Origin of the sequence: Pararhodobacter oceanensis, from assembly GCF_003076755.1 — a bacterium.
GTDB classification, from domain to species: Bacteria; Pseudomonadota; Alphaproteobacteria; order Rhodobacterales; family Rhodobacteraceae; genus Pararhodobacter; species Pararhodobacter oceanensis.
Genome location: NZ_QDKM01000007.1, coordinates 114,231 through 170,431, shown reverse-complemented (window position 1 = coordinate 170,431; position 56,201 = coordinate 114,231). Strand labels below are relative to the sequence as shown.

The window sequence follows — 56,201 nt, the reverse complement described above, 5'->3', positions numbered from 1 at the left end:
GAAACATCCATGCCCCCGTATTTGGCTTTCAGCTTATAAAATGTGGAGGGGCTCAGGCCGTGGCGACGACACACTTCGGCTGTCGGCATGCCTGCTTCTTGCTCCTTAATCATCCCAATAATCTGCGCCTCAGTAAAACGGCTCTTTCGCATATGTTTGCTCCTTCATGGTTGAGCAAACTCTACATTAAAGTGAGGGATCTCGCGGGGGGCAGCGCAGTCCTGAGCCTAGACCAATCCGTTGCGCGGCAGCGGGTGGGTGCAGGCTTGCTCATGCATCCCGTCCAACCGCATGGACATCACGATGTCACTCTTTCGCAGACAGAGTGCTGCACCAACGCCGCCGACATCATCGATTGTCGCAAAAGTTACATACGATTGTCACGAAGTCGATACATCCGCGCAATATTCGGTCGGTGAATTTGTCAAACATGGGAAGAGTTATGAAACCGTTTGCTACATTGACTGCCGTGGCCGCGCTGATGCTGGCCGGTCCTGCGCAGGCCGAGTTTGCGCTCGATAGCCGCTTTGTCGACGCTGATGGCGACTTGATTGCCGACATCCCGACCGACGCGGCAGAGCTGTCCGACCCGGCAACGCTGATCTTCGCCTATACGCCGGTTGAAGACCCGGCCGTCTATGCCGAAGTTTGGCAGGGCTTCCTGGACCACATGGCAGAGGTCACCGGCCGCAATGTCCAATTCTTTCCAGTCCAATCGAACGCCGCGCAAATCGAAGCGATGCGCGCTGGCCGTCTGCACGTCGCCGGCTTTAACACGGGCTCGAACCCGCTGGCCGTGGCCTGTGCCGGTTTCCGGCCTTTCGCGATGATGGCGGCCGAGGATGGCTCTTTCGGGTATGAGATGGAAATCATCACCTACCCGGATTCGGGCATTGCAACCGTCGAAGATATCCGCGGCGGACAGATGGCTTTCACCGCCGAAACCTCGAACTCGGGCTTCAAAGCACCATCCGCGATCTTGTCAGCTGAATTCAACATGGCTGCGGACACGGATTTCGAGCCAGTGTTCTCGGGCGCGCATGACAACTCGATCCTCGGCGTTGCCAACCGCGACTATCCGGCCGCAGCGGTTGCCAATTCAGTCTTGGCGCGGATGTTTGAGCGCGATGTCATCACCCCTGAGCAGATCGTCTCGATCTACACGTCGCAGACTTTCCCGACCACCGGCTACGGCACCGCGCATAACCTGACGCCAGAACTTCAGGCCTCGATCCAGGACGCGTTCTTCACCTTTGACTGGACCGGCAGCGCGCTGCTGGAAGAGTTCGCCAACTCGGGGGAAAGCCAGTTCATCCCGATCACTTTCCAGAATGACTGGGCTGTGATCCGCACGATCGACGAAGCCAGCGGCGTGACCTACGCGTGTGAGTGACCGTCAATTTTGACCAAATGAGTTCGGGCGGCATCCTGTCGCCTGAGCTTTTTTAAGTGAGAACGCCAGATGTTGACCCTCGACGGTTTGTCCAAAACCTACAAGACCGGTGACACCGCCCTGTCGGACGTAACCCTCTCCGTGCCCAAGGGCCAGATCATCGGTTTGATCGGACCATCCGGTGCCGGTAAATCCACCTTGATCCGATGCATCAACCGTTTGGTCGAGCCAACCTCGGGCAAAATCATGCTGGGGGACGTCAATCTGGCGAGCCTCGGAAAATCTGACTTGCGGCAACAACGGCGGCGGATCGGCATGATCTTTCAGGAATACGCGCTGGTCGAACGGCTGACCGTCATGGAGAACGTCTTGTCCGGTCGGTTGGGCTATGTGCCGTTCTGGCGTAGTTTTCTGCGCCGGTTTCCCGCCACCGACATCCAGCGCGCCTATCAGTTGCTCGACCGTGTGGGGCTGATGGAACACGCCGACAAACGGGCTGATGCCTTGTCTGGCGGACAACGGCAGCGGGTCGGCATCGCCCGCGCACTGGCACAGGGCCCCGAATTGCTACTTGTTGACGAGCCAACAGCCAGCCTTGACCCGAAGACCAGCCGCCAGATCATGCGCCTGCTTACCGAGATCTGCTCTGAGCGCGGGTTGCCGGCGATCGTCAACATCCATGACGTGCCTCTTGCCCAGCAGTTCATGCAGCGGATCGTCGGCTTGCGCGCCGGCCGGGTGGTGTTTGACGGGCCGCCTGACATGCTGACGCGTGAGGCTCTTACCACGATCTACGGCGAAGAAGACTGGAACGCGATGCGTCAAGGCGACGAAGAACAGGCCGAGGCTGAGGCCGAGGCCCGCGGACGCTTGGCGGTGCTGGCCCAATGAGCACGCCGCTATATCCGACGCGCTGGCGCCGACCACCGCAAATCATCCACGACCGCCGCTGGCGGATTGCCTTGCAGATCGGCGTGGTCGTCTACTTATTCCTCGCCCTGGGCACGGTCGATGTAAACTGGGCCCGCGTCTATGCAGGATTGGAGCGCGGGCAGCGGTTTGTCATGGGGTTCCTGCAACCCGATTTCACCAGCCGCTGGCGCGACATCAGCCAGGGCTTGAGTGAAAGCCTGACGATGACGTTGACCTCGACGGTGGTCGGGGTTGCGATCTCGATTCCCATCGGCATCGGCGCCGCCCGCAACCTTGCGCCGCGCTGGGTTTACTATATCTGCCGCTCGATCATCGCCGTGAGCCGCGCCCTGCAAGAGATCATTATCGCGATCTTCTTCGTGGCGATGTTCGGCTTCGGCCCCTTCGCGGGTTTCTTGACGCTCTCCTTCGCTACAATCGGCTTTATTGCCAAATTACTGGCCGATGACATCGAGGAAATCGACGAATCCCAAGCCGAAGCGATACGCGCCACTGGTGCCTCGTGGTGGCAGGTGGTGAACTACGCCGTGCAGCCGCAAGTGATGCCGCGCCTGATCGGCCTGTCGGTCTATCGCCTCGACATCAATTTCCGCGAAAGCGCGGTGATCGGGATTGTCGGCGCCGGCGGCATCGGCGCCACCCTCAACACAGCAATCGACCGTTACGAATACGACAGCGCGGGCGCAATTTTGCTGATCATCATCGCCGTCGTCATGGTGACCGAATATGGCTCCAGCTACCTGCGGAAGTTCCTGCAATGACCGAAATCACAACGTATAAGCAGGTGTGGTCTTATCGCACCCCACGCGGCCGGTTGCTGGCTTGGGCGGGATGGCTGGCACTGGTGGCACTGTTTGTCTGGTGCTGGCAGATCATGACCGAACGCACGATCTGGGCGTTCGTTCAGGACGCACCGCGCCAAGCTGCCGACATCGGCAGTCGCATGCTGCCGCCGCGCTGGCCCTATCTTTCCGAGCTCTGGGCCCCGCTTTGGGACACGCTCAATATTGCCACGCTGGGCACCATCGGCGGCGTGTTCATGGCCGTCCCGGTGGCGTTTTTGGCGGCACGCAATACAACGCCGTCGGTGGCGATCCTGCGCCCGATCGCGCTGTTCATCATTGTCGCGTCCCGGTCGATCAACTCGTTGATCTGGGCGCTACTGCTGGTGGCGATTATCGGGCCGGGGCTGTTGGCCGGCATCATTGCCATCTCACTCCGGTCGATCGGGTTCATCGGCAAATTGCTGTATGAAGCAATCGAGGAAACCGACACCAAACAGATCGAAGCCGTCTCCGCGACAGGCGCCACTGGCCTGCAAGTCCTGAACTACGGGATCGTGCCGCAAATCATGCCGGCATTCTGGGGTATCACGGTATTCCGCTGGGATATCAACATCCGCGAAAGCACAATCCTCGGGCTGGTGGGGGCAGGGGGCTTGGGGCTTAAGCTGCAAGGTTCGCTCAACACATTGGCCTGGAGTCAAGTTTCGGTGATCTTGCTGTTGATCCTGGCGACTGTCGTGGTCAGCGAATGGATCTCGGCAAAGGTGCGCCACGCGCTCATCTGATGCGAGCCGCTGGATTTCGGGAAGCACCCGAGTTGTGCGGCAGCGCCGTCCAGCGGGGGAATGTCATGCTGGTTCAAATCGGTGAATGTCAGCATCTGCTCGATTACGTGAACGCCAATGACCAGCTGACCGCACTGCTGCAGCCAATCTCGCTTGCGAGTATCGGCGCAGGCATCTAAGTAAAAACTAGACGAGATCAATGCACTAGGGGCGTCCCAGCGGCGCCCCTAGATATTTGCGACGTATAGGTCACCGATCGTCTTCGAGAACCAGCAGAAACTGAAGCTGTAAGGCGTCTAGGAAGCTCGGGGCCTTTCATGCGGTCACCTTTGCGGACGCTCCGTAACTGCCTCACCATATGCGCCGATGCGGGGCCATCGCTGAAAATTTTCGTTGTGCGAGACTGGGCATGGTGAAACTGTCGGAAATGGATCATCGAACTCTCAACGCGGAGAGCTGCGAGACAGCTATGCATGCACCCCACCAACGGGCAGTGAAAGGCCTTTTAATCTGATGAGAAACTTTGGAATTATCGCTCTTATCACAGCAATGCTCGGCACCATCGCTGTGGCGCTCATGCTGTTCGGCGCGCGCTTGGGGCTGTGGTTGCCGATCACCGGCTTCGGGCTCTACCGGAACTATCTGACGCCACTCGGGGCTGTCATTGCTGGCCTCGGTCTGCTGGCGCTGATCGTTCACCTCCTGCGCAAGGAGACAGGCGGGAGTTTGGCGGGCGGTTTTGCGTTGCTTGTTGGGCTGGCCGCTCTGGCACCGATGATCGCAACGACGCTCAATCCGCCGCTGCGTGCGGCACCGATCCACGACATCACCACCGATACCGACAACCCGCCGGCCTTTGAATGGCTGGACGACACCCGCGCCGGTGCCACCAATACGCTGGCTTACGCCGGAGCAGATTTGGCCAGAGCCCAGGCCGAAGCCTATCCGGATATTGCCCCCATTGAGACAACGCAGCCCGCAGATGCCGCCTATCAGCGTGCCTTGGTGGTCGCGCAGGATATGGGCTGGGAGATCATCGGCGCAGATGCGTCCCGTCGCCGCTTTGAGGCGGTTGCGCATACATCTGTGTTCTATTTCGCGGATGATGTGGTTGTGGTGGTGACCGAAACCAACGCAGGCAGCCGCGTTGACATGCGCAGCGTATCACGCGTCGGTCGCAGCGATCAGGGCGTCAACGCCGCCCGTATTCGCGACTTCCAAGAACGGTTCGGCGCGTAACCGTCACCACTGCGGCCCCAGCTTGATTGTCTCGGCGCATAACCCGTTTTGGCGTGGCGTGAAGCGGCAGGTTCTCTTGCCTGCGCGCTTCACGTGGGCCCGAGAAAGCACAGAGCACGACGGGCAACCGAGAGGGTAGGGGCTTTGGCTTGCGGAGCCTCTCCTTGGAAACGCTCCGCAAGCCTGCCGGATCACACCCGAAGTAGGGGGGCTCAGACGGTCCGATACTTTAATGCCATCTCACGTCTGCAACCCATGATCTCTAGGAATTAGAAACCTCAGGGAGAGACAATTCCTTCAGATACCACTCCGTATACTTAAGCTGATAGGGCTCCATTGGCGACACCGGACCCGGTTCAAAATAGCGCGAACAGACGCCATTTGCCGCCAGTTCGATGATTTTCTTGTCCGCTTTCGAGGTGACATGCCAGAGCCAGGTTAATTCCTCGACGTTATAATCGCGGCCCTCGACAGCATCGGACTTTACCAGCCAGATCAGTTCCATTTCGGTTTCATCCACGCTTATTGGCGAGAACCGGTAAATGACCCCGTAATCGGGATAGCCAATAAAGAAACTGGTCCCGCCAATATGAACACTGGTGACCCCGCCGTCATAGGTCTCGAAACTTCCCATCAGCGGGGCGGCGGCGGCGCCTGTGCTCGTGCCCGAGACCGCGCCTTCTACCAGCGAATAGCGAAAGCAGCGGGCGGCTTCTTGACCGGTGTCAGAGCCCAGCCATTCGTCGTGCTCGGGGATGGCAATTCCCATGGCGCGGGCGCGGTCTTGCATCGCATCCGCCGCCAATTTATCCGCCTCTGGGCTGATACCGCTGGAGTGGACGACGGAATATTCGGGATGCGCGGGGCCGCAATGGTAGCATTCGACGTAATTCTCGACGGCCAGTTTCCAGTTGCCGGTAATCTTGTAGCTTTCGCGATGCGCAACCTTGGCGTCTCCCCAGCCATGAGGTCCGAAGGCCGAGGTGACAACGTCGCGCGCCTTTTGGAAGTCCAGCGGTTCGGATGCAAAACTGACAAACACCAGACCTTCCACCACCTCGAGGTTGAGCTTTTTAAGCCCATACTCCTTGCGGTCAAAATCGGCGGGCATTTCCCGTGCCGATCGCAGGTCACCGGTGTTGGAATAGCTCCAGGCATGATAGGGGCAGACAAACACCCGGCGGTTGCCACGTTCTTCCGAGCAGACTTTAGCACCGCGGTGGCGGCAGACATTAAGCAGGGCATTCACGCTGCCATCGCGGTCACGGGTCAATAGAATGGACTCTCCGCCCAGCTTAAACTGCTCGAAATCGCCGGGATTGGGAATAATGCTCTCGTGCCCGACGCAATGCCAGTGCCGACGAAACACCTGTTCCAGGTCAGCGGCAAAAATAGAGGGATCGGTGTAAAAACCTCCATCGAGGCCAAAGCCGGACTTATGGCGAGAGATGAGATCAGTCAGGCGCTGATTGGCGTCATTGCGCGTTTCTTGCGTCATAAACTGCGCTGCCGTGAGTTTGACATCGACGTTCATATTCACCCCTCCGAGGTCATGCGTTGGGACCACATTCACAGCAACTATGGCTGAAAAACAATATCTATTTTTTACCAAGATGTTGAAAGTGATTCACTCAAGGGTGCGTGGCCCCGGTTTCGCCGGAAAGCCGACAACTTGCTGAAAATACGCCCGTTTCGGCGCCCGCTCGCGAACAAGAGGCGCGGGACGGGCAAGACGCGGGGCGGCATGCGACTCTGTTGATCTGCAAGACCACATTCGCGGCGCAAGTTCCGGCCGGTCAGGCGTGCACAGGGTCCGCCGTGCGAGACAGAACAAAGGCGCAGAACGCAATAAACCCGCTGCCGATCACCATGAAGGTGATCCCGGCCGACCAGCTGCCATACCAGGCCACCGCCGCCGCCGCCAAGGGGGGCATCAAAAGCTGCCCGATCGCCGCGCCTTGCACCAATAGCCCGCTGACCGTGGCCAGAAAGGAGGGATGCGGAATGCGGTTCGGCGCTTCGGAAAACAGCGAGCTGGGCACCAATCCGGCAAAGCCGCAGAACCCCGCCGCCGCCACCATCCGCCACAGGCCCGACAGCTCGGGTGCAAAGACCAACCCGCCGCCCACGGCCATGCCCAGACAGCCAATCGGGATCAAGGTGCTATACCGCAGCCCGTAATTGTGCAGCCAGCCGGAGATCCCGTTGCCCAATGCGTTGAACAGCACAATGACCGCGCTGGCGGTCGCGGCCATCATCGGCGAAAACCCGTTGAGATCAACCAATAGCAGCGGCAGAAAACCCGCCAAAACCATGTAGTTACCGGCATAGACGGCAAAGGTTACCGACAGCAACAGCGGCCCCCGTCGCAGGGCGGTCTTGAGCGTTCTGGCAATCGCCGGCCGCGCGGCGGCGAGGCTGCTGCCATCGGAAATCCGCGCGCCAACCGAATACACCGGCAGCGCGGCCAGCAGCACCAGACCCGAGGCCACCCACCATAGAATCCGCCAATCAAAGTAATAAAGCAGCGGTGCCGAGAGCGCCATCATCAGCCCCGATCCGACCGGCATATACATCCCCCACAAGGCCAGCGACGCCTGACGTTGCGACTGCGAGGCGGCCTTCATGATCAACGGCGGGATGGATGTTGTGGTGAGGATAAAGCCAAACCCCTCGAACACACGGGTCACAAGCAGGATATTCCCGCTGCTCGCCAACGCGCCGGCAACACCCGCAAGGGCCGTCAGCACCATGCCAGCCATGGCTACGGGCAGATGGCCGAACCGGTCGGAAACCGTGCCCAGAAACACGGCGACACAGGCGGCAACGACACTGAAAATCGCGACAACCCAGCCCGATTGAACCAGCGACAAGCCAAGTTCGCTTTGCAAGACGGGTAGGGCGGCAGGCACCTTGCCCACATGCAACGCCACCGCGGCACCGGCGCCGATCAGGACGCTCACCTTCACCCATGATGTATCAGCTTGCCGCATAGGTCGCATCCCGTTGAACCTTGATCCATGAATTATCGGATCCGGTTCAGACCCGCCGCAATTATCTCCGAGTGGCACACCAAGGCCCATCGCCTCTGCCGCAACCGCCCTAAGACAGCGCGGCTCCGTGACACTCTCCAAGAGCATCGGATTTTCCACCGCAACTAGCAACTGTATCTGAGCGGTGATCCTTGCAGCCTCGGGATTGGCGCAATCTGCACAGGGCGCACAGGTTTGACCACGTTCACCAAAACACATGGCAGGCCTGCGAAAACATTGTAGCGAAAATCGCCAATGGCGTCTCTACGAACAGTTTTTTATGTATGCGTTCTGGCGCAACGATCAAAACCTCCAATGCTAACAAATAAGCTATTGATATGCAGGAATAAATATCCAATGGTGATTTTTGGTTTTGACACGATGGGAGGAAATCGAATGTCTCTTAGCACAGAAGAGAAAATGTTGATCGAGCAAAGGGTCTCGAATGACGCTAAATCACCGGTGATTGCCTATGTTTTATGGTTTTTCCTCGGCGGGCTTGGTGGACACCGTTTTTATCTCGGTCGGGTTGGCAGCGCCGTGATCATGCTGGCGCTTTTTGTTGTTGGAATTCTAACGCTTGGGCTTTTCATTGGCGTCGTGCCGCTGGGGATTGTTGGCATCTGGATTTTGGTCGATGCCTTTCTTATTCCGGGGATGGTTCAGTCCAGTAAGGATGAAATGCGGCGTCAGTTGGCGCAGAACGGCGCAGTCTGAACTCAGCGCGGATCAATTGCCGTTACCGGTCGCACGAATGTTGCGGCCGGGTTATTCCAGCATCGATAGGTCGTTTTTTATCAACCGCCTTTGATGTGCCGCAATACTGCGGAATTGCCCGACACAGATAACCTCTGTGTCTTCTCCGCTCCTACCCGCGCCTTGGCAATTTAATCCGGCAAATCCAGCGCCCCGAAACCCTCAGCCAACCCCGGCCGCCTTACCGCGGTTGCGGATATGGGTCGGGGGCATGTCGAACCATTTACGGCAGGCGCGGGAGAGGGCGGATTGTTCCGGGAAGCCCAGCAAGACCGACAATTGCGCCAGCGTGGCATTGGTTTCGGTCAGGTATTTCAGCGCCAGTTCCTTGCGGATGGTGTCTTTGATCTGTTGAAAACTGGTGCCCTCGGCAAGAAGCTGGCGGTGCAGGGTTCTGGGGTGGATGGCGAGGACGCGGGCCACATCATCACGATTGGCCTGCGGGGTGCCGATCAGCGGGCGCAGGGCGACGCGGACACGGTCGGACATACGCGGGACCGGGCGCAGGACCGGGTGCTGGACGTGGTGTGGGACGGGGTGCTGGAGGGGGGCGGGGAAATTCCGCTCAAGATGCTCTTTGATCATCTGGCTGACCTCGGGCACCGCATCCGCAATCGGCATATGCCATCCCGCAGCATCGCAATGCAGCGCCGCATGGGGCTGGTTTTCATAGACCGGCAGGCCAAAGAAATCCCGATACCGCCCGATCGCCCCGCCCAGAGAATGCGGCAGCGATACCGCCTTGATCTTCTTGCCGAAGGGATCGCGCTGCTGGCCGGCCTGAAAGCTGGTGCCAAGGGTCAGTTCCAGCGTCTGCCGCTGCAAGCCTTCGGCAATCCCGACGATGAGGAAATTGACCGACACCGTATCAGGGACCAGCAGGCCGGGCTCCTGCACCTCGATGCGAAAGGCGGTGCCCTGCACAAAGATGAACCGCGACACAATACTACAGGCCTCTGCCGGTGTGCTTGCGCTCTTCATCACCAGCCCGAGCACCCCGAGCTGGTCGTGATCCTGATGGCGGGCGATGCGCAGGCCGAGATCGGGGCATCGGGTCGCCCGACTGCTCGCCTCCAGCAGGCCGCAGACCGACTCCATCGGCAAGAGCGCATCGGCATCGTCGAGTAGCGCCGCGTCGATGGCGAATTGCGCCAGCAAAGGCGACGGCGACACGCCCAACTCGCGCATGACTTCCCGGTAGCCGGTGAGGGATGTGGCGCGGATCACATGGGTCATGTCCTTAAAAGACATATTTTTGTCCTAAAATGTCAAGACATAGCGAGTGATGAGACATAGATCATGCGGGCTGAATTGGGGTAGTTAACGGGGGATTACGCCTCTGGACCTATCCCGGCAAGGAGAACACTACATGACCCGGATACTACTTGCATCGCTGACCCTTGCGATTGCAGCGCTTGTGGCATCGCCCGATGCCGGTCTGGCGCAGACGCCCATCGTCAAGATCGAGGCGGTCGGCACAAGGGATGGCGGGCTCAGTCGGGTGTTTTTCGGCCATGTGGTGGCACGCGAGACGGTGGATCTGTCGTTTCAGGTCGGCGGCCAGATCGTCGAGTTTCCGCTAGAGGAGGGGGCGGATGTCCCCACCGGCGGGCTGGTGGCGCGGCTTGATCTGGTGCCCTTCCAGCTGTCGCTCGAGCAGGCGCAGATCAACAGCGATCAGGCCGCCCGCACCCTTGAGCGTTATCGGCGGCTTGAGGGCGGCGCGGTGTCGCCAACCACCGTGCAGGACGCGCAAACCCAGGCGGAACTGGCGGATGTGGGCCTGCGCAATGCCGAGCGGGCCTTGGAGCAGGCGACCCTGATCGCGCCCTTCGATGCGCTGGTCGCCTCGCGTCTGGTGCCCAATTACTCGACCATCGGCGCGGGCACGCCGGTGGTGCGTCTCCATGATATGTCTGACATACGGATCGAGATCGAAGTGCCCGAAACCATGTTCCGGCTGGCGGGTCTGACCCCCGATGTCGAGATATTCGCGGAATTCACCGGCGATCCGCGCCGCTATCCGCTGGAAATCCGCGAGGTCAACGCCGAGACCGCGGCGGTCGGCCAGACCTATACGATCACCCTTGGCATGGATCCGGCGGATGAGCTGGACGTCTGGCCGGGCTCTTCGGCACGGGTCACCGCGACGATGATCGAGCCCAATCCCACGATCACCGTGCCCGCCTCGGCGGTGGTCATCGGCAATGACGGGGGCACCTCGGTGATGGTGTTCACCCCCACCGGCGCGCTCGAGGGCAGGGTCACCGCCACGGCGGTCGAGATTGCGGCCAGTGACCGCGGCGAGGTCGAGATCATCTCGGGCCTGCAGATCGGGCAGGAGATCGTCACCATCGGCGCCTCGCAACTGCGTGACGGCGAAGACGTGCGCCGGTTCACCGGCTTCGGGGGCTAAGGGCCGGATATGGATATCGCGCGTTTCTCCATCAACAATCCGATTTACACCTGGATTGTGATCCTGATCTGCCTGATCGGCGGCATCTGGGGGTTTTCCTCGGTCGGGCGTCTTGAAGACCCGGCCTTCACCATCAAAATGGCGGTTGTGGTCACCCAATACCCCGGCGCCACCGCTGAAGAGGTCGCCGCCGAGGTCTCGGAACCGATTGAATCCGCGATCCAGAAAATGGGCGAAGTGCGGCTGATCCAGACGATGAACCAGCCCGGCCTGTCGTGGATCACCGTCGAGATGGAGTATCATTACGACGGCAGCGAATTGCCCGAAATCTGGACCAAACTGCGCAATCGGGTCGGCGAGGCCTCGCTACCGGCGGGGGCCAGCACGCCCTTCATCAATGACAGTTTCGGCGATGTCTACGGCCTCTATTACGCGGTCACCGCGCAGGGGTTCAGCGACCGCGAGATCAATGATCTGGCCGATTTCCTGCGGCTTGAGGTGCTGTCGGTCGATGGCGTCGCCGATGCGGTGATCTCGGGCAACCCGAATGAGCGCATCTATGTCGAACCCGATCTCGCGCTCTCGACCTCACTGGGCATCCCGCCCGCGCTGATGCAAGCGGCGCTGGCCGATGCCGATGAGATCGTCGACGCCGGCTCGATCGAAAGCGACGACGGGCGCACGCGATTGCAGCGACCGGCGGGCTCTGACAGCGTCTCGGCGATTGCCGCGCTGGATGTCGGGGTCAGCGGGCAGGTGATCAATCTGGCGGATTTCGCCGATGTCTACCGGGGCCGCGAGGACCGCCCGAACCTGATCTTGCGCCATAACGGGGTCGAGGCCTTCAGTCTTGGCGTCGCCGGTCTGGCCTCGGAAAACATTGTTGAGGTCGGTCATGCGGTCGATGCGCGACTGGCGCAACTGCAAGAATCGCTGCCCCTCGGCGTGACCATCGAGCCGATCTACCAGCAGCATGTTGTGGTCGAAGAGGCGTCGAACACCTTTCTGGTCAACCTCGCGATGTCGGTGGCGATTGTGATCATCGTTCTGGCGATCTTCATGGGCTGGCGGGCGGCGGTGGTGGTCGGCGCGACGCTTCTGCTGACCGTGGTCGGCACGCTGTTCTTCATGGCGCTGGGCTCGATCGAGATGGAGCGGATTTCGCTCGGCGCGCTGATCATTGCGATGGGCATGCTGGTCGATAACGCCATCGTTGTGGCCGAGGGTATGCAGATCAATATGCAGCGCGGCCAATCCTCGCGCGAGGCCTCAACCGAGGCCGCGCGCAAGACCCAGATCCCGCTTTTGGGCGCCACGGTGATCGGGATCATGGCCTTTGCCGGGATCGGCCTCAGCCCTGATGCGACCGGGGAATTCCTGTTCTCGCTCTTTGCGGTGATCGGGATTTCGCTGCTGTTGTCATGGGTTCTGGCGATCACCGTCACGCCGCTTTTGGGGCATTACTTTTTCCGCCGCGGCGAGGCCGGCGCGGGTGGCAGCTATGACGGGCTGATCTTTCGCGGCTATGCTGGCGTGCTGCGTGCCAGCCTCAAGCTGCGCTGGCTGGTGCTGTTTGCGCTGATCGGCACCACCGTTGTCTGTTACGCGATGTTCGGCCAGATCAAGCAGCAGTTCTTTCCCGACAGCAATACGCCGCTGTATTTCGTGAACTACAAACTGCCGCAGGGCGCAGGCATCACCCAGACCTCGGGCGATATGCAGGTGCTTGAGGACTGGCTGGTCGAACGCGATGAAGTGGTCTCGGTGACCTCCTATTCCGGCATGGGCGCCTCGCGTTTCATGCTGACCTATGAGAGCGAAGACCCGAACCCCAGCTACGGGCATCTGATCGTGCGGGTCACCTCGCTGGAGGTGATCCAGAACGAGATGGACGAACTCGAGGCCTTCGCCAGCGAGGCGGTGCCGCAGGGCGAATTCCGCGTCAAACGTCTGGCCTTTGGCCCCGGTGGCGGCGCCCCGATCGAGGTGCGCTTCTCCGGCGCTGACCCCGATGTGTTGCGCGATCTCTCCGATGAGGCCATCGCGCGGTTGCGCGCCGCCTCGCCGAATATCATCGCCCCCCGCTATGACTGGCGCGAGCGCGAGCTGGTGTTACGCCCGATCTACGCCGAGGACCGCGCGCAGGAGGCCGGTATTTCGCGCTCGGATATCACCCGGACCCTGCAATTCGCCACCGAAGGCAGCGTCGCCGGCGTGTTTCGTGAGGGCGACCGGCAAATCCCGATCATCCTGCGCACCGCGCCCGACGCCGGATTGTCGCTGATGGATCATGTGATCTATTCGGACAGCAACAATGTGCTGGTGCCGATGGCGCAGGTGATCGACGGCTTCCGCTTCGAGCCGCAGGATACGCTGGTGTTTCGCCGCGACCGCACCAATGTGATCACCGTCGGCGCCGATATCCCCCGCGGCATGACCGCCACCGAGGTGCTCAGCGAGGTGCGCGGCACCATCGAGGAGATGGAAATCCCCGACGGCTATATGATGGAATGGGGCGGCGAATACGAAAGCTCGACCGACGCGCAGGCCTCGCTGGCCTCGCAGCTGCCGGTGAGTATGATCATCATGGTGTTGATCACCGTCCTGCTATTCAACGCCCTGCGCCAGCCGATCATCATCTGGCTGCTGGTGCCGATGTCGGTCAACGGGGTCAGTCTGGCGCTTTTAGGGATGGGGCTGCCCTTCACCTTCACCGCGTTGCTGGGGCTGCTGTCGCTCTCGGGGATGTTGATCAAGAACGGGATCGTGCTGGTCGAGGAAATCGACCTGATCCGTCAGGCCGAGCCCAAGCTGCCCTTGGAAGAGGCGATTGTCACCGCCTCCACCTCGCGTCTGCGTCCGGTGTTTCTGGCTGCGGCGACGACGATTCTGGGGATGTTGCCGCTGCTTTGGGATGCCTTCTTCCAGTCGATGGCGGCAACCATCATGGGCGGGCTGGCCTTTGCCTCGGTGCTGACCATGATCGCCGCGCCGGTGTTGTATTACCTGTTCTTCAAACGCTCGGTCGCCCGCGCCCAAAGCGCCCAACGCGCCAAACCCGCGCCCGCCTGAACCGCGATCACCACCCAACCCGAGACCCCAAAGATGGCCGCAACCCGCGGCCATCTTTTCATTTCGGCCTGAGCACTTGTGTTAAACGCAGCCCCCTGCGATCACGCAACCCTGCGGTGATCCGTGCCGTCCTCGGCGGCTCACGCGATAAGACACAATAAGAAAGACACAGTCATGGCTCAGCTCGACCTCTATATCAACGGGACCCATAGGCCAGCCGAAGGCGGGCGCAGCTTTACCCGCGCCAATCCGGTCACCGGCGAAATCGTCACCACCGCCGCGGCGGCCTCGCTGGGCGATGCCACCCGCGCGGTCGATGCCGCCGCCAGCGCCTTTGAAAGCTGGTCCAATACCACCCCGGGGGTGCGCCGCAAACTGCTGCTGGCGGCGGCGCAGAACCTGACCGCGCGGGCCGATGAGATCGTGCAGGCGATGAAGGACGAGATCGGCGCCACCGAAGGCTGGGCGCGGTTCAACTGTATGCTGGCGGCGGATATGCTGGTCGAGGCGGCCTCGCTGACCACCCAGATCAAAGGCGAGATCATCCCCTCCAACCGCCCCGGCTCCACCGCCATGGCGACCCGTCAGGCGGCGGGGGTTGTGCTGTCGATGGCGCCGTGGAATGCGCCGGTAATTCTGGGCATCCGCGCCATCGCCACGCCGCTGGCCTGCGGCAATACCGTGGTGATGAAGACCTCTGAACTTTGCCCGCGGGTGCATGCGCTGATCATCGAAGCCGTCGCCGAGGCCGGGTTTCCCCCCGGTGTGCTCAATGCCATTTCCAATCACCCCGACGAGGCCGGTGATGTTGTCGCCGCGCTGATCGAACATCCCGCCATCCGCCGGGTGAACTTCACCGGCTCGACACGGGTGGGCCGGATCATCAGCGAGCTTTGCGGCAAGCATCTGAAACCGGCGCTCTTGGAACTGGGCGGCAAGGCGCCGCTGATCGTGCTCGAGGATGCCGATATCGAGGCGGCGGTCGCGGCGGCGGCTTTTGGCGCCTATATGAACCAGGGCCAGATCTGCATGTCGACCGAGCGGATCATCACCGTGGGCACAGCCGGCGACCGGTTTGTCGCGGCGTTCTCCGAGAAGGTCGCGGGTCTCAAGGCGGGCAACCCCTTGGACAGCAATCCGCCGCTGGGCTCGATGGTCACCGAGGCCGCCGCCAAGCGCATCGAGGCGCTGCTGGCGGATGCGCGCGCGAAGGGCGGCGTGGTGATCGCCGGTGGCGGCGAGGCAACGCTGCTGAATGCCGCCGCGGTCGACCGTGTGACGCCCGACATGCGGCTTTACACCGAAGAGAGCTTTGGCCCCGTCGCCGCGATCATCCGCACCCAATCCGTCGATGAGGCGATCCGCATCGCCAACGAGAGCGAATTCGGCCTCTCGGCGGCGATCTTTGGCCGCGATGTCATGGCCGCTCTGGCGGTGGCGAAACGCATCGAAAGCGGGATTTGCCATATCAACGGCCCGACGGTCCATGACGAGGCGCAAATGCCCTTCGGCGGGGTCAAATCCTCGGGCCACGGCCGGTTCGGCGGCACTTGGGGGATCGACGAATTCACCGAGCTGCGCTGGGTGACCATTCAGGACGGCGCGCTTCCCTATCCGATCTAGCGCTCGGCGCGTCGGGGCAAACCGGCAGTCACCACCGCCGCAGCTTTCAGACCCTGCGGCGGTTTTGGTCTGCCTGCCGCTCAGAGGGATTGCCCCCGCAGCACAATTGCCGCTCTCAGCACATAGCCAGATGCCGCGCTGTGTTACCGGCTGCGGAACACGGCCCGCGAACAAATACGGGCCGCTGCCCATTCCAGACAGCGGCCCGCTCTTCACCACCTGTTAACCCTCAGCCCAGCCGCGTCACGCCGCAGGGGCAAGCTCGCTCAGGATCCCCAGCAGCTTCGCCACTTCACCTTCGGTGTTGTAATGGCACAGCGAGATGCGGATACAGTCGCTCAGCCCCAAGGGATCGAGGACATTGCCGCTATAATGATCCGCTTTGCGGGTGTGGGTGCGGATGCCGTTGTCATTCAGCAAGCGCACCACATCCGGCGAGGCATGGCCGGTGACCGAAATCGACACCAGCCCCTCGCGCGCCGGATTATCCGCCCCCGCCAGCACCGTAACATGCGCCATTTCCGCCAGTCCCGGCAGGTTGCCGGTGCCATGCAGCAGGGCGTTGGTCAGATGCGTCTCATAGGCGTGGATCGCTTGCCCCGCCGCCTCAATCCGCGCGCGGGGATCGGTCGCCTCCGAGACTTCACCGCCCAGCCACTCAAAATACCGCACCACATCCGAGACTGTGGCATAGGCGCCGGTGTCGCGGGTGCCGAACTCCCAGCCGGTCGCGGGGGCGTTCAGCAGCATATCATGGGGCAGGGCGGTCAACCGGTCCGAGATCCATGCGATCCCGTAGCCATGGCGCGAGAACATCTTATATGGCGAGATCACATAGCCATCGACATCGTAAGCCGCGAGGTCAATCTGCCCATGCGCGGCGTGCTGGATACCGTCAACGATGATCATGCACTCGGGCGCAACCTTGCGGATTTCCTGCACAATTCCCGCCACATCCATCCCCATGCCGGTGACCGGCGAGGCATGCAGGATCGTCGCCACCGCCACATCCGGCGTCATCAGCGCCGCGTAATCCGCCGGTGTCACTTGCCCCGAAGCGTCGTCATGCGGCACATTCACATAATCCAATCCGGCGATCCCCGCCCAACGCTGCGCGGCGCTGCGGCTGGCAGGGTGCTCGATCGAAGAGCCGATCACCTTCGCCCCCTCGGGCGCATTCACACAGGCCGTGCGGATCAGGCGGAACAACAGTTCGGTGCCGCTTTCACCCGCGAAAAACTGCCCCGAAGGCGCGTTCATCAACAGCGCCAGATCAGCCTTGGCCTTGTCAATCGTCGCCACCAGCGCATGGGCGGCGGGGTTGTCACGGCCCTGGTTGTCAGGGATCGCGGCGTAATGCGCCGAGGTCTCGACCACAGATTTCAGCGTCAGCGCGCCACCGGCATTCTCAAAGAAAATGCGCGGCCCCTGAAACGGGCAACTATCGACATGGGCGAAACGGTCACGGATGGCGGCGATCAGATCGGGGTTTTCGCGGATCATCTAGGGGGTCCTGAATGGGGGGCGTCACAGCGCCCGGCTGACAATGGATCGGCAGAGTTCGGCAATGGCAAGATGGCTGTGGCGGGGGAAGCCGTCGACGCTGTCATCGACCAGCCCATGGGTGGAATTGATCAACCCATTGGCCACCATCGTATCGAGTAGCAGCGCCTCGCGTTCGGGGGTGTGCAGCAGTTTCGCGGCGCCAGCGCGGGCGGCCATCGCGGCGGCAATCGCGGTGCAGCCCCAGTTCGAGCAGGCGGCAGTAACCAGCACATCGCAGCTTGTCACCGCGCCGATCCCGCCGCCGCAGCCGCATTGGCAGGTGTCGCCATAAGGCACATGCGCGGTGACATGCGCGGCAACACGGCCCATGCCGATCTCGTTGCCGCCATCGCCCACCGCAACCGTCGGAATGCCGCGCCGCAGACCCTCGTCAAACAGCAGATCAATACGCGCGCGGCCCATCCCGTAATCAATGCCGCGCATCGAATGGTAGACGCCCTTATCATTGCGCCCGACACGCTCGGTCGAGAACAGCAGATCGGGCTGGAGGTGATCCAAAAGCGCCACCGCCTCACGCGCGCCGCCCTCATCATCGGTGGCAAAGGGCAGCATGACAATCGTGGCAAGGCTACGGTCGTCGCGGGCGATCTGGGCTTGCTCAAATGTGACCGGAAACAACCCGCTCGCCTGCATCACCGCGCGGATCGCGGGCAAAAGCGTCGCCTCGCAGAGCATCACGCAGGTAGCGTTGCGCGCCATGACCAGCGCGCGGGCCACCGCCGCCGCGCCCGAAGGTCCGTCGTTTTCGCCCAGTTCCGGGGTGATCCATGCGCGCGAGACCGAGCCGGTGGTCATCACCACCGTGCCGCCCTCGGGCACCGCCATCAGCGCATCGGCAGCGGCACCGACCAGCGAGCCGCCCTGCAACGCGCGCGCGGCAGCAAACAGATGCTCGACCCCGCGTTCGCCAATGTCGATATTGACCAATTGATCGAGACGGTCATCCAGACGGGTGATCAGCGCAGCGTCAGCCATCGGCGGGTTCTCCAAACAAAAGCGCGGAGAACCACGCGGTATCCTCAAGATGCGCGGCGACATCCGCCAGCGCAGCGGCCAGACAATCAGCCACCGCCGTGGCGCCGCCAGCCCGCGAAACCGCCCCCGAGGTCGGCTTCAGCCGGATCGACACCCGCCCGCCCGGTTGCCCGTGTGTATTGACGGTGACAATCCCGCGGTCGCGCAGCATCAACATGCCAACCGCGGCGGTGATCTCGGCGGGGACGCGCGTGGTGGCGGTCGCACCGGCAATCTCGAGCGCGATCTCGGTGATATCCTGCTCATCCATCTTTGGCCCCAAGGCCGAGCGGCTGACCCGTGCAGCGCCGAACCGCGCCGCCAGCGCATCCGCCAGATCAACCCCGTCGCGGGCCTCTTCGATCAGCAGATCGGGGCGGAACCCCTGCAGGCTGCGCATCGCGCCCACGGCAATCGGCGCCCGCGCCTCCATGCCCAATTCGCTGGCCTTGGCCTGCACCGGCACCAAAGCGGCTGCGGTGCCGCAAAGCACGCCCGCGCGCGGCCCCGAAAGCCCCGCCTTATCGGCGTTGGTCACCACCAGATCAGCACCGAAGGACAGCGCCGGCGCCCCCTCCAGCAGCACCGGCCGGAAGCGCGCGCCATACGCCTCATCCAGCAAGACCACGCAGCCCGCGCGCTGCGCCAATTCCACCGCCGCGCGGGTCATATCGTCGGGCAGGGTCGCCAGTTCCGAGGTCACCGTGGTGATCACGCAAAGCGCCGGAGCCTGCGCCGCAATTTGGCGTTCCAGTTCCGCCAGATCATGGGTGTCGATCACCTCGACCCCCGCCAGCCGCGCACCGCGGGTCACCGAGGCATGGGCGCGGTCGCCCGCAGCGACCAGCGACAAAACCGGCCGCCCCTTGGCGTGGGCCAGCACCGTGGCGACAATCGCCGCGCTGGTGCGGTTGATCACCGTCACCGCCTCGGAACCGTCGCCGCCCATATGGGCAATCGCTGCCTGCCGCAACTCCTCGCCGTATAACCCCGGTCCGACCCATTCCTCGCAAAGCGTCGGCAGATCCTGCGCCGAGACCGGATAGAACCGCAGGTTGCCGGTGCAAATGGCGATCTTCTCGCCCCCCTCGCGGGCGACGAACTCCGCCGCCACACGCCCCGCTTGGCTCAGGCGGCGCACCTCATCGGCGGAGCCGCCAAGCAGCGCACCACGGGCAAAACCCACCGAGGGATCAAGCGGATTTCCGAAACGGTCAGTCTGGCTCATGCGGCGGGCTCGATATTGATGGTGACGCATTTGCGGTAGGTATAGGCCTCCAGCGCGCCCTCGATGGAGTATTCGCTGCCCATCCCCGATTGCTTGGTGCCGCCATAGGACATGCCGGGGATCTGCCCGCCGCCCTGGTTGACCTGTATCCAGCCCGCATCAATCGCGCGGGTCATCCGGGTGATCCGGCTGACGTCATGGGTAAAGAGAAACGCCGCCAGCCCGTAATGGGTATCATTGGCCATCGCGATCACCTCGGCCTCGCTGTCAAAGGGGATCGCCACCATCACCGGCCCGAACACCTCTTCGCGGGCGATCCGCCATGTGTTGTCGAGCCCGCTCAGGATCGTCGGCTGCGGCGTGAACCCTGCGGGGTCATCCGCAGGCGTCGCGCCGGTCAGGAATTCCGCGCCCTGCGCCTCGGCCTCGGCGATGAAGCTGCGGATTTCGCTGTAACGCTCGGCATTGATCACCGCGCCCATATCGACCTCGGGATCGAGCGCGTCACCGACCTTGAGCGCCGCCGCTTTCTCGGTGACTTTGGGCATCAGTTGATCCCAGATGCTGCGGTGCACAAACAGCCGTGAGCCCGCGGTGCAGCTTTGGCCCTGACGCGCGAACCGCATCGCGTTGACCACCTGCTGCGCGGTGCTCTCCAGCCGCCCGTCGGCAATCGCATCGGGAAACACGATGGTCGGTGATTTGCCGCCCAGTTCCAGCGTCAGTTTGGCGATCCTGTCGGCAGTGGCGCGACCGATCAGCTTGCCAACCTCGGAGGAGCCGGTGAAGGACACTTTGTCGATGCCGGGATGATTGGCCAGCGCCGCGCCCGCCTCTTCGCCCAAGCCCGTCACCACGTTGAACACGCCCGGCGGGAACAGGCCCTCGGCCAGTTCGGCCAGCTTCAGGATCGCCAAGGGCGCGTCCTCGGCGGGTTTGAGGATCAGGCAGTTGCCGGTGGCCAGCGCCATCGAGATTTTCACCGCGCCCAATTGCAGGGGCGAGTTCCACGGGATGATCGAGCCGACCACGCCATGCGGCTCACGGGTCGAATAGCTCAGCAGACCGGGGCCCAGCGGCAGGGTCTCGCCCTTTTGCTCGACCGCCACGCCGCCGTAATATTTCAACACGCCCGCTGCGCCCATCGCCTCGCCGCGCGACTGGGTTTTGATCGCATTGCCGCTTTCTGCCGCCAGAACCCGCGCGACCTCTTCGGCGTTGTCTTCTAACCGCCGCCCCAATTCGGCCAGCAGTTTACCGCGCTCGGCAGCCGCCATCGCGCGCCAGCCGGTCGAGGCCGCCCGTGCGGCGCTCACCGCAAGGTCAATCTCGGCCGCACCGCCACGCCCGACCTCGCAGATCGGGCTACGGCGCGAGGGGTTCTCGATGGTCAATGTCTGGCCCGAAGCAGGCCAGTGCCAGGCGCCATTGATATAGCTGCCAGCCAGTCCCTGCTCGGGAAGTTTCGGCTCAAGTAACGGGCTCATCGCGGGTCTCCTTGGGATGCGGGTTCGGGGGCAGGTTAGGCGGGCAGAGTGGGGTTTGCTCCGCCCGTGCCGAGGGAGATGCGGCAGGGGCAGAGCAGGGCAGGCGGGCGCAGACCAGACGCAGGTCCGGCGCGCGCCCGCATCTCAATGTCAGATCTTCTGGCGCACAACCGCCCAAGTGTCATCGAGTGCCGCCTTGAAGCGGTCGGTGGCAATCTCGATCTCGTCTTCATTGATGATCAAGGGCGGCATAAAGCTCATCCGGTCGCCGATCGCGCGCAGGTAAAGCCCGCGGTCATGGGCGAAATTCTGCACCATCTCGCCAACCTTCAGCTTGGGATCAAAGGGCTCGCGGGTTTTCGCGTCCTTCATCAGTTCAAAGCCGCAGAACAGCCCAACACCGCGCACTTCGGCGACCAGCGGATGATCCGCCATCGCGTGACAGCGCTCGAGGAACGTCTTGCTGACCTTACGCACATGACCGACCAGATCGATCTCGTCGTAGATATCGAGCGCCTCCAGCGCCACCGCCGCGCCGACCGGATGCCCGGCATAGGTATAGCCGTGGCCAAAGGTGCCGACCTCATCCGAATTCTTCATCATATCGGCATAGAGATCATCCTTGAACATCAGCGCCGAGAGCGGGAAGAACGCCGCGGTCAGGGCTTTGGCGCAGGCGATCATATCGGGCTTGATACCCCAGGTTTCGCTGCCCCACATATTGCCGGTGCGACCAAACCCGCAGACCACTTCGTCGGCCAAGAGTTTGATATCGTATTTGCGCAGCACCGCCTGCATGTCTTCCCAATAGCCCTCGGGCGGCATCAGCGCGCCCCCGCCGGAAATCGCCGGTTCGGCAAAAAACGCGGCAATGGTCTCGGGGCCTTCAGCAAGGATCAGCTCTTCGAATTTTGCCGCCATCCGTGCGGAAAACTCGCGCTCGCTCTCGCCGTCGATGTGGAAGCGGTAGTAGTTCGGCAATTCGGTGTGTTTGAACTCGGGCAGCGGCAGGCCGAATTTGGCGTGCATATGCGGCTGGCCGGACAGCGACACGGTGGCAATCGTATTGCCGTGATAGCCGCGGTGGCGACCGATGATCTTGCGCCGCTCGGGCTCGCCGCGCGCGGTATTGGCATACCACAGCAGCTTGATCGCGGTGTCATTGGCCTCGGAGCCCGAGCATTGGAACATCGCGCGGGTCATGCCATTCGGCGCCATTCCGGTCAGCCGCGCGCCCAATTCGGCAATCTTGGGATGCGAGCGGTTGTAGAAGGTCGGCGCGAAGGGCAGGGTGTTCATCTGCCGCATTGCCGCATTGGCCAGCCGCTCGTTGTTATAGCCAAGGCTGACACAGCCCAGACCCGAGAACCCGTCCATGATCTCGCGGCCTTCCGAGTCGTAGATATACACGCCTTTGCCATGGGTGATCATCGTCGGCCCGTGTTCGGCATGTTGGCGCAGGTTGGATTGGGGATGCACGTGATGCGCAATATCTTGCGCGATGGTGCGTTTGGCGTCGAAATTCATATCGCAGACTCCAGCATGATCGTTACCTCAGCGTCACATTTTACTTGACTGAATAACAATCTCGAAGTTTTCTCTCTTTGTTGAAATAATTTCAGGTGAGAACATGCGCCCCCTCCTCGATCTGCGTCATTTGCAGCTGATTCAGGCAATTATTGAAACCGGACGGATCACCGATGCCGCCGACAAGCTGGGGGTGACGCCCTCGGCGCTCTCGCACCGTCTGCGCGAGGCCGAGCGGCGGCTGGATGTGCCCTTATTCACCCGTATGCACAAACGGCTGCGCAAGACCCCGGCGGCGGAATATATGGCGGTGGTGGCCGAGCGTGTGCTCGCCGATCTCAGCCGCGCCGAAGAGGATGTGCGGCGGATGAACGCCGGGGTGCAACATGTGGTGCGGCTCTCGGTCGAAGCCTACAGCAACTACCGCTGGCTGCCCTCGTTCATCCGCTATCTCAAGGCTCATGAAGACGGGATCGACATCCAGATCATGGCCGGTGCGCGCAGTGATCCGCTGACCGGCGTCCTTAACCGGCATATTGATCTGGCGGTGATGTCCGGCGATATCGCCCAGCCGGGCCTTGCCAGCATGCCGCTGTTCGAGGATCCTTTGCTGTATATCATGTCGCCCAACCACCGGCTGGCCGACCGCGCCTTTGTCGAGGGCAAGGATATCGTCGGCGAGCATTTCATCACCTACACCAAAGTGCCTGAGCCCGACCGCGAATTCGCCCGCCTGTTCCGCCCCACCGAGAGCTATCCGAAATGGGCGGCGACGGTGGAACTGCCGGAGGCGATTGTCGAATTGGTCGCCTCGGATCTGGGCACCAGCGTGCTGTCCAACTGGGCCTTGCAGACCGCGCTGGCCGAGGGGCGGATCATCGGCGCGCAAGTGACCGAAGAGGGCATCACCGTGCCTTGGGTGGTGGTGCTGCGCGCCGAGGATATGATCGCCGAAGACCCGATCCAACGCGTCGCGGCCCTGCTGGCCGAATGGTGCAGCCTGCCCAATGGCGGGTTCCATATCGTGTGAATAGGGTGGGCGCTTAGGGGTGCAGCGCCCACCAGCGCTGCACCAAACGCGCCCAACCCGAACCGCCCTAACGGGCACGGCCTTGTATCGGCATCGAGAAGAGACGGGCATAGCACAGACAGGAGTAGCCCCAACCAGCACTGGCCAACCCAACCCGGCTCAGTCCCATACCGGCACCGTCCAGAGACCGGCCCAAACTGAAGAGGCGCAGCCCCAACCGGTGCTGCGCCCTAATCCTTCAGCCCCGCATCCGCGCATTGCCCGGATCATAGAGCGGGCGCTGGCTGGCCGTGGCTTTCACCCTGCGACCGGCGACCAGCACCTCAAAGGGCCCCGCCGCCAGTTCCGCCAGCGACTGCCCCGCAGGCCGCTGCACATAGCCCATGCCGATGGCCCCGCCGACGCTCCAGCCATAGCTTGCCGAGGTCAGCCGCCCGACAATCTCGCCATCGCGCAGCACCGGCTCCTTGCCAAAGACCAGCGCCTCGGGATCTTCCAGCTTGAACGACAGCAACCGGCTGTCCGGCCCTGCAGCGCGGCGCGCCAGAATCGCGTCTTTGCCGGTGAAGTCCGTGTCGAAATCGCAGGCAAAGGTCAGGCCGCTGTCCACCGGACTGTCAAACGGGCCGATATCATGGCCCCAATGGCGAAAGCCCTTCTCGATCCGGCAACTGTCCACCGCCATACCGCCGCAGAGCCGCGGCGCATCGGGGGCTGCGCGCAGGGTCTCGAATAGTTGCTGGGCGAATTCGGCGGGCGCGTGTAGCTCCCAGCCCAGCTCGCCAACATAGGTCACCCGCTGGGCGCGCACCGGCACATAGCCGATATTAAGCGCCTGCCACGAGCCAAACTCGAATGCCTCATTCGACAGATCCGCATCGGTCAGCCCCGACAGGAAGTCCCGCGCGCGCGGCCCCATGATCGCCAGCGTTGCCTCGGATGAGGTGACATTGACCACGCTCACCCCATGCCCCGCCAGCTGCGTCTTGAGCCAGCTTTCGGTCTGCGGCTCGGCGCCCGCCGAGGCCATCACCATATAGCGCGTCGCGGACAGGCGGGCGACCGTTACATCGGCCTCGATCCCGCCTTGCGGATTGAACATATGGGTATAGACCAGCGCCCCCACCGGCACCGCCATATTGGCGCCGCAAAGCCTTTGCATCTGCGCCTCGGCCTCGGCGCCGTCGATCAGATAGCGGCCAAAGGTCAGGTCGATCATCCCCAGATCATCGCGCAGCGCCTGATGCTCGCCGCGCCAGGCGTCAAACCACGGCTGGCGGTCGAACCCGTCGGTGAACGCCTCGGCAAAGACCAGCGGCCGCTCCCAGCCATTGGCCGAGCCGAACTGCGCGCCCTCTGCCACCAGATGCCCGTAATAGGGCGTGCGGCGCAGGCCCCGCGCTTCGGTCTTGCGCTGAAAGGGCCAATGCATCGCATAGGCCAGCGACAGGGTTTCCGCCGCTTTATCAGCCACATAGTCGCTGGCGTTCAACCCCGGCACAATCCGGCGCGCGTCAACATCGGTCAGATCCATGGTCATATGCCCGTGGATGATCCACTCCGCCAACGCCTTGCCCGCGCCGGGGCCGTTCTGGATGCCGGTCGAGTTGAACCCCGTCGCCACCCAAAGCCCCGCCACATCCGTGATCGGGCCCAGATAATGGCGCGCATCGGGGGTGAAACACTCGGGCCCGTTAAAGAACTTGCGGATACCGCTATGAGCCAGCGCCGGCACCCGTTCCGAGGCCGCCTCGAGTATCCCGTAGAGATGCTCGTCATCGCAGGGCAATTCGTCGAACTCGAAATGCTCGGGGATACCGCCCTTGGGCCGCCATGCGGTGGCGTTAGGCTCCGAGCAGCCGATCAACAGCTTGCCCGCGTCCTCCTTGTAATAAGCGTATTCATCCATCACCCGCAGGATCGGCAGATCACCGGTGACCCCCTCAATCGGATCGGTGACAACATAGTAATGATTGGCGGCCTGTAGCGGCAGGCTGACCCCGTGGCCCAGACCGAACTCGCGCGCCCACATGCCGGTGGCATTCACCACATGTTCGGCCCGCACCATGCCCTGCTCGGTCTCCACCCCGCGCACACGGCCGCCCTCGATCACCAGCCGCTCGACCTTGCAGTCCTCGAAGATCTGCGCGCCCTGCATCCGCGCGCCCTTGGCCAGCGCCATCGTGGTGTCGATCGGGTTGGTATAGCCGTCACCGGGGAACCAGAAGGCGCCCTTGCCACCATGCGCCGAAAGCAGCGGCCAGCGCGCCTCGGCCTCCGCGGTCGAGATTTCCTCGGCCCGCAGCCCGCAGCCATGGGCGTAATCGACCTTGCGCCGCAGCTCTTCCATCCGCGCGTCGGTCAGCGCCAAAGTCAGCGAGCCGTTGCGCTTGAAACCGGTGTTCTGGCCGGTCTCATCCTCGAGCCGCTCCATCAGATCGAGCCCGTATTTGGCCAGCGCCGACATCACCGGCACGGCTTGGGTCTCGCTGACCAGACCGGCGGCGTGCCATGTCGTGCCCGAGGTCAGCTTGCGCCGCTCGATCAGCGCCACCGACCAACCGGCATGGGCCAGATGATAGGCGGTGGCGCAGCCGACGATCCCGCCGCCGATGACGACAACCTGCACCTCAGAAGGGAGCGTTTTTGCCATGGGATCAGCCTTTCAACCGAGCGTTTTCAGGATCATAGAAGGGTGTCGCCGTGACAATCGCGCGCACCGGTTCGCCCAGCACTTCGATCTCGAAAACATCGCCCGGCGTGGTCGGAATGCTCAGATAGCCCAAGGCCAGCCGCTGGCCGCTGCCCTCGGCAATGCGAAACCCGCTGCCGCCCGAACTGACATAGCCCAGCGTCTCGCCATCGCGGCAGATCGGGCTTGAGGGCAGTGCATCAGCCCCTGCACCCAGCAGTTTGAAACCGGTGAAGTGATAGGATTTTTCCTGTTCCGCATGGGCCAGAAACGCCTCGCGGCCAATGAAATCCGCCTTTTTGCGGCTGACGAAACGGTCGAGACCGGCGTCAAACATCGTGTATTCGATGCCGAAATCCGAGCCCCAGCCGTGATAGGCTTTCTCCAGCCGCATCGCATTCAGCGCATAGGAGCCAAAGTCCACCAGCCCGTGTTCCGCACCGCCCGCGCTGATCGCCTCATAGACGGTGACCAGATCCGCGTCGCGCAGGTGCAATTCCCAGCCCAATTCGCCGACATAGGACACCCGCAGCGCGATCATCTCCACGCCTGCCAGAGTGATCTCGCGGACGGACATCCACGACGCAGACTCCACCGAGAGATCGGCATCGGTCAGGGGCTGCAACAAGGCCCGCGATTTCGGCCCCATCACCAAAAGCGCGGCGTTGAACTCCGAGCCGCGGCGCAGGGTGACGCCGCTTTCGGGCATAAACCGCATCATCCAGTCGTGATCGCGCTTGTCGGCCAATGTCGGACCGCACAGAAGATAGCGGTTCTCATCCAGCCGCGCGATTGTCGCCTCGGACCAGATTTTGCCGCGCGGGGTCAGCATATAGCTCAGTTTCACCCGCCCGATGGCCGGCATAGCGCCGCAGAACACGCGGTTCAGGAACTCGGTGGCACCGGGGCCTTCGACCTCGAAACGGGTGAAACCGCCGTGATCCATAATCCCGACATGATCGCGCACCGCGCGGCATTCGGCGGCCACCGCCGGTTCCCAGCATTCATCATGGAAGCTCAGCACATTGTCGTTGCGCACCGCCTCGGTCTCGAACCAGAAGGCCCGCTCCCAGCCGGCGATCTGGCCAAACACCGCGCCCTTGGATTTGAGCCGCTCGTAAAGCGGGGTGGTCTGCACCGGCCGCGCCGCATGCCACATCCGGTGCGGGTAGGGGATCGCATATTGGTTCTCATAAAGTTCGCTCGAGCGGGCGACCGTATAGTCAAAGGTGGCCCAGATTTCCCCAAACCGGCGTGGATCCCACATAGACATATCCCATTCTGTTTCGCCTTCGGTGATCCATTCGGTCAACGTCTTGGCGGCTGCGGCGGAATGCGTGACGCCGACAGGAAAGGCGCAGGCATGATAGAAATTCGGCAGTCCGAAGGCCGGACCACAGAGCGGCGCGCCATCGGGGCTATAGGGGATCGGGCCGTTAACAAAGCGCCCGACACCGGCCTCGCCAAGGATCGGCACATGGGTCAGCGCCGCGTCGAGCACCTCGGCGATATCGTCGACACTGTCGGGATAAAGCTGGTTGGCAAAACAATCCGGCATCCCGTCCAGCCACGCCGGACGCCCCGCATGGCCATAAGAGCCCAGCAGGAACCCGTTTCGCTCGCGGCGCAGGTAATACATAATGTCGGGATCCCGCACGAGCGGGAAGTTCTCGGGGTTGGCGGCCAGTTCCGGCAGGCTCTCGGTCACCAGATACTGATGCTCCAGCGTCACCACCGGCAGTTTCTGCCCGACCATCTCGCCGACCTTACGGCCGAAATACCCCGCCGCGTTGATCACGATTTCGGCGCGCACATTGCCCTTGTCGGTGGCCACATCCCATTCGCCCGAAGGCGTGCGGGTGATGCCGGTGACGGTGGTAAACCGCGCAATCTGCGCCCCCAGATCACGCGCGCCCTTGGCCAGCGCTTGGGTCAGCTGGCTGGGATCGACATCGCCCTCATAGGGGTCATAGATACCGCCACGAATACTGTCGCCCGAGGTGAAATAGGGATGCATCGCGTCCATCTCGGCGGGGCTGACCATCGCCATATCATAGCCCAAGCCCTTGGAAATGCCGGTCAAATGGCGGAAAAACTCCATCCGCTCGGGGGTATGCGCGGGCCAGAAGGCGCCGGTGTGTCGATAGGTGATCGGGTAATCGACCTCCTCGGCCAGATCCTTATACAGCCGCCAGGCATAATTGCCCGCGCGCATCCCGCCCCAGCTATTGGCATAGGTCGGGATATTCCCCGCGGCGTGCCAGGTCGAGCCGCTGGTTAGCTCGTTTTTCTCGACCAGCAGCGTGTCGGTGACACCGGCGCGGGCCAGATGATACAGCGTCGAGACGCCGACAATACCGCCACCGATGATGACGACTTTTGCATGGGTTTTCATGGCTCAGGCTTTCGCGAATTCAGGCAGGTGGATGGGCATGCGGGCGCGGATCGCGGCCTCGACATCGGCGGGCAGATGATCGGGGGCAGGACGCGCCTCCAACTCGGTCACACAGTCAATCGCGCGGTGCCAGATTGTGCGTTCGCCGCTCTGCACCCAGTTGTAGATATTCTGCCGGTCGCCAAGACTGGGATAGACATATTCGCGGGTCATCAGCGCCATGGTCTGCGCGGTGCCCAGATAATGGCCCTCGCCGGTCACCACCTGTTCGATCAGATCGAGATCAATCGCACCCTCAAACATCTCGATACCGCGCACCGAGCGCAGGATCGCGCCGCACATATCATTGTCGATCACCAGCGCCTCTTTGCTGGCGGCCATGATCGAGCCCAGCATTCCGACGCTGAGGTTGATCATATCCGCCCCCGCCTGCGCCGCGAGCGAGATCGTATAGCCCTTCTCATAGCCCGATTGCGCGTCGGCGGTCTTGGCATCGGTCATCCCCGCCGAAACCGTCGAGGGCAGACCCATCGCCAGCAACAGTTGCGCCGCCGCCGCATTGGCCACCGCCGCTTCGCCCGAGCCGCCGGTCATCGCGCCGGTGCGCAGATCGGAAATGAACGGCAGGAAGGCCAGAATACAGGGGAAACCGGGCTGCATCATATTGACCAGCACCAGACCGGCCAGCGATTCCGCCAGCCCCTGCGCTAGTGCTCCGGCCAAGGCCGCCGGACTGGTCGCCCCCGCCTGCGCCGCCGAGCAAATCTGCAACGGCATGCCAAGGCGCACGCATTCGCGCATCACCCCACAGGCCTCTTCGGCCAGGGTCAGCGGCGGCACCACATGGCAGACCGAGGCAAAGCAGAAGGGCTGCGCGCGAAACCGGTCCTCACCGCCCAAGGCCGCGTCGAACATCTCGACCACCGGCGCCACATTGGCGGGCTCAAAGAAACTGGTGCCAATCGGTTTCGAGGTGGCTTTGAGCGCGGCAAAGGCGGTGTTGATATCCAGGACCAGCGGGTCTTCCATATCGCGCGCCACCACTGGCCGCAGCGAGTAATGGATGCTCTCGCAGCTATCGACAATGCGCATCAGATCGTAGAGATCGCGCAGCGTGCTGTCGCGGAACTTCTGGGTCTGCGAATCCAGCACCTGCACTGCCGCGCCGCCGGTGCCGATATGCACCCGCCCGCCGCCAACCTCGATGCCGCGATCACGCAGGAACCCGGGCAACTCGACGCGCTTACAGGCACCGGCGATGATATCCTCGACCAAGGCGCGCGGGAAGGTCAGACGCCCGTCGGCACGCTCTTGCGCGCCCTGCGCCAGCGCCATCTCGCGAATATCGGCGGGCGCGCTGGCCACGCCGATGCGGGACAGGATATCAAAGGCGGTCTCGGTGATATGCGCGACCATCTCTTCGGTCAGCGGTTTGAACCTTCCGCCCACCGGCGGCGGACCGCCATGCAGCATCTGGGAATTGGCACGGGGTTTTCTGGGTCGACGCATGATCAGCCTCGCAGAGTAAGAATTCCCTCGAACTCTAGGCTTGGCGTGAGGTTAGAACAATTCCATTAAATGCGCCATTTGATGAATTGTTTTCACTCAAGGCCGCAGCGCATATCCGACCCCTCCGCGACCCCGTAGCCAAGCCGATCTCGGGACCGCAAGGGTTGAAATCAGCGCGCCGCCACCCGCTCGGTCAGCACACGGTCCAGCCAGCCAGCGTCCATCTCGGGCACCGAAGCCAGCAGCGATTTGGTGTAATCCTGCTGCGGATTGTCGAGCACCTGCGCTTTCGGACCGGCCTCGACCACCTGCCCGTGCTGCATCACCACCACATCATCGGCGATCGCCCGCACCGTGGCGATATCATGGGTGATGAACAGATAGCTGATCCCCAGCTCCTGTTGCAGCCGCGCCAGCAACCGCAAAATCCCCTCGGCAACCAGTTGATCCAGCGCCGAGGTCACCTCGTCACAGATCACCACCCGCGGTTCCGCCGCCAGCGCGCGGGCAATGCCGATGCGCTGTTTCTGCCCGCCGGATAATTCCCCGGGGCGGCGGTGATAATAGACATCGGGATCAAGGTCGATCGCCGTCATCAATTCCCGCACCCGCGCGGTCAGCTTGCGCCCGCGCAAACCGGTGTAGAACTTCAGTGGCCGCGCGATGATATCGCCGATTTTCTGCTTGGGATTCAGCGCTGTATCTGCCATCTGATAGATGATCTGCACCTGTTGCAACTGCGCTTTGCTGCGTTTGCGGTAATCGGGCGGCAGCGACACACCGTCCAGCAGCACATCGCCGCCACTGCGCGGCAACAGCCCCATGGCGCAGCGCGCCGCCGTGGTCTTGCCCGAGCCGCTCTCGCCGACCACCGCCAGCGTGCGCCCCGCGTGCAGATCAAAACTCACCGCGCGCAGCACATCCGGCCCGATGCGCCCGTAACTCGCTGTCACCTTGCGCAAAGAGACCAGCGGCTGCACATCCTCGGCGGGGACAGGCTTGGCCGGCGCCTCGAACGCCCGCACCGCCCAGAGCGATCTGGTATACTCTTCCTGCGGATCGGCAAGCATCGTCTCGGTCGCCGCCTCCTCGACCAATTTGCCGTGGCGCAAAACCATAATCCGGTCGGCCATCTGCGAGACCACCGCCAGATCATGGGTGATATAGAGCGCCGCGGTGCCGAAATCGCGCACCGCATCTCGGATCGCGCCCAGAACCTCGATCTGCGTCGTCACATCCAGCGCCGTCGTCGGCTCGTCAAAGATGATCAGATCGGGGCGGCAGGCCATCGCCATCGCCGTCATCGCCCGCTGCAACTGCCCGCCCGAGACCTGATGCGGATAGCGAAAGCCGATCTCTTCGGGGTTGGGCAGTTTCATCTGCCGGTAGGTGGTCACCGCATCCGCTTCGACCTCGCGGCGGCTGCGGCCTTGGGCAAGCACCGGAAACTCGGCATATTGACGGATCAGCTTATAGGCGGGGTTGAAACTGGCGGCCGCCGATTGCGCGACATAGGCGATGCGGGTCGAGCGCAGCCCGCGCCGGACGGCGGGGCGGGCGCTGGTCAACTCGGTCCCGTCAAATGTCACCGAGCCACCGGCAAAGCGGCAACCGTCGCGGGTGAACCCCATCGCGCCCAGCCCGAGAGTGGATTTCCCGGCACCGGATTCGCCGATCAACCCCAGCACCTCGCCGCGTTTCAGGGTCAGGTTGATGCCGTCGATCAAGGCTTTGCCGCTGCCCGGCGCGGTGCGTTTTCCGGCGCTGGCTTCGATCACCAGATCGCGGATTTCTAGCAGGGGGGGCTGGCTCATGCGGTCAATCCTTCAGTCTTAGTCTTTCAACCCGCTGGACATATGCAGCATCCAGTCAACGATGAAATTCACCGCCAGCGTCAGCAGCGCAATCGCGCCCGCCGGCAGCAGCGGTGTCAGGTCGCCAAAGGTGATCAGCGAGGCGTTCTCGCGCACCATCGCGCCCCAATCGGCCAAGGGCGGCTGCACGCCCAAGCCAAGGAAGGACAGCGCCGAGATGGTCAGGAACACAAAGGTAAACCGCAGCCCGAACTCGGCGACCAGCGGCGTCGCCGCATTGGGCAGGATCTCGCGGAACATGATCCACAACAGACCTTCGCCACGGATGCGCGCCGCCTCGACGTAATCCATCACCACCACGCCCATCGCCACTGCGCGGGCGATGCGAAACACGATGGTCGAAAAGAGCAGCGCGATAATCAGGATCAGGTTGAGCACGCTGGTGCCGAAAATCATCAGCAATAACAGCGAGGTGATCAGCGTCGGGATCGACATCATCACATCCACCATCCGCGAGATCAACTGATCGACCCAGCCCTGCAACGTCACTGCCAACAGCGCCACCGAACAGCCGATGACAAAGGCGATCACCGTCGTCGCAAGGGCAATCCCCAGCGTGTTGCGCGCCCCGTAGATCAGCCGCGAGAGCATATCACGGCCCAGAGAATCGGTGCCCAGCAGGAACTCTTCGGACCACGGCAGATACTCCATCCCGACAATCGCGGTTTCGGGATAGGGGGCGATGAGCGGTGCGAAAATGGCGATCACGGCATAGCTCACGATCACCAGAATGCCGAACATTGCGGTCAGCGGCACATTGCGAAGCTGGCGGATCATTTGGTGCTCCGGTGCAAAAGGCGCGGGTTCGACAGGATCGAGATCACGTCGGCCACAAGGTTGAACAGAATGAACGCCGAGGCGAAGATCAGACAGGCCGCCTGCACCACGGTGACATCGCGTTTCGACACGCTATCGACCAGCAACTGGCCAAGGCCGGGATAGACAAAGACCACTTCGACAATCACCACACCGGCGATCATATAGGCGATATTGAGCGCGATCACATTGACGATCGGCGCCACCGCATTGGGCAGCGCATGCACCACCACCACGCGGCGCTGCGCCGCGCCTTTGAGCCGCGCCATCTCGACATAGGGCAGGGCCAGCAAGTTGATCAGCGAGGCACGGGTCATCCGCATCATATGCGCGGTGACAATCAGCGTCAGGGTCAGCGCGGGCAGGAGGGTCAGCACCAGACGGTCGCTCAACGCCGTATCGCTGCCAACCACCGAGATCGACGGCAGCCAGCCCAGTTTCGCCGAGAACACATAGATCAGCCCGTAAGCGACAAAGAACTCGGGAAAGGAAATCGCCGTCAGCGTGCCGATATTGATCCAGCGGTCGATCCATGTGTTGCGCTTGAGCGCCGCCAGAATGCCCAGACCCACCGCCAGCGGCACCGCGATCAGCGTCGCCATCGCCGCCAGAAACAGGGTGTTGCCCAGCCGGTCGGCCAGTATCGCGGTGATTTCGCGCTGGTTGATCACCGAACGGCCGAAATCGCCCTGCAAAATGCCACCCAGCCACGCCAGATAGCGCTGCACCGGCGGCGTGTTCAGCCCCAGTTGTTCACGCAGTGCCGCAAGGGTCTCGGGCGTCGCCGACTGGCCGAGGATCTGCTCGGCGACATCGCCGGGTAGGAATTCCACCGAGACAAAGACCAGCGCCGACACCACCAGCAGCGTCAGCAGGCCCAGAAACACACGCTGCAGGATCATATTCAGAACGGCGCTCATGCAGTCCTCCGCTTGCCCGCCGCGAAACGGGGTCGTCGATTGAGATAAAGGCTCTCCCCGCCGGTCAGGGGCGGGGAAAGCCGGTGATTTAGGGTGGCGTTATGCGGTCCACCAACGCTCCATAGCGCGGTGCCCGTCCAGCGGCCAGTCGCTGCCCACTTGCCCCGAATGCGCGACATTGGTGCTGCGGCCATAGACATGGTTGCGGAAGAAGGGAATGATCGAACCGCCCTCATCGCTGAGAAGTCTCTGCATTTCCGCATACATAGAGGCACGCCGCGTCTGGTCCAATTCACCGCGCGCCGCGACCAGCAGCTCGTCGAACCGCGCATTGCTGAACGCGCCCTCGTTCCATGCCGCATTGCTGGCATAGGCGGAGGTCAGGATCATATCCGGCACCGGACGCGGCCCCCAAGAGCCAGCGAAAAACGGTTTGCGCATCCAGACATCGGACCAATAGCCATCGCCCGGTTCGCGCAGCACTTCGATATCAAGCCCTGCGGGTGCGGCATGTTCGCGGTACATCGTCACCGCATCCACCGCACCCACATAAAGCCCGTCCGACACGCTCAACCGCAGGGTCAATTCGTCGTGACCGGCCTGCTGCAGATGGTAGCGCGCGCGCTCGGGGTCATAGGGGCGCTGCTCTAGTTCGGCGTCGTGATAGGGCATCATCGGCGAGATCGGATGGTCGTTCGCCACCACGCCATGCCCCTTGAGCACCATATCCACAATCGCCTGCCGGTCGATGCCGTATTTCAGCGCCAGCCGCAGGTTGTTGTCGTTGAACGGCGCAATGGCCGAGTTCATCGCGAAAGTGCCGTGGAAACCACCGGGCACCGATTCGACCTGAATATCGGGACGGCGCCCCAGCAGCGCCAAGGTCCGGTATTCCGAGCTTTCAATCGCATGCACTTCGCCGGTGACCAGCGCGTTGGTCGCCGCCGTCGGGTCGTTGATCAACAGCACCTCGCCCTCGTCGAAATGCGCGGCGCCCTCTTTCCAGTAGTTCGGATTGCGCCGCAGACGGGTGCGCACGCCGGGATCGAAATTCTCGAGGATATAGCCGCCGGTGCCGGTGCCCGAGACATCCACCGTGCCATCGGGCATCACCGGACAGATGTTGAAATGATAATCCGACAGGGTGAACGGGAAGTCCGCATTCGGCCCGCTCAGCACCACCCGCACCAGATGATCACCCTCCGAGGTGATCTCGGTGACGCCGTCCAACAGCGCCTTGGCGCCCGAGGTCGAATCCTCGCCGCGGTGCAGGTTCAGCGAGGCGATCACATCCTCGGCGGTGAACGGTTTGCCGTTATGAAACTCGACGCCGCGGCGCAGGTTGAACCGCCAGGTGATCGCGTCGTCCGATTCCCAGCTTTCCGCCAGTTCCGGTTTCAGCGCGCCATCGGCACCGATCTCGGTCAGGTTGTTGCGCAGGCACCAGCCCAGAAAGATATGCTGCCCGCCGTTAAAGGTGGTCGGGTCCAGCGTGTCATTGACCCCGCCCTGCACCACAGCGATTCGCAGCATCCCGCCACGGCGCGGCTGTGCCTGCAGCCCCTGAGGCATGCCCAAAAGCGCCGCTGCCCCCAAGGCCGCGCCGCCTTGCAAAAGCCCGCGGCGGCTCAGTTTTCCTTGGCCGAGAAAATTGGTCATTGCAGTCCTCCTCCTGTCCTGTCGGACATTTCTGCGCACGTTCGAGCGTGGCAATTTGTTTCGCATCCAGATCGGTCCAAGCGCCTCTGGCTGGCCCTTGCGGTCGGCCTCTGTCGCCCACCGCATGGCGCTCTTGCAGGTATGATGCACATTTTTGGATGAGTTAATCTCGAAAAATATGGCGTAAACTGTGAAAGTAATTCACCCAAGGGAGGCGATGCAATGACCTATCGAGAGGGCGGCGATAAACGCCCTGTCGCCGCTGTCAATCCGCGCGCTCGGGCGGCGTTTTCCGACCCGCGACGCAGGCGGCAAACGCGCGCTTGCCTTGCTGCAAAGCGATATCGCGGCGCCTCGACAGCGGCAAGACCAACCTTTTGACCAAGCCCAGCCGAATCCGCGTTATCGCCCTATTCCTAAGCCCTTACTCCGGCTCTGTAGCGCGAAAAAGCCGGTTCTCTTGCGCCTTGCCACCCAAGCGAGGCATGAGCCGTGTCACCACAAGCAACACGCCAATCACAGCGCGCCGATCGCCCCGTTACAAAGTGGCCGATTGCAGCGCCCGCCCCAGCCGTTTCGCCGCCAAAACCGCCTCGTCACCGCGCAGGGGCCAAGCCTGTGTCAGCCCTTCGATGATCACCAGCAGCGCAGTCTCCGCTCCGCCCGATCCCTCACCCCGCGAGTCAGCGCCCACCGAGTCAACGCCCACCGAGTCCCCACCCAATCCGGCGCCGCCTAAACCCGTCGCCATTGCAGCGCGCGCGGCGACCTCGGCCTTATGCCGCTCCAATAGCTCCCGCAGCGGCTGGCTTGCCGGATCGGCGGCCACCGCCGCATGAAACAGGCAGCCATGCGCGGTCTCGCTGGCCATCCAGTCACCGACCCGCGACAGCAGCGCTTCCAGCGCCGCCGCGGGTTCTTGCGGCAAATCCTCAAAGACCCGCGCCAGATAGCGCCGGTGCCGGTGTTCCAGCGCCGCCAGCACCATTTCCGACCGCGAAGGCGTGTATTTGTAAAGCGTGCGCAGGCTCACACCGGCGGCATCCCGCAGGTCCTCGACACTGGGCTCGGCAAAGCCGCCCTTGGCAAAGGCCTGTTCCAGCCCCGCGGAAATCTTGCGCATCATCTCGCTCATGCTTGACGATGTAGAGTGATCCCTCTACCTATGCAAGTAGAGCAATCATTCTACACCGGAGACACCCATGACCCTTCCCGAAACGATGAGCGCCGTTGTCCTCACCGGCCATGGCGGCTTGGACCGGCTGGAATGGCGCGAGGACCTGCCGCTGCCCCGCCCGCAGGCGGGCGAGGTGTTGATCCGCCTCGGCGCCTCGGCGGTGAATAACACCGATGTGAACACCCGCACCGGCTGGTATTCCAAGGCGGTGCGCGGCGACACCGGCGCGGCGGCAACCAAGGGCTATGACGGCGCCTCCGATGCCGATGGCGCATGGTCCGGCGCGCTCAGCTTCCCGCGCATTCAGGGCGCCGATTGCTGCGGGGTGATCGTCGCGGTCGGCGCTTGCGTCGATGCCGCGCGTCTGGGCGAGCGGGTGCTGGTGCGCCCGATGCATCAGCCCGAGGGCGGGGCGGCGGATGCGCTGGTCACCTTCGGCTCCGAGCGTGACGGCGGCTTCGCCCAATTCACCACCATCGACAGCGACCACGCCCTGCGTATCAACAGCCCGCTCAGCGATACCGAACTGGCCAGCTTTCCCTGCGCCTTTTCCACCGCCGAGGGGATGATCCAGCGCGCCAATCTGGGCGCCGAACGGGTGTTGATCACCGGCGCCTCGGGCGGTGTCGGCTCGGCGGCGGTGCAACTGGCCAAACGCCGCGGCGCCCATGTCACCGCCACCACCAGCCCCGCCAAAATGGAGGCGCTCAAAGCACTCGGCGCCGATGTCACCCTTGGCCGCGATGACCCGCTGCAAGCGCAGGCGTTTGATGTTGTGCTCGATCTGGTCGGCGGGCCACGCTGGCCTGCGCTTCTCGAGGCGCTGACCAACCACGGGCGCTATGTCACCTCGGGCGCCATCGCCGGCCCGATTGTCGAACTGGATCTCAGGACGCTCTACCTCAAGGATCTGCTGCTGATCGGCAGCACCCGGCAGGATCCGCGCGTGTTCACCGATCTGATCCGCTATATCGAAGCCGGCGAGATCCGCCCCGTGGTCGCCAAGACTTACCCGCTGCACGAGCTACGCGCCGCGCAGGAGGCGTTTCTCGACAAATCCCATCTGGGCAAAATCGCCATCGATATTGCCGGTTAAGAGGCGCTGGATGAGAGGCGCCAATTGAAAAGGAGGACAGGGCGCAGGCAATCACCGCGCCCGCACCGTCACCCCTTGCTGCGCGCGCCCGGATCAGTGGCGACAAGCGCCTCGATCGCCGCCACCACCTGCGCGGCTTTCCCCGCATCCGCCGCCTCGCGATGGGGCGGCGCAAAAGCCCCCGCGTCATTGTCGAAATACCGCCCCGAAGCGCTGGCGAACTCTTCCGAAAGCGCCGCACGACACAGGATATCGGCGCCAATCGACAGATCGCTCCCCGCCACGCCAAAGCCCTCTTTAACCATCTTCGAGGCCAGCAACGACCCCGGGTTCACCGCGACAAACACCGGTCCCTCGGGATGCGCGCGGGCCATCTCCTGACTCCAGATGGTCAGCGCCAGCTTGCTCTGCGCATAGGCCGCCATCTGGTCCAGCGCCCCCTTGCCACCCATCGCCGCGATATCCACCGGTGCCTGCGCCGCCGACGACAGATTCACCACACGGCCCGTTGCCGGAATGACCGGCAGCAGCGCCTGCGTCAGCAGATAGGGCGCCAGAGTGTTAACCACGAACCGCACATCCAGCCCGCCCGCTGTGCGCGGCTCCGCGACCTTCAGGATCCCCGCGTTATTGATCAACACATCAATCCGCGGATGCCGCGCCCGCACCTCTGCCGCCAGCGCCGCAACCTCGGCCAGTATTGAGAAATCCGCGCGAAAGGTCTCCGGCGCGCCGCCCACAGCCTGTGCCGCCGCCGCCAGTTTTCCGGCGCTGCGCCCGTGCAACAGTACCTTATGGCCGGCCTCTGCCAATGTCTTGGCGGTCAACAGGCCGATGCCATCGGTGGCGCCGGTGATCAGGATGGTTTTGGACATGAAGTCTCCTCGGGGTCTGTCATCGGGCACATTATCTGCGCTGCGCCGCGGGTTGAAGCAAAGGATCAAGGTTAATCGGGCAATCCCGCTCTAAATGGCCCGCTAGCGCCCCGCGTCAACCACCCCGGCAGACCTTATGCCACCCGGCGCGCAGTCCGCCGCGCGCGGTAGGCCCAGAGCCGGTAGGCCTCAAGCAAAGCCAGCGGCAGGAAATGCACCAGCGCCGGCGCAATCCCGCCCCAGTCATGCAGCGCCGCCCAATGCAAAAGCGTCAGCACTGCCGCCGCGTACACATAGCGCTGCAGGGGTTTCCACCGCCGCCCCAGCCTGCGCATCCAGCCATCGGTCGAGGTGATCGCCAGCGGCACGAAGATCAGGAACGCCAGCCAGCCGGCCCAGATATAAAGCTTTGAAATCTCGGCAGTTGTCACCGCCACCGCGCCTATATCCATTAGATAGAGCGCGGTATGCAGCGCCGCATAACCAAAGGCCGCGACCCCCAGATAGCGGCGCCGCTTCATCAGCCAGCGCGGAAACCGCCAGCCCTGAAACAGCATCGTCAAGGGCGTGATCATCATCGCGATAATCATGAACCGCGCGGCAAATTCGCCGGTCGGATGCAGCAGCCCTTCCACCGCCTCGCCGCCCGAGGCCAGCCCCGATACCATCGGGATCGCCGGCAGGCTCAGCAGCAGCCAGAAGGCATAGGGATGATTGAAAAACCGTTGAACTCGGGACATGAAATTTCCACTCTATATGTCACTTAAAGCGCGCTGCATTCACCAAGAACCACCCTCCGGCGCGCGGCAAACCTGCAATCGCGACTGCAGGCGCCAAAGGGGCGAAGCAAATCAACGCACCCCCGTTGAACGCTGCAGCGCGCCATATCCGTCGCGCTCAATCCGCGAGGGCGGCGAAATATTCATCCCAGCTTTGGTGCGCGCGGCCCGTGACCATTTCAAAATCCCCCGGCCGGTCATATGCCCCCAGTCGGATACCGTCATAAATGCCGCCGATGATCGGGCCGAAAAAACTGCCCAACTCGGCGGTCCGGTCGGCGACATAGGCCTCGGGCGAGATCGCGCGGTAGCGCAGATCCGTGCCAAACGCCGCGTTCAGATAGGCTGCCAATTGCGCTTGGGTGATCGGCGCACCGTTAAGGTTAACCAATCTGCCACCCATCCCGCCGCGGGTCAAAAGCGCCGCATAGGCCTCGGCCAGTTCCGCCCGTGTGGTATAGCCGCAGCACCCGTCACCGGCGCTATTGGCGATCTCGCCGCGGGCGCGGTAGCTGTCGATATAGTCCACATCCGGCTCGATATAGATGCCATTGCGCCCGATCGCCCAGTCCAGCCCGCTGGCGCGAATATCGGCCTCGGTCTGGCGGTTGCTTTGCACGATGGGCGAAAACGGCGTGCCATCCTCGGGCCCTTGAATACTGGTATAGACCAGCCGCGAGACACCGGCGGATTTCGCCGCCGCGATCACATTGCGATGCTGCAAAATACGGTCGTCGGGCGGTGCCATCCCCGAGACCAGCACCAGCGCCGACACGCCCGCCAGCGAGGCTTCCAGCTGCGCGCGGTCGTCATAATCACCGGCGCGGATCTCGATCCCCAGATCCGCGGCGTTCTGCGGTGAGCGGGCCAGCCCGATCACCTGTTCGGGGCCAAATCTGTCAATCAGGCGCTCTGCGATGGCGTGGCCCAACTGGCCCGAGGCGGCGGTAACGGCATAGGTCATCTGGTGAACTCCGTGGTGATTGGACCCGTCCTATCATCGACGGGTCCGGTTAAGGTTAATGGCCCGAAAGCTGTTGCAGCGCGCCGGCCCAGTCTTCGACATGCCACGACCGGCTGATCACACCATCCTCAAGCTGGTGAATATCAATGGTCATGATATCAAAACTGCGGCCCTCGCCATCAACACCGAACAGCGGCGCAATGGGCGTGCCGGTGGCGCGGCTGCGCACGGTGACAAAGGCGCCGTCCTGATGCATCGCCTGCACCTCCCAGTTCAGATCGGGGATCAGCTGCGCAAAGCCGCCGACCCGCCCCAGAAAGGCCGCGCGGGTTTTATCCGCGCCCGAATAATCGCCGCTGCTGGTCCAATCCTCGGCGGTCGCCGCCTCAAACGCCGCGACCTGCTCGGCCGCGCCGGGGTTGCTGAGCAGGTCATAGAAGCTTTGCACGCTGGCGGTGTCATCGCCGTAAGCCGCGGTTGTCAGTCCGGCGCCGGTCAGCGTGGCAAAGGCAAGCGCGGTGGTCAGGGTCTTGAAGGTCATCTCTCTCTCCATTTGAAACCGGGCAGGGGCCAATACCGGCCCGTCACCCAAGGTGATATCGTCTCGCGCGACCGCAGGATTGCCCCCCTCATCTGTCCAGAAATATCCCGGGGGGCCCGCAAGGGCGGGGGCAGCGCCCCCTCACCGCGTCCCATGACAAGAACCGATCGCTTGCAGAAACAATTAGACCGGTTCCGGCTTTTCGATTATCCGGTAATTGTTGGAATGATCATTTCAGGAATTGCAAAGATGATCGAGGATTTCCGTGGATTGGCGGTCTTTGTCGCCGTCGCCGAGGCCGGCAGCCTGACCGCGGCGGGCAAACGGCTGAAACTCTCGACCTCGGTGGTCAGCCATCACCTCTCGCGGCTGGAAGAAAAACTCGGCGTGACGCTGTACTTTCGCTCGACCCGCGCGATGTCGCTGACCCCTGAGGGCGTGTTGGCGCTGGACCCCGCGCGGCGGATGGTCGCCGCCGGAGAAGAGGCGCTGGGGCTGATCGGCAGCGGCAGCGACGAGCCGGTGGGCACGCTGCGCATCACCATGCCTGCTTGGGGCGAGCAATTGCACCTGCGTCAGGCGCTCTGGACCTTCGCCCGACAGCACCCGCTGGTCAAGATCGTGCTGCACAGCAGCGACGCCCCCGCCGATCTGGTGAAAGAGGGGTTCGATCTGGCGATCCGTCTGGGCACGCTGGCCGATAGCAGCCTCAAAAGCCGCCGTTTGGGGCATTTCGAGACCATTCTCGCCGCCGCCCCCGCGTATCTCGCCACACGCCCGCCGATCCAGACGCCGGACGATCTGATCGCCTGTGACTTCATCGGCGTCACCATGCTCCCCGGCAGTATGATGCTGCTACGCGGCGGTGAGGCGCTCACCGTCGAGCCCGAGAGGGTCCGGCTCGAGGTGGACACGATTGCCTCGGCGCGTTCGGCGGTGCTGGCGGGGCTTGGCCTGCGGCATCTGCCGCGGGGCGAGGTCGCCGGTGATCTGGAGGCGGGGCACCTGCAGCGGGTGTTGCCCGACTGGTCGATGCCCGCGCTCGGCGTCTATGCGGTCTGGCCCGACAGCGGCCCGCAAAAAGCCCTGACCCGCCGGTTGATCGAGGATCTGGTCAGCCAGAAGGCCGGTCTGCTGCCCTGATCACCCCGCCCGCAAGCCCCGCTTAGCACGGCGCAAAAAAATCCCCCCGACGGCGCAAAAAACCCCCGCCACCCCGGTTGACAGGCTCTCATCATATCAATAAATCCCGATACATGGATTCAACGCACGCCCTCAAAGCCTTTGCCGCCCTCGGTCAGCCGACGCGGCTTGATGTGTTCCGCTTGCTGATCAGGGCCGGCGCCAGCGGCATGTCCGCGGGCGAGATCGGCGAGACTCTCGATGTGCGCCAGAACACCATGTCGACGAACCTCTCGATCCTCGCCCAATCCGGGTTGATCCGCAGCGAGCGGCAGGGGCGCAGCATCCGCTATTTCGCCGATATGGCAGGGGTGCGCGCGCTATTGGCCTTCCTGATGGAGGATTGCTGCGGCGGCTGCCCAGAGCAATGCCAACCGCTGATTGACGAGCTGATCTGTTGCTAACGCCCCCTAACCATGACCCCCGCTAACCAAGAACGCCCACCGGCGTTAACCCATTTACCCAACACCCCTGACCCCCAAAACCCAACCTGCGAAAGCCCGTTATGACCGATACCCCAAATCCCATCGCCGCCGGTCTTGGAACCTTTGAACGCTGGCTCTCGCTCTGGGTGGCGCTGGCCATCGGCGCGGGGCTCTTGCTCGGCAACCTCTTTCCCGCCGCCTTTTCCACGCTCGCCGCGCTCGAGATCGCCTCGGTCAACCTGCCGGTCGCGGTGCTGATCTGGGCGATGGTCTATCCGATGATGGTCGGCGTGGATTTCGGCGCCCTGCGGCAGGTCGGCGATAAACCCAAGGGGCTGGTGGTGACACTGGTGGTCAACTGGCTGATCAAACCCTTCACCATGGCCGCGCTTGGCGTGTTGTTCTTTAACCATGTTTTCGCGGGGCTGATCCCGCCCGATGACGCGCAGACCTATCTGGCGGGGGTCATCCTGCTGGGCGCGGCGCCCTGCACGGCGATGGTCTTTGTCTGGTCCAATCTGACCCGCGGCGATGCCACCTATACGCTGGTGCAGGTCAGCGTGAACGATGTGATCATGGTCTTCGCCTTTGCCCCGATCGTCGCCTTCCTGCTTGGCGTCACCGATATCGTGGTGCCTTGGGACACGCTGCTGTTGTCGGTCGGCCTCTATGTCCTGCTGCCGCTGCTGGCCGGCTATCTGACGCGGCAAAACCTTGTCGCCAAGGGCGGCGAGGCGGCGGTGGATGCGTTCAAATCACGGGTGCAGCCCTTCTCGATCTTCGGGCTTTTGGTCACCGTGGTGCTGCTGTTTGGCTTTCAGGGCGAGGTGATTTTCGAGAGCCCGCTGGTCATCGCGCTGATCGCGGTGCCGCTGTTGATCCAGTCCTACGGGATCTTTTTCCTCGCTTACGGCGCCGCGCGGGCCTGGCGCATCCCGTTCAATGTCGCCGCCCCCTGCGCGATGATCGGCACCTCGAATTTCTTTGAACTCGCGGTGGCCGTCGCCATCAGCCTGTTCGGGCTGGGCTCGGGCGCGGCGCTGGCCACGGTGGTCGGCGTGCTGGTCGAAGTGCCGGTGATGCTGTCGCTGGTCGCCTTTGCCAATCGCACGCAACACTGGTTTCCCAAAGATCGGGGGGCGGCGTGAGCATTGTCATCCACCATAACCCCGCCTGCGGCACCTCGCGCAATGTGCTGGCGATTATCGAGGCTTCGGGCGCCAAGCCCGAGGTGATTGACTACCTCGCGACTGGCTGGACCCGCCCGCAGCTTCTGGCGCTTTTTGCCGCCACCGGTCTGACCCCGCGCACGGCACTGCGGACGACAAAATCACCGGCGGAGGAGTTGGGCCTCCTTGATCCATCCGTCGATGACGAGACCCTGCTGGCGGCGATGCTCGAGCATCCGGTGCTGGTCAACCGGCCCATCGTTTGCACGCCCAAAGGGGTGCGGCTCTGTCGCCCCAGCGAGACGGTTTTTGACCTTCTCGACCACCTGCCCAAAGGCCCGCTGTCCAAAGAGGACGGCACGCCGCTGATTGATGAAAAGGGACACCGCCTTGTCTGAGACCCCGAACCTCGACCCCTCGCATTTCCATCCCATCGACGCGGAACGCCTGTTGGCTCCTGCGCGCTCCACCCATGCGCCGCGTATCCTGCTGCTCTATGGCTCGCTGCGCGACCGCTCGTTCAGCCGCCTGATGACCGAAGAGGCGGCCCGCATTCTCACCAGCCTCGGCGCCGAGACCCGCAGTTTCAACCCTTCGGGCCTGCCGCTGCCCGATGATGCCGAGGCCGATCATCCCAAGGTCCAAGAACTGCGCGATCTGGTCACATGGTCCGAGGGTATGGTCTGGTGCTCGCCCGAGCGCCACGGCGCGATGACCGGCATCATGAAGACCCAGATCGACTGGATACCACTGTCGCTGGGCGGGGTGCGTCCGACGCAGGGCAAGACGCTGGCGGTGATGCAGGTTTCGGGCGGCTCGCAGAGTTTCAATGCCGTTAACCAGTTGCGCATTCTCGGGCGCTGGATGCGGCTTTTGACCATTCCCAACCAGTCCTCGACCCCCAAGGCGTTTCTGGAATTCGATGACGCGGGGCGGATGAACCCCTCGCCATTCTATGACCGTGTGGTTGATGTGATGGAGGAGTTGATGAAATTCACCCTGCTCACCCGCGATAACAAACCCTATCTGCTCGACCGTTATTCCGAGCGTAAGGAAAGCGCCGCCGAGCTGTCGCGGCGGGTGAACCAAAAGGCGATCTGAGCGGGGCACAGTTGCTAGGGTTTCTAGGACTGGCGCGGGGCAGGCGGGCAAAGCCAGTCCGCCCCCGCCAAGAGACCGTTCAACGTGAACTCACCCACTGGTGGCGGTGCCGCGCGGCTCACTTCCCGCAACACCGCCGCCGCTGGGTGACTATGAGGGGGCAAAGCGCATCTACGGCCCTGAAATTGACGCACCATTCAGCGGCAATTCCGGCGGGCCGATGCGGTGACGGCCAAAGCCTGTCAGCGCCTATCCGAGCCCTTCAATTCACCGCGACAGCTTGCTGCCTACCGCCCGAGACTCCCGCCTGAATTTCACTGCAACTGGCCGATGCCAATCCGACACCAAACGGCCAATTCCCTCTCGCCAAATCAAGCGCAGCAGCCTCGGCTTCGCTCACCAGATCGCCAGCCTCCGGCCCGCCTGCCACGTCACCAAAACTCTCGGCGCGCCGTCCAGCATGGTAAACAGTCCGTAAACCCGACAAAAATTCCCGCGTGATTTCAACGCCTTGAATTTGTCCCACGCGCGGGACATTGGGTGTCACGCGGTCTTGCGATCCCGACACATCGCCGCCTCGATACTCTCCATCAGGGCGATATCTCCAAAGGGTTTGCTCAGCACCTCGCAATTGCCCAGCGAGGCCGCCGAGGGCACATCCATGCCGCCGGTGGCAAAGATCACCGGCAGGTCGGCCTGCAGCCCGCGCGCCTCCTTGGCCAGCTCCTCGCCGGTCCGGTCGGGCAGGCCGACATCGGTGATCAACAGGTCCACCGGCGCCGAAGTCAGCAGCTCCAGCGCCTTCGCCACCGTGCCCGCCTCGATCACCTCGAACTCCGCCTCGCGCAGCATCTGCACCAGATCAAGCCGGATCAACGCGTCATCCTCGACCACCAGCACCCGCAGCTGTCCGCCCCGCGCGGCCTCCACCGCCCGCGGCGCGAATTCCGCCGCCTCCGGCTGCTCCTGCTGGCTGATCTCGACGGCCACCCCCGCGCTACCCAGCATCTCGCGGAGCCTGCGCGCCAATTCGGTCTGGCTGTAGGGTTTGCCAAGCAACTCCACCCCCTCATCCAGCCGCCCGTCATGCATGATCTGATCCTGAACAAAGCCCGAGGTGAACAAGACCGGCACCTCGGGGTGCAATTCCTGCAGCTTGAGCGCCAGATCATAGCCACTCATCTTGCCGGGCATCACCACATCGGTGAACAACAGATCCACCCGCTCCCCGCCCGCCAACAACCGCAGCGCCGCCTCGGCATCACCGGCTTCGGTCACCTGATAACCCAGCTGCTGCAAGGAATGCCGTGCGGTATCGCGGACATCCTCATCGTCCTCGACCAGCAGGATCCGCTCGGAGCCACCGGCCAGCCCCGCATCCGCCATACCCGGCAGCTCCTGCACCGCCTCATGCGAGCGCGGCAGATACAGATGAAAGGTGGTGCCCGCGCCGACTTCGCTGTCGAGGCTGATATAGCCGCCCGATTGTTTGGCGAACCCATAGACCATCGACAGGCCGAGACCGGTGCCATGACCGTCGGATTTGGTGGTGAAGAAGGGTTCGAACACCCGTTCCAGCGTTTCAGGCGTCATCCCGCTCCCGCTGTCCGCCACCGAAATCCGCACATATTCACCGGCACCGACATCGGGATGCGGCGGACTGGCCTCCGGTTTGATCTCGATATTGCAGGCGGTGACCGTCAACCTGCCTTGCCCCTCCATCGCGTCACGGGCGTTGATCGCGAGGTTGAGCAGCGCGTTCTCCATCGAGTTCGGGTCGATATTGGTGTTCCACAGCCCCTCGGCGAGATCGATCTCCAGTTCGACCCCCTCACCAATCGCGCTATGCACGATCTCGCTGGTCTCCGAGATCAACTGGCTGAGATTGATCACCACCGGCGCCAGCGGCTGTTTGCGGGCGAAGGACAGCAGTTGCGAGGCCAGCGTCGCGCCACGTTTGACGCTGCGCATCGCTTGCTCCAGCCGCGCCCGCGCCTCGCTCTCGGCGGCCATGCCGCGCATCGCGATTTGCAGATTGCCGGTCACCACCTGCAGCAGATTGTTGAAGTCATGCGCGATCCCGCCCGCCAACGAGCCGATCGCCTCCAGCTTCTGGCTCTGGCGCAGTGCCGCATGCACCGCCTCCAATTCGCGGTTGCGCTTGGCCACCCGCGCCTCCAGCGTGGCGTTGAGCTTGGCGATCTCGGCCTCGGTGTTCTTGCGGTCCTCGATATCGGTATTGGTGCCGACCCAACCGCTCAGCGTGCCGTCATCCGCATGGAGCGGCGAGGCGCGCACGATATGCCAGCGATAGCTGCCGTCGGCTTTGCGGATGCGAAACTCGGCCTCATAGGTTTTGCCCTCGACGATCGCTCCGGCCCAGTTCTCGACGGTGGTGGCAAGATCATCGGGATGCACCACCTTCGCCCAATCCGCACCGTAAAGTTCGCCCTCGCTGTAGCCGGTGAACTCATAGGTCCGCTGGTTGAGCCAGGTCAGCGCGCCATCCTTATCGGCGGTCCAGACCTGATTGGGCATGGTCTGCGCCATGGTGCGGAATTTCTCCCGCGTGGCGGTGAGCTGTTTTTCAGCGATCTTTTTGCCGGTGACATCATGGCCCTGCACAAAGATACCGACGGTTTTGCCGGTCCGGTCGCTGAGCGGATGATAGATGAAGTCAATAAAATGCAGACTGGGCGGCGCATTCGGGTCGGATTGGATCTGCGCCGGCATCTCGGTGAACGAGACCGGTTCGCCGCTGGTATAGACCTGATCGAGCAGATTGAGGAAGCCCTGTCCGGCGATCTCTGGCAGCGCCTCGGACACGGATTTGCCGAGGATATCGCGGTGGCCGGTCAGATCGGAATAGGCCTGATTGACGACCTGAAACACATGCTCCGGGCCGTTCACGATTGCCATGAAACTGGGGGCCTGATCAAAGGCGGACTGAAAGAAATCCATCATCTGACCCAGCGCCAGATTTTCATTGGCCACCGCCTCGGCACGCTGCAAAAGCGCGGCGCTGCGGCCGGTGGTGTCAACGCCCAGATTGAGGGGTGCGCCACCGTCTCCAGCGCCGTCACCACCGCCATGGGCGCCGCGGTGCAGATCGGTGACATCCACGGTGTTTTGCAAGATATAGGCGACCGCCCCATCGGCGTTGAGAACCGGCGTATGGGTGGCGCTCCAATAGCGTTCTTCAAGCTGGCCGTCGGGGCCGTGGATCGGATAGGCGATCAGCGGCAAATGGTCCGCCTCGCCGGTCTCGAGCACCTGTTTGAACGAGCCGCGCAGCATCTGGTCGGGCAGGGACTCGGGCGGTGCGGGAAATTCCTCGGTCAGGATGCGCCCGATCAATCGCGCCTGTGTGCGTCCTGTCACCGCCAGATAAGCGGCGTTGGCCCAGACGATCCGCAAGTCGGTATCCACGAGCATATAGGGCGAAGGCGCTTTGGCAAAAAGCGCATCAAGGTCAATTTGCACGGTCCGTTTCCATGATTGCGGTGTACATGGCGGTTTACACCTATCCTCCGCCTTTATCAGCCGCAAAAATCGCGCCTATGTCAAGAAATAGTGAGCCCGCTATAGAGCCCTTGCGCGGCACTCTGCGCAGGCGGGAGGCGTGTTGCTAGGCGCCTGTAATTCAACCGTAATCCGGTAGGCGCTGGGCAAGGGATGTGGATGCGCGGGGTGTCGCTGATGCGCCCGAGCATGGGGGAACGGTTTTGAAAATTACTGGTTGTTGCCTGATAGACGCCCGCTGTGGGCGATGAGTTTCCAGCGAATTTCAGAGAGGAAAATGCTATGAATTCCGCGTCCCTTCGCTCCACCACGGCAATGCTTGTGGCCTTGTCGATGATGCAACCCTTGCCTGCATTGGCCCAATCCGCTGCCGCGAAAGAACGCGCGACGGCGGCGGCCGGGTTCAAGCAAGACACGCCGCGCTCGAATGAAGAGGTCTGCGCCGAGAGCGGGATCATCGATGCTTTGGCCTGTGAACTTCATATCCAGCAATTACCGTTTGCGGGAGATGCACTGACCGGTGAGCCTGAGGTTGAAGCCGAGGGTGAAGCGGAGGCCGAAGTTGAGGTCGAGGATCAGGCCGAGGTTGAGGCGCAAGGGGATACCACGGTCGAAAATGGCGGCGATTTTGCGGGCGATACCGGGGCCGATGCGGCAGCGGAGGCTGGCGCCGAGGCGGAGGCCGCTGCTGATGCGGCTACCCAGAGTGTGCCGAGTGTTGACGATCTGGCCGGTGAGTTGTCCGCAGCGGAAGCTTCAGGCGAGGCGGAGGTCTCTGCCGAAACTGAGGCTGAAGCTGAAGCTGATGCAGCGGCTGTAGAATCCGGTGCATTTGTCGAGGCAGATGCAGATATTGCCGCCGATGCGCAGACTGAGGCCACCGACGAGCCGTCGGTTGAGGCACAAGTTGAGTCAGAGGCAGAGGCTGAAGCGGAAGTTGAAGCCCAAACCGAAACCCAAGCCGAAGCCGAGGTTGAGGAACAGGGCGAGGTCTCTGAAGATACAATGGCCGAAGCTCCGGCCGATGCTGCCGCGCCCTTGGATTTGGGCGGCGATTGCGCCGATGTGACCCAGTCGGGTAACGCACTGATCGACTGCGCTGGCACATTGAGCGAAGGTGCTCGCGAGGCGCTTGCTGCGGGTAGCGAGGTCGACTCCGGTGCCTCGGCCGATGTGACCGTAGAGACCGTCACCGAAACCACGAGCCGCTCCAGCGGTGAGGAATTTCGCGAATGGACCCCCGAGGATGGCGCGGCAGAAACCGCCTCGGCAGAAGCGCAAGCCTCGGGTGGCAGCGGGTTGAGCGACCTTGAGCGCGCGGGGCTGTTCACCTTGGGTGCCTTGGCGGTTGGCGCGATCCTGAGCAGCGGCCAGCGGGTCGATGCGAATACCGGCGACCGCGTGGTGGTGGTCGATGAAGAGGGCGAGTATCAGCTGCTTAAAGACGATGACGCGCTGCTGCGTCAACCCGGCTCGGAAGTGCGCACCGAGCGTTATGCCGACGGCACCACCCGCACCGTCGTCACCCGCCCCAGCGGCACCCGCGTGATCACCGTGCGCAACCCCGCCGGACGCGCGCTGCGCCGCGTGCATATCGAGCCGAACGGGCGCGAATATGTGATCTTTGACGACACGCAGGCCGTCGAGCCGGTCGATGTGAGCACCCTGCCAGCACCGACCTATGAGCGGTTTGATTACCGCGAAAGCACCGACCGCGAGAGCCTGCGTCTGGCGCTGCAAGCGGCGGATGAACGGGTCGCGGGGCGCGGCTTTAGCCTGAACCAGATCCGCGAGATCAAAGAGGTGCGCGACCTTGCGCCCGAGATCACGCTGGACAGCATCACCTTTGCCACCGGTTCAGCAGCGATCCGTGCCTCGCAGGCCGAGCAATTGCGCGAAATCGGAGTGCTGATGCGCGATATCATCCGCGAGAACCCGACCGAAGTGTTCCTCATCGAGGGCCATACCGATGCGGTGGGCGATGCGGGGTATAACCTGCTGCTCTCGGACCGCCGCGCCGAATCTGCGGCTCTGGCACTGAGCGAATACTTCAATGTGCCGGCCGAGAATATGGTGGTGCAGGGCTACGGCGAACGCTACCTGCGGATCCGCACGCAACAGGCGGAAGAGCAAAACCGCCGCGTCGCGGTGCGCCGGATCACCGGCCTGCTGCGCGGGCAACGTTAACGGGTTAGCCGGCGTTTAAGGACGATAAGCTTGGGGCTCCGCAGGAAATTGCGGGGCCCTTTTTTCGTGCTGTGTAGTGGTGCGGCTTGAGGGTGGTTGGTTTGTTCAGTGAGTTGTGCGGGGGTGTTTCTGTGTCTTTGCGATTTTCACTGCGACGAAACGGGGCATTCCCCTATGGGATGTATGTGAGGGCGTGAGCATGGCCATAAACACCCGCCACACTCTGCCTCTCAACCCGGGAGGCCGAGGCTCCAGATCAACGCGGGGATGCCCAGCAGTACCAGAACCGCCGCCCCGACCAGCGCGCCGTCGCGGGTTAACCATCCGGCGGCAAAGAGCGCGATCACCGCTGCCGCAAGGCTGCCCGAGGCGGGAATAAACTCCATCATCGGCATCAGCGCCGAGAGGAACATCACCAGCACTAGCGGCAGATACAGCCACGGCGGTTGCAATAAGAAGGTTAACCGCGCTTTCAAATGACGCTCGACAAAGCCGATGGGGCGGCGCAGCCATTTGATACTGCGGGCCAGCTTGGCTGCGGGCAATTGGCGGCGGGTGATCAGCGCGGGCAGCCATAAGTGGCGGCGCCCGATCATCATCTGCGCGGCGACCAGAAAGGTGACCATCGCCACGCTGGTGGTCACGCCGGGGATCGTGCTGGCAGGCGATACGGCGATTAGCGAGAACAGCAGCATCACCGAGGCAAAAGAGCGTGCGCCCAGCGTTTCAATCACGTCCTGCACGCTGATGTCGCCGTCGCCGAGCGCCGCCTCGAGCCGGTCAAGAACATCGCTGAGGGCATGGTCGTCGCTCATATCGGTCCCTTGCTTCGGGGCTGCGGGGGCTGTCACTGCAGGGTCCGCATCGGGACAAAGCGTGCCAGCTTTATTGCGCAGGTTCGCGGTCATTCCGTCAACCGTGCCTGCAGCTCGCGCTTGAGGAAATAACGCCCCCAGATCGAGCGGATTTGCGTGGCGTAGAGGGTGCGCGGGCGGATGCGGCAGTCGCCTTCTGCGGGTTCAACCTCGAACTGGCGTTTGGCCGCTACAATCGCCGAGCTTGCCGCCGAAATCGCCGCCACTTTCACTTCGATCCGGTTAACCGCGTCATTGTCGAGCACATCGGTCATATTGCCACGGGCGCGCTGCAACAGGTCCTGCACGCTGCCGATATCGACGAAATTTCCGGTTTTGAGCGGTCCTTGAAAAGTCGTCGCGCTGGGCGTGGTGAGATCCTTTTTCGGGGTCTCGGTGCGGTCGACAATCGAGGTCTCGCGGGCGCCGTCGCCGGTCCAGACGGTCAGCAGGATTTCAAGCACATAGATCGGCTCGAAGCCAAGGTTGCTGACAAAGGTTCTGGCGTCGAGGGTCTGGCTGCCGCCGAGGTGGATCAGGATATCGGTGCGCCGTTGACGCCGCAAACCCGAGACGAGGATTTGCAGGTAGAACAGCCAGACAAAGGCGGTGATCGCGCCCACCGCCGCTTGCACAAGTGAGGCGTTATCCGCCAGCCAGTCCCACATAATCTCTCGCGATGTTAAAGGGTTAAGTCGACAATCACGGGCGATGGGCGCGGCGGTCGGGCAGGTCTCGGGCGGTCGAATGCCCTGTGTTGCCTTTGCCTGAACGCCGATAGCGGGCGGCCCCAAAAGGGTGCCGCCCGCCCATATTCGCAGCCGGTTATGCCCAGTAGAGCGGCACGCCGTAATGCGCGTGGGTGCGGCGTTCCCAATCGGGGTCGGCCGGCCATTCGGCACTGCGCGGCGGGGCGCCTTTGACCTCTTCTTCGGTCAGATCGGTGATAAACCCCTGTTTCACCGTGTCATAGCGCAGTTTGCCCCAAGGCACCGGATGATGGTCTTCGCCCATCCCCAGAAAACCGCCGAATCCCATCACCGCATAGGCGACTTTGCCCGACTGTTTGTCGATCATCATATGGTCGATATGACCGATCTTGGCGCCGTCATTGGCATAGACATCGGTGCCGGTCACATCATGGGACGAAACGAGGCTTCGCGTGGTTGTCGTGGTCATCTGCTTCTCCTCCTTTGTGGATATGGGAACAACCAGAAGCGGCGCTCAGGGGTTCCCAAATGGTGGATTACGCGGCGGAAAACCGCCATTGACCGCAGAGGGGCACATGCAGGGTGAGATACGCGGATTTTACTGGGGGGGAGTGGTGAGGATAGCGCCGGAATGCCTTGGGCATGGTTAACAGCAGCCCAAGAGGCGGCGTTTATTGGCCACGAGGTTAGCGGTGTTCGGCTGAGGCCCCTAGGCGGTTCACCGTCGAGGACAAATGGAAACCGCAGCCATTGCGGCTGCGGTATGAATGGGATCAGCGTCGCTGGCGTTGCAGGCGGCGCGGGGGCCATGCGGGATCGTCGCGTTTGATCGCCTTTGCGGTCCAGAGCCCCGCTGGCACGCCAATGGCCAGACCGATAAGCCCGGCGACGACAAAGGCGACCCATGTCACCCAGCCGATGCTCAGGAACCCGACAATCGCCGCGCCCGCGACGCAGCTGACCCAGAGAATAACCATTAAACTTCGTAGAGGTGCGGGCATGATGCCCTCCTTTCCGCTGTCACTTCGGCTTGCTTAATCAACCTGTGAGCGGCGGAAATGGTTCCGATATTGCGGGTGGAGGGGGCGGTAAACCACGGCGCGCGCCGAAACCGGTGATGGCCGCCAGAGGGGCGGGGAGGCCGGGTAGCGCCATCCGGTTGCGCGCGGCGAGCCGCCCGCGCCTGTTGGGTGGGCGCGGGCGGATGTTCATGAATTGAGAATTATTCTGGCTGTAAGAGCTTCGTTACCCGATTGTCCGGCAAGGCCATGGACGCTTAGAGATCAAGCGGTTCCAAGGCTTCGGCAACCCGCTTCTCGATCTCGTCAAGTGGCTGATCGGTCAGGTTTTTCGGCACTTCGGCGATGATCTTTTCTTCCACCGTCACATGCACGGCGCTGCGCAGAATGCCCAGAACCGCAGGCGCGGCGACGATCACCAGTTTGTCGAATTTACCCTGATGCGCGGGCTTATAGAGCAGATCGGCCAGATCGGCGGCAAAACGTTCTTTGGCCAATTGGTGCCAATCCGTGTCATCAAGCGCCGAGCGATGCGGGCCGGTGCCATCCTGCGCGCGACCCGGACGGTTGGCGCCCTGCTCGCGCGAGGGCGGATTGTCTTGCTCGTCCTTTTGCAGCAATTGCAGATGCATCGCCTTGCGGTCGCCTTCATTGACCAAAAGCAGCGCTTTTTCGCTATCGGCAACCAGCACCCATGCGCCTGTGTCGAGCTTACCCATCCTCGCGGCCCCCTTCTTTTTCATCGGATTTGGTGACGCGGGTTTTCCCCGCTGGCCGCTCATTCGAGCGTTTGAGTTCATCCTTGGTGCCGATATCGCGCGCCAGACGTCCGCCCGCGCGCCCGCCTTGCGAAACCGAACCTTTCGCGCCCAGCACCTCGCGGTCGGTATCCGAGGCTTTTTCCCGGTCGGGAAGAGATTTTTTGTCGGTGCTCATACTGTGTCCTTTCCGTGGAGGGATCACAGGGATAACGGCGAGCGGCGGCGGTTGGTTCCATGGACAAAAGGTTAACAGAGCAAGGGGGGCGGTCAGGTGGCGGGCGTTTGCTGCTTGGTTGGAATGGTGTCGAAATGCCGGTCGACCATACGCTGCACCATCGGCGCGAAATGCCAGAAATCGGGGGTCACCATATCGGGGATTTTGCCCGCGTCATCGAGATAGCGCACGGCGATGATCTGCGCGAGATTGGGGTTTTTCTCGAACTCCGCGACCTCGGCTGCTGTCATCGGTCCGCCCTGCAGGTGGAGCGAATGCACCGAGGCTTTGGTTAACCGGTCGAAATAGCTGGGCCGCGTCGCGCAGAGATAGCGTTTTGCCGCCACATGGTAGCGCACGCAATCGGTGATCACCGTCGGGAAAAACCGCTCGAGCACGGCGCCGCCGGCGTCCTCGTGATGGCGATCCTCGGTGTCCTCCATGGTGAAAGTGCCGAATTCGCTGGTGAAATGGCCGATATCATGCAGCAGGGCGCCGACGATGATCTCTTCGGGTTGGCCGTTCTGCTCGGCGATCGTGGCGCCTTGCAGCATGTGCTGGCCCATATTCACCGGCTCGCCGAGGTATTCCTCATTGCCGCGCCGCGCGAAAATATCGCCGAGGAAATCCACAATCGTGTCGCGGGTCAGGTCTTGCGGGGTGCTCATTGCGCGGCCTCCAAGGCACTGTCACGGCGCAGCGCGTCATAGGTCGAGCGCAGCCCGTCCTTATCGGCGTAGCAGCCCTGAAACCAGCGTGTGCCTGCGCCGGAATAGGCTTTGCGCGCGTGTAGAACGCGGGTGTTATCGACAATGAAGGCCTCGCCGGGGTTGAGGCGGAAACTGACCTCCATGGACGCATCGTCGATGATCTCGCCCAAGCGTCGGTAGGCGGCGTAATAGGTTGCCATTTGGTCAAACGGCACATCGGTGACAGCGGCCAAAGAGCGGTTGTTAAAGCGCACGCCGACCAACTCGCCATCGGGGGCCAGTTCGATCATCGGGCGGCGTGAGGTCAGGCAGACACCGGCCTCACCGGAGTATTCAAACTTTGCGCAGTGATCGGCCAAGACGTTGAAATACTGCTCGTTTTCCGCGCGCAACCGTTGCGCGGCAGCAAAGCCGTCGACCACCATGTTCTCGCCGCCCGCCGCAGTGCTTTCCAGACAATAGAGCACTTGCAGCGTCGGCACCGGGTCGCGGTAGGGGTTGTCGGTATGGGCTTGGAGGCCGAGTCCGGTGAAGGCGAGATTACTCGGGTTGACTTGCGTGCGGACCTCGAATTTGCGACCATAATTGGTCTCGCGGATAAATCCGAAGAGATCGACGACGCGGAACAGGGCGCCGTCTTCGACGGGGCCATTGGTGATTTTGCCAAAGCCGTAGCGGGTGACGGCGCCGAGCCAGTCGGTGAGCGCCGCGCCGCCGTGTGAGAGGGCGTTGAAATCGCCGCAGGGGACCGCGTCCATCAGGTCTGCGTCCCATGTCTCGATCTCCGGCGCCGTCCAGCCACGCGCGGCGGGGGCGGGGCGATCATAGGCATGTGCGGCGAGCCACGACAGGTCATAACCCACGGTTTTGCCCTCGGGTGCGAAACTGACGTTCAGTTGCTCACCGTCCAGTGCGGCCTGATCAATTTTCGTATCCGCAGGGATGTCACGCAGCGCGATCAACCGCTGTCCGTTGCCTGCCGCGCGGGTCTCGGGATCGCCGGCATTGTCGCGCAACCAGATGGCGTGAAAGCGCAGCGCTTCGCCGCCAATCGTCAACGTCAGAAATTGTCCCGAGGGATCGAGCGTGAGTGAGGTCATAAAGCACCTATGAAAGCTATGTTTTCGCGGGACAAACTGGCAGGCTTGGCGCATTATCTCAAAT

At 62.8% G+C, this 56,201-nt stretch carries 47 protein-coding genes; 17 read left to right on the top strand and 30 right to left on the bottom strand.

What is annotated here, in order from left to right:
• Positions 1 to 152, bottom strand: a 152-nt coding sequence (locus DDE20_RS14985) for a transposase (RefSeq protein ID WP_133240358.1), incomplete at its 3' end; no start/stop codon positions are given.
• 290 nt (positions 153 to 442) lie between these two features.
• On the opposite strand from DDE20_RS14985, the gene phnD reads away from it, so the two are divergent.
• The 5 genes from phnD to DDE20_RS14960 all read left to right on the top strand — a co-directional run bounded on the left by phnD (position 443) and on the right by DDE20_RS14960 (position 5,135).
• The gene (phnD, locus tag DDE20_RS14980) at positions 443 to 1,393 is read left to right on the top strand and encodes a phosphate/phosphite/phosphonate ABC transporter substrate-binding protein (RefSeq protein ID WP_116559324.1); all 951 of its coding nucleotides are present in this window, start codon (positions 443 to 445) and stop codon (positions 1,391 to 1,393) included.
• A 69-nt stretch (positions 1,394 to 1,462) separates the two neighbouring features.
• The gene (phnC, locus tag DDE20_RS14975) at positions 1,463 to 2,284 is read left to right on the top strand and encodes a phosphonate ABC transporter ATP-binding protein (RefSeq protein WP_116559323.1); all 822 of its coding nucleotides are present in this window, start codon (positions 1,463 to 1,465) and stop codon (positions 2,282 to 2,284) included.
• Entirely contained in the window at positions 2,281 to 3,087 is an 807-nt protein-coding gene (gene phnE / locus DDE20_RS14970) for a phosphonate ABC transporter, permease protein PhnE (RefSeq protein ID WP_116559322.1), read from the top strand. The genes phnC and phnE (DDE20_RS14970) overlap by 4 nt, the downstream gene beginning before the upstream one ends.
• Positions 3,084 to 3,896 (top strand): phosphonate ABC transporter, permease protein PhnE, encoded by an 813-nt coding sequence (phnE, locus tag DDE20_RS14965; RefSeq protein ID WP_116559321.1) that lies wholly within the window; start codon positions 3,084 to 3,086, stop codon positions 3,894 to 3,896. The genes phnE (DDE20_RS14970) and phnE (DDE20_RS14965) overlap by 4 nt, the downstream gene beginning before the upstream one ends.
• Positions 3,897 to 4,409: 513 nt before the next feature.
• Positions 4,410 to 5,135, top strand: a complete 726-nt coding sequence (locus DDE20_RS14960; RefSeq protein ID WP_116559320.1) for a DUF1499 domain-containing protein — start codon at positions 4,410 to 4,412, stop codon at positions 5,133 to 5,135.
• Between the two features lie 262 nt (positions 5,136 to 5,397).
• On the opposite strand, the gene DDE20_RS14955 is transcribed toward DDE20_RS14960, so the two are convergent.
• Positions 5,398 to 6,669: an aromatic ring-hydroxylating oxygenase subunit alpha gene (locus DDE20_RS14955; RefSeq protein WP_205961683.1), complete on the bottom strand. Its 1,272-nt coding sequence runs from the start codon at positions 6,667 to 6,669 to the stop codon at positions 5,398 to 5,400.
• A 262-nt stretch (positions 6,670 to 6,931) separates the two neighbouring features.
• On the bottom strand, positions 6,932 to 8,128 hold the full coding sequence (locus tag DDE20_RS14950; protein ID WP_165814533.1) for an MFS transporter: 1,197 nt from the start codon (positions 8,126 to 8,128) through the stop codon (positions 6,932 to 6,934).
• Positions 8,129 to 8,524: 396 nt separating this feature from the next.
• On the opposite strand from DDE20_RS14950, the gene DDE20_RS14945 reads away from it, so the two are divergent.
• A complete protein-coding gene (locus DDE20_RS14945; RefSeq protein ID WP_240608102.1) occupies positions 8,525 to 8,884 on the top strand; it encodes a TM2 domain-containing protein in 360 nt (119 codons plus the stop codon).
• Between the two features lie 201 nt (positions 8,885 to 9,085).
• Here the strand turns inward: DDE20_RS14945 and DDE20_RS14940 are convergent, their stop codons facing one another.
• Positions 9,086 to 10,174, bottom strand: coding sequence for an AraC family transcriptional regulator (locus tag DDE20_RS14940; RefSeq protein ID WP_116559318.1), 1,089 nt, complete (start codon positions 10,172 to 10,174; stop codon positions 9,086 to 9,088).
• A gap of 118 nt (positions 10,175 to 10,292) precedes the next feature.
• Here DDE20_RS14940 and DDE20_RS14935 point away from each other — a divergent pair, with 118 nt between their 5' ends.
• The 3 genes from DDE20_RS14935 (at position 10,293) to DDE20_RS14925 (ending at position 16,034) form a co-directional block, all read left to right on the top strand.
• Positions 10,293 to 11,339 carry an efflux RND transporter periplasmic adaptor subunit gene (locus DDE20_RS14935; RefSeq protein WP_116559317.1) on the top strand — a complete coding sequence of 349 codons (1,047 nt, stop codon included), beginning with the start codon at positions 10,293 to 10,295 and terminating at the stop codon, positions 11,337 to 11,339.
• 9 nt (positions 11,340 to 11,348) lie between these two features.
• Positions 11,349 to 14,411 carry an efflux RND transporter permease subunit gene (locus tag DDE20_RS14930; protein ID WP_116559316.1) on the top strand — a complete coding sequence of 1,021 codons (3,063 nt, stop codon included), beginning with the start codon at positions 11,349 to 11,351 and terminating at the stop codon, positions 14,409 to 14,411.
• A 174-nt stretch (positions 14,412 to 14,585) separates the two neighbouring features.
• Positions 14,586 to 16,034 carry an aldehyde dehydrogenase gene (locus DDE20_RS14925; protein WP_116559315.1) on the top strand — a complete coding sequence of 483 codons (1,449 nt, stop codon included), beginning with the start codon at positions 14,586 to 14,588 and terminating at the stop codon, positions 16,032 to 16,034.
• Between the two features lie 243 nt (positions 16,035 to 16,277).
• Here the strand turns inward: DDE20_RS14925 and DDE20_RS14920 are convergent, their stop codons facing one another.
• From DDE20_RS14920 to DDE20_RS14900, 5 genes are all read right to left on the bottom strand, one after another.
• A complete protein-coding gene (locus DDE20_RS14920; RefSeq protein ID WP_116559314.1) occupies positions 16,278 to 17,537 on the bottom strand; it encodes an aminotransferase class V-fold PLP-dependent enzyme in 1,260 nt (419 codons plus the stop codon).
• Between the two features lie 24 nt (positions 17,538 to 17,561).
• Positions 17,562 to 18,575, bottom strand: a complete 1,014-nt coding sequence (locus DDE20_RS14915; RefSeq protein ID WP_116559313.1) for a glutamate cyclase domain-containing protein — start codon at positions 18,573 to 18,575, stop codon at positions 17,562 to 17,564.
• A complete protein-coding gene (locus tag DDE20_RS14910) occupies positions 18,568 to 19,842 on the bottom strand; it encodes an aminotransferase class I/II-fold pyridoxal phosphate-dependent enzyme (RefSeq protein ID WP_116559312.1) in 1,275 nt (424 codons plus the stop codon). The genes DDE20_RS14915 and DDE20_RS14910 overlap by 8 nt, the downstream gene beginning before the upstream one ends.
• Positions 19,839 to 21,329 (bottom strand): aldehyde dehydrogenase family protein, encoded by a 1,491-nt coding sequence (locus DDE20_RS14905; protein WP_116559311.1) that lies wholly within the window; start codon positions 21,327 to 21,329, stop codon positions 19,839 to 19,841. Before DDE20_RS14905 ends, DDE20_RS14910 begins: the two co-directional genes overlap by 4 nt.
• A 150-nt stretch (positions 21,330 to 21,479) precedes the next feature.
• A complete protein-coding gene (locus DDE20_RS14900; protein WP_116559310.1) occupies positions 21,480 to 22,856 on the bottom strand; it encodes an aminotransferase in 1,377 nt (458 codons plus the stop codon).
• A gap of 103 nt (positions 22,857 to 22,959) precedes the next feature.
• On the opposite strand from DDE20_RS14900, the gene DDE20_RS14895 reads away from it, so the two are divergent.
• Positions 22,960 to 23,886: a LysR family transcriptional regulator gene (locus DDE20_RS14895; RefSeq protein WP_116559309.1), complete on the top strand. Its 927-nt coding sequence runs from the start codon at positions 22,960 to 22,962 to the stop codon at positions 23,884 to 23,886.
• A 238-nt stretch (positions 23,887 to 24,124) separates the two neighbouring features.
• Here the strand turns inward: DDE20_RS14895 and DDE20_RS14890 are convergent, their stop codons facing one another.
• The 8 genes from DDE20_RS14890 to DDE20_RS14855 form a co-directional block, all read right to left on the bottom strand.
• Positions 24,125 to 26,539: a GcvT family protein gene (locus tag DDE20_RS14890; RefSeq protein WP_116559308.1), complete on the bottom strand. Its 2,415-nt coding sequence runs from the start codon at positions 26,537 to 26,539 to the stop codon at positions 24,125 to 24,127.
• A gap of 4 nt (positions 26,540 to 26,543) precedes the next feature.
• Entirely contained in the window at positions 26,544 to 28,973 is a 2,430-nt protein-coding gene (locus tag DDE20_RS14885) for a GcvT family protein (protein WP_116559307.1), read from the bottom strand.
• Between the two features lie 3 nt (positions 28,974 to 28,976).
• A complete protein-coding gene (locus DDE20_RS14880; protein ID WP_116559306.1) occupies positions 28,977 to 30,482 on the bottom strand; it encodes a trimethylamine methyltransferase family protein in 1,506 nt (501 codons plus the stop codon).
• A 170-nt stretch (positions 30,483 to 30,652) separates the two neighbouring features.
• Positions 30,653 to 32,296, bottom strand: coding sequence for an ABC transporter ATP-binding protein (locus DDE20_RS14875; protein WP_116559305.1), 1,644 nt, complete (start codon positions 32,294 to 32,296; stop codon positions 30,653 to 30,655).
• 18 nt (positions 32,297 to 32,314) lie between these two features.
• Complete coding sequence (locus tag DDE20_RS14870) at positions 32,315 to 33,133, bottom strand: ABC transporter permease (protein ID WP_116559304.1); 819 nt, start codon at positions 33,131 to 33,133, stop codon at positions 32,315 to 32,317.
• Positions 33,130 to 34,092, bottom strand: a complete 963-nt coding sequence (locus DDE20_RS14865; protein ID WP_116559303.1) for an ABC transporter permease — start codon at positions 34,090 to 34,092, stop codon at positions 33,130 to 33,132. Before DDE20_RS14865 ends, DDE20_RS14870 begins: the two co-directional genes overlap by 4 nt.
• Positions 34,093 to 34,191: 99 nt before the next feature.
• Positions 34,192 to 35,751, bottom strand: a complete 1,560-nt coding sequence (locus DDE20_RS14860) for an ABC transporter substrate-binding protein (protein ID WP_116559302.1) — start codon at positions 35,749 to 35,751, stop codon at positions 34,192 to 34,194.
• Between the two features lie 538 nt (positions 35,752 to 36,289).
• Entirely contained in the window at positions 36,290 to 36,874 is a 585-nt protein-coding gene (locus tag DDE20_RS14855; RefSeq protein WP_240608100.1) for a TetR/AcrR family transcriptional regulator, read from the bottom strand.
• Positions 36,875 to 36,953: 79 nt separating this feature from the next.
• Between DDE20_RS14855 and DDE20_RS14850 the strand changes: the two genes are divergently transcribed.
• The gene (locus DDE20_RS14850; protein WP_116559300.1) at positions 36,954 to 38,024 is read left to right on the top strand and encodes an alcohol dehydrogenase family protein; all 1,071 of its coding nucleotides are present in this window, start codon (positions 36,954 to 36,956) and stop codon (positions 38,022 to 38,024) included.
• Positions 38,025 to 38,092: 68 nt separating this feature from the next.
• Here DDE20_RS14850 and DDE20_RS14845 read toward each other — a convergent pair whose 3' ends face one another.
• The 4 genes from DDE20_RS14845 to DDE20_RS14830 all read right to left on the bottom strand — a co-directional run bounded on the left by DDE20_RS14845 (position 38,093) and on the right by DDE20_RS14830 (position 41,183).
• Positions 38,093 to 38,899 (bottom strand): SDR family NAD(P)-dependent oxidoreductase, encoded by an 807-nt coding sequence (locus DDE20_RS14845; protein WP_116559299.1) that lies wholly within the window; start codon positions 38,897 to 38,899, stop codon positions 38,093 to 38,095.
• 134 nt (positions 38,900 to 39,033) lie between these two features.
• Positions 39,034 to 39,639 carry a protein-methionine-sulfoxide reductase heme-binding subunit MsrQ gene (locus DDE20_RS14840; RefSeq protein ID WP_165814532.1) on the bottom strand — a complete coding sequence of 202 codons (606 nt, stop codon included), beginning with the start codon at positions 39,637 to 39,639 and terminating at the stop codon, positions 39,034 to 39,036.
• 157 nt (positions 39,640 to 39,796) lie between these two features.
• Positions 39,797 to 40,642: an NAD(P)H-binding protein gene (locus DDE20_RS14835; protein WP_116559298.1), complete on the bottom strand. Its 846-nt coding sequence runs from the start codon at positions 40,640 to 40,642 to the stop codon at positions 39,797 to 39,799.
• 55 nt (positions 40,643 to 40,697) lie between these two features.
• Positions 40,698 to 41,183: an ester cyclase gene (locus tag DDE20_RS14830; protein WP_116559297.1), complete on the bottom strand. Its 486-nt coding sequence runs from the start codon at positions 41,181 to 41,183 to the stop codon at positions 40,698 to 40,700.
• A gap of 249 nt (positions 41,184 to 41,432) precedes the next feature.
• On the opposite strand from DDE20_RS14830, the gene DDE20_RS14825 reads away from it, so the two are divergent.
• The 5 genes from DDE20_RS14825 to arsH all read left to right on the top strand — a co-directional run bounded on the left by DDE20_RS14825 (position 41,433) and on the right by arsH (position 45,060).
• Entirely contained in the window at positions 41,433 to 42,326 is an 894-nt protein-coding gene (locus DDE20_RS14825) for a LysR family transcriptional regulator (RefSeq protein WP_165814531.1), read from the top strand.
• A gap of 113 nt (positions 42,327 to 42,439) precedes the next feature.
• Complete coding sequence (locus DDE20_RS14820) at positions 42,440 to 42,769, top strand: ArsR/SmtB family transcription factor (RefSeq protein ID WP_116559295.1); 330 nt, start codon at positions 42,440 to 42,442, stop codon at positions 42,767 to 42,769.
• A gap of 101 nt (positions 42,770 to 42,870) precedes the next feature.
• Positions 42,871 to 43,938: an ACR3 family arsenite efflux transporter gene (gene arsB / locus DDE20_RS14815; protein ID WP_116559294.1), complete on the top strand. Its 1,068-nt coding sequence runs from the start codon at positions 42,871 to 42,873 to the stop codon at positions 43,936 to 43,938.
• The gene (gene arsC, locus DDE20_RS14810) at positions 43,935 to 44,357 is read left to right on the top strand and encodes an arsenate reductase (glutaredoxin) (RefSeq protein ID WP_116559293.1); all 423 of its coding nucleotides are present in this window, start codon (positions 43,935 to 43,937) and stop codon (positions 44,355 to 44,357) included. The genes arsB and arsC overlap by 4 nt, the downstream gene beginning before the upstream one ends.
• Entirely contained in the window at positions 44,350 to 45,060 is a 711-nt protein-coding gene (arsH, locus tag DDE20_RS14805; RefSeq protein ID WP_116559338.1) for an arsenical resistance protein ArsH, read from the top strand. The genes arsC and arsH overlap by 8 nt, the downstream gene beginning before the upstream one ends.
• Positions 45,061 to 45,603: 543 nt before the next feature.
• Here the strand turns inward: arsH and DDE20_RS14800 are convergent.
• On the bottom strand, positions 45,604 to 48,543 hold the full coding sequence (locus DDE20_RS14800) for a hybrid sensor histidine kinase/response regulator (protein ID WP_116559292.1): 2,940 nt from the start codon (positions 48,541 to 48,543) through the stop codon (positions 45,604 to 45,606).
• 321 nt (positions 48,544 to 48,864) lie between these two features.
• On the opposite strand from DDE20_RS14800, the gene DDE20_RS19045 reads away from it, so the two are divergent.
• A complete protein-coding gene (locus DDE20_RS19045; protein WP_165814530.1) occupies positions 48,865 to 50,769 on the top strand; it encodes an OmpA family protein in 1,905 nt (634 codons plus the stop codon).
• Between the two features lie 230 nt (positions 50,770 to 50,999).
• On the opposite strand, the gene DDE20_RS14780 is transcribed toward DDE20_RS19045, so the two are convergent.
• From DDE20_RS14780 to tmpA, 8 genes are all read right to left on the bottom strand, one after another.
• Positions 51,000 to 51,584: an exopolysaccharide biosynthesis protein gene (locus DDE20_RS14780; RefSeq protein WP_116559289.1), complete on the bottom strand. Its 585-nt coding sequence runs from the start codon at positions 51,582 to 51,584 to the stop codon at positions 51,000 to 51,002.
• Positions 51,585 to 51,673: 89 nt separating this feature from the next.
• Entirely contained in the window at positions 51,674 to 52,291 is a 618-nt protein-coding gene (locus tag DDE20_RS14775; protein WP_116559288.1) for a hypothetical protein, read from the bottom strand.
• A gap of 157 nt (positions 52,292 to 52,448) precedes the next feature.
• Positions 52,449 to 52,802: a PRC-barrel domain-containing protein gene (locus DDE20_RS14770; protein ID WP_205961681.1), complete on the bottom strand. Its 354-nt coding sequence runs from the start codon at positions 52,800 to 52,802 to the stop codon at positions 52,449 to 52,451.
• Positions 52,803 to 53,106: 304 nt separating this feature from the next.
• A complete protein-coding gene (locus tag DDE20_RS14765; RefSeq protein ID WP_240608098.1) occupies positions 53,107 to 53,334 on the bottom strand; it encodes a hypothetical protein in 228 nt (75 codons plus the stop codon).
• A gap of 275 nt (positions 53,335 to 53,609) precedes the next feature.
• Complete coding sequence (locus DDE20_RS14760; RefSeq protein WP_116559286.1) at positions 53,610 to 54,071, bottom strand: baeRF12 domain-containing protein; 462 nt, start codon at positions 54,069 to 54,071, stop codon at positions 53,610 to 53,612.
• Entirely contained in the window at positions 54,064 to 54,288 is a 225-nt protein-coding gene (locus tag DDE20_RS14755) for a hypothetical protein (RefSeq protein WP_116559285.1), read from the bottom strand. Before DDE20_RS14755 ends, DDE20_RS14760 begins: the two co-directional genes overlap by 8 nt.
• A 92-nt stretch (positions 54,289 to 54,380) precedes the next feature.
• Positions 54,381 to 54,995 carry a (R)-1-hydroxy-2-trimethylaminoethylphosphonate oxygenase gene (tmpB, locus tag DDE20_RS14750; RefSeq protein WP_116559284.1) on the bottom strand — a complete coding sequence of 205 codons (615 nt, stop codon included), beginning with the start codon at positions 54,993 to 54,995 and terminating at the stop codon, positions 54,381 to 54,383.
• Positions 54,992 to 56,137 (bottom strand): 2-trimethylaminoethylphosphonate dioxygenase, encoded by a 1,146-nt coding sequence (tmpA, locus tag DDE20_RS14745; protein ID WP_116559283.1) that lies wholly within the window; start codon positions 56,135 to 56,137, stop codon positions 54,992 to 54,994. The genes tmpB and tmpA overlap by 4 nt, the downstream gene beginning before the upstream one ends.
• Positions 56,138 to 56,201: the final 64 nt, after the last annotated feature.

What these genes read in the sequence shown, in the direction of transcription:
- phnD (WP_116559324.1), top strand. Translation starts at nt 443, where the DNA reads ATGAAACCGTTTGCTACATTGACTGCCGTGGCCGCGCTGATGCTGGCC.
- phnC (WP_116559323.1), top strand. Translation starts at nt 1,463, where the DNA reads ATGTTGACCCTCGACGGTTTGTCCAAAACCTACAAGACCGGTGACACC.
- phnE (WP_116559322.1), top strand. Translation starts at nt 2,281, where the DNA reads ATGAGCACGCCGCTATATCCGACGCGCTGGCGCCGACCACCGCAAATC.
- phnE (WP_116559321.1), top strand. Translation starts at nt 3,084, where the DNA reads ATGACCGAAATCACAACGTATAAGCAGGTGTGGTCTTATCGCACCCCA.
- DDE20_RS14960 (WP_116559320.1), top strand. Translation starts at nt 4,410, where the DNA reads ATGAGAAACTTTGGAATTATCGCTCTTATCACAGCAATGCTCGGCACC.
- DDE20_RS14955 (WP_205961683.1), bottom strand. Translation starts at nt 6,669, where the DNA reads ATGAACGTCGATGTCAAACTCACGGCAGCGCAGTTTATGACGCAAGAA.
- DDE20_RS14950 (WP_165814533.1), bottom strand. Translation starts at nt 8,128, where the DNA reads ATGCGGCAAGCTGATACATCATGGGTGAAGGTGAGCGTCCTGATCGGC.
- DDE20_RS14945 (WP_240608102.1), top strand. Translation starts at nt 8,525, where the DNA reads ATGGTGATTTTTGGTTTTGACACGATGGGAGGAAATCGAATGTCTCTT.
- DDE20_RS14940 (WP_116559318.1), bottom strand. Translation starts at nt 10,174, where the DNA reads ATGTCTTTTAAGGACATGACCCATGTGATCCGCGCCACATCCCTCACC.
- DDE20_RS14935 (WP_116559317.1), top strand. Translation starts at nt 10,293, where the DNA reads ATGACCCGGATACTACTTGCATCGCTGACCCTTGCGATTGCAGCGCTT.
- DDE20_RS14930 (WP_116559316.1), top strand. Translation starts at nt 11,349, where the DNA reads ATGGATATCGCGCGTTTCTCCATCAACAATCCGATTTACACCTGGATT.
- DDE20_RS14925 (WP_116559315.1), top strand. Translation starts at nt 14,586, where the DNA reads ATGGCTCAGCTCGACCTCTATATCAACGGGACCCATAGGCCAGCCGAA.
- DDE20_RS14920 (WP_116559314.1), bottom strand. Translation starts at nt 17,537, where the DNA reads ATGATCCGCGAAAACCCCGATCTGATCGCCGCCATCCGTGACCGTTTC.
- DDE20_RS14915 (WP_116559313.1), bottom strand. Translation starts at nt 18,575, where the DNA reads ATGGCTGACGCTGCGCTGATCACCCGTCTGGATGACCGTCTCGATCAA.
- DDE20_RS14910 (WP_116559312.1), bottom strand. Translation starts at nt 19,842, where the DNA reads ATGAGCCAGACTGACCGTTTCGGAAATCCGCTTGATCCCTCGGTGGGT.
- DDE20_RS14905 (WP_116559311.1), bottom strand. Translation starts at nt 21,329, where the DNA reads ATGAGCCCGTTACTTGAGCCGAAACTTCCCGAGCAGGGACTGGCTGGC.
- DDE20_RS14900 (WP_116559310.1), bottom strand. Translation starts at nt 22,856, where the DNA reads ATGAATTTCGACGCCAAACGCACCATCGCGCAAGATATTGCGCATCAC.
- DDE20_RS14895 (WP_116559309.1), top strand. Translation starts at nt 22,960, where the DNA reads ATGCGCCCCCTCCTCGATCTGCGTCATTTGCAGCTGATTCAGGCAATT.
- DDE20_RS14890 (WP_116559308.1), bottom strand. Translation starts at nt 26,539, where the DNA reads ATGGCAAAAACGCTCCCTTCTGAGGTGCAGGTTGTCGTCATCGGCGGC.
- DDE20_RS14885 (WP_116559307.1), bottom strand. Translation starts at nt 28,973, where the DNA reads ATGAAAACCCATGCAAAAGTCGTCATCATCGGTGGCGGTATTGTCGGC.
- DDE20_RS14880 (WP_116559306.1), bottom strand. Translation starts at nt 30,482, where the DNA reads ATGCGTCGACCCAGAAAACCCCGTGCCAATTCCCAGATGCTGCATGGC.
- DDE20_RS14875 (WP_116559305.1), bottom strand. Translation starts at nt 32,296, where the DNA reads ATGAGCCAGCCCCCCCTGCTAGAAATCCGCGATCTGGTGATCGAAGCC.
- DDE20_RS14870 (WP_116559304.1), bottom strand. Translation starts at nt 33,133, where the DNA reads ATGATCCGCCAGCTTCGCAATGTGCCGCTGACCGCAATGTTCGGCATT.
- DDE20_RS14865 (WP_116559303.1), bottom strand. Translation starts at nt 34,092, where the DNA reads ATGAGCGCCGTTCTGAATATGATCCTGCAGCGTGTGTTTCTGGGCCTG.
- DDE20_RS14860 (WP_116559302.1), bottom strand. Translation starts at nt 35,751, where the DNA reads ATGACCAATTTTCTCGGCCAAGGAAAACTGAGCCGCCGCGGGCTTTTG.
- DDE20_RS14855 (WP_240608100.1), bottom strand. Translation starts at nt 36,874, where the DNA reads ATGCGCAAGATTTCCGCGGGGCTGGAACAGGCCTTTGCCAAGGGCGGC.
- DDE20_RS14850 (WP_116559300.1), top strand. Translation starts at nt 36,954, where the DNA reads ATGACCCTTCCCGAAACGATGAGCGCCGTTGTCCTCACCGGCCATGGC.
- DDE20_RS14845 (WP_116559299.1), bottom strand. Translation starts at nt 38,899, where the DNA reads ATGTCCAAAACCATCCTGATCACCGGCGCCACCGATGGCATCGGCCTG.
- DDE20_RS14840 (WP_165814532.1), bottom strand. Translation starts at nt 39,639, where the DNA reads ATGTCCCGAGTTCAACGGTTTTTCAATCATCCCTATGCCTTCTGGCTG.
- DDE20_RS14835 (WP_116559298.1), bottom strand. Translation starts at nt 40,642, where the DNA reads ATGACCTATGCCGTTACCGCCGCCTCGGGCCAGTTGGGCCACGCCATC.
- DDE20_RS14830 (WP_116559297.1), bottom strand. Translation starts at nt 41,183, where the DNA reads ATGACCTTCAAGACCCTGACCACCGCGCTTGCCTTTGCCACGCTGACC.
- DDE20_RS14825 (WP_165814531.1), top strand. Translation starts at nt 41,433, where the DNA reads ATGATCGAGGATTTCCGTGGATTGGCGGTCTTTGTCGCCGTCGCCGAG.
- DDE20_RS14820 (WP_116559295.1), top strand. Translation starts at nt 42,440, where the DNA reads ATGGATTCAACGCACGCCCTCAAAGCCTTTGCCGCCCTCGGTCAGCCG.
- arsB (WP_116559294.1), top strand. Translation starts at nt 42,871, where the DNA reads ATGACCGATACCCCAAATCCCATCGCCGCCGGTCTTGGAACCTTTGAA.
- DDE20_RS19045 (WP_165814530.1), top strand. Translation starts at nt 48,865, where the DNA reads ATGAATTCCGCGTCCCTTCGCTCCACCACGGCAATGCTTGTGGCCTTG.
- DDE20_RS14780 (WP_116559289.1), bottom strand. Translation starts at nt 51,584, where the DNA reads ATGAGCGACGACCATGCCCTCAGCGATGTTCTTGACCGGCTCGAGGCG.
- DDE20_RS14775 (WP_116559288.1), bottom strand. Translation starts at nt 52,291, where the DNA reads ATGTGGGACTGGCTGGCGGATAACGCCTCACTTGTGCAAGCGGCGGTG.
- DDE20_RS14770 (WP_205961681.1), bottom strand. Translation starts at nt 52,802, where the DNA reads ATGACCACGACAACCACGCGAAGCCTCGTTTCGTCCCATGATGTGACC.
- DDE20_RS14765 (WP_240608098.1), bottom strand. Translation starts at nt 53,334, where the DNA reads ATGCCCGCACCTCTACGAAGTTTAATGGTTATTCTCTGGGTCAGCTGC.
- DDE20_RS14760 (WP_116559286.1), bottom strand. Translation starts at nt 54,071, where the DNA reads ATGGGTAAGCTCGACACAGGCGCATGGGTGCTGGTTGCCGATAGCGAA.
- DDE20_RS14755 (WP_116559285.1), bottom strand. Translation starts at nt 54,288, where the DNA reads ATGAGCACCGACAAAAAATCTCTTCCCGACCGGGAAAAAGCCTCGGAT.
- tmpB (WP_116559284.1), bottom strand. Translation starts at nt 54,995, where the DNA reads ATGAGCACCCCGCAAGACCTGACCCGCGACACGATTGTGGATTTCCTC.
- tmpA (WP_116559283.1), bottom strand. Translation starts at nt 56,137, where the DNA reads ATGACCTCACTCACGCTCGATCCCTCGGGACAATTTCTGACGTTGACG.